The sequence below is a fragment of the Paenibacillus sp. 79R4 genome (assembly GCF_013393165.1).
In the GTDB taxonomy this organism is placed as follows: Bacteria; Bacillota; Bacilli; order Paenibacillales; family Paenibacillaceae; genus Fontibacillus.
In genome coordinates this window covers 288,358-346,028 of the sequence record NZ_QJOT01000005.1, presented here as the reverse complement: position 1 = coordinate 346,028, position 57,671 = coordinate 288,358, and the positions used below count along the sequence as shown (strand labels likewise).

The window sequence follows — 57,671 nt, the reverse complement described above, 5'->3', positions numbered from 1 at the left end:
TGGTGACCGGATCAACGGTTTGATCAGTGAGCGTGGAGACAACGATGGAAAGAGAAGTCGGGCCGCAACCGGCAACACCGATCGTATCGGTAGGGCCATAAGGCTTGTCTGCCCATCGAGCATCCATTTGGTTGAAGTACACGACTTCACGGCCAGCATCTTGAAATACGACACCCTCGTATTGCTGGCCGTTACTTTCCAAGTAACCGTCATCTTCTTTCTGTAACAACTGTGTGTATCCGTAATCAGAACGCAATTCCTCAACAATCGGCGTTTCATTGGGAGTGAGCAATATCTTGAGGGATTCGATTGGTGAAGTTAGCAGTTGCAAAATCATAGCAATCAAAAGTAATAGCGCGGCGACAGGAATTGCGATGAGAAGGAGGAGACGTTTACGTGCTTCTTCATCGGCTGCCACTTTCACGGCAAGTTGTGCCAACAGCTTGGCAGTAGCTGGGTCCATGTGTTATCCCTCCCTGTAAAATAAAAATGGTATTGCTTCCTCTGGGTCAGCTTGGTCCAGATGACTGTATGCTGGGGTGTTTACCAGATTGCATAGGCGAACAATCTCCTGTTGCTTGAGGAGTTGAGCCTGAACTCCAGCATCCTCAAAATGCTGGACAAGTCGCTTTGCCTTGTCTAGTAGTTCGCGTTCGCCGCCTTGCCCTTGCCGCTGCCAGAGCGACAAATAAAATTGTCGCTCGACCACTTCACCGGATAGCGCTAATGAGTTCATCTCCATCAATTCTTGACGCAGCAGTTCCTTTTGGGCTGAATCTGCAGAGGGGAGAAGAGAGGAAAGATCTGTGATTAAGGGCGAAATATCGACGGGTCGGCTTACAGCCAGAAATTTAAAGGGAAACCGAATGGAAGAAAGCTCAGCGGTTAACTTTCGGATGAGCATCCGTTTCTCTGATAGACTTAACAGGTCAAGGCTGATCGGAAAGATGCGAAGATAAGATAGTACCCATCCGTCCAATGTATACAGGAAATGTCCTTGAATATCTTGAACGTTGACGAATTGTTGCGCTGTTTGCCTAGCTGCGTCACTCGTCGCTTGCGATCGTCGCTTGCTGGTTCGGAGGAAAAATAGAACAGCTCCTCCGCCTATGAGGCAGAGGAGCAGGATGAGGATCGGCAGCAGCATGGAAGCAGCACCATCCTTTCGTTATTTTAGTGGTGCGATATGCCAATCGGAAAACAAATTATCGGATATGGTGATGGAGCTTTGAAGTTGCAGGGTGAGCATCCCGTCTGGGGTCCAGGCATCCAATACATGCGTAATCGGGGTATAGGAACCGTCCGGATACCAGATTGGCGTGAAGTGCACCCGACTTTGATAAGTGGAGAAGTCATTCGTTTTTAGCCAAAAGTCGGCGTTTAATCCACTCGTTTTCAGATCATGCAATCGCCAATATGTTCGATAGTTAAACTCAGGGAAATAGGAAACGGCATTTTGCGCACCGGTTAAGTGGCTGCTGGGCGCATTTGAAGACACGTCAGCCGATACGTCCATTTCAATTCCGTATCCGGATTTGATACGGTCGGAAACTGTAGTGGGAGACTTGGCATCAGGGGAAATGGATTGTGTGGCCGAAAGCGAGGCACGATAACCTGTCCAAGTATATTCCCACCAGCCCTGATCTACCCAATGTCCGTTATCTACCCAATAACCGGAATCGGGTCCCGTGCTGATCCATCGCCACTTGGGAATCCAAACCCAATATTCATGCCAGTGTGCAGACCATATGCCCCATGAAGCGGACGTTTTATCTGCATAGCTAGGGATGGACGGTTGCCGAAAACTGTCATTTCGATCTGTGGCCTTCGGATCAGGGGGAGTATTCTGATTTAAATCAACAATGGAGGCGGTGATAGAAGATGCACTTAATGAACCCTTGGAGGAATTTACCTGAATGGAGAGTGTCTGAGGCTGGCTTGGCGTGCGCCATTTCACCCAAACCAGTTGACTGTCCCCCTCTGGAATGACAATATTGCTAACCGTATAACGACTACCCAAAATATGAAACGATACGCTGGCTGGGGATTCGGGAGTAATCGCGGTGGAAGTGGAGAGCCGTACGGAGGTGATGACATCGGTATTGGTACGATACTGTACGCTTGTCTGGACCGGTGGTGGAGGTGTAGTTGGCGCACCGTTAAAACGGACAATACCAAGTCCTAAGGATGAGATAATCTGGTCGTTGCTCACTCTGCCTCTGCGTGAGCCGCTCCATGCGGGAAAATCAAGGTCAGGCGTTTCAAGAAACATGGACAAAGGCAGATTTTGATGCGTGAGGCTCACCATTTTGGAACGTAGACCGCCACTAAGGACTTGATCGTACAAAGCCGCTTCATGAGCAGTCATCGACATGAATACGCCTTGAAAGGTTAGATACGCAATGGGCTCCAGCAACAGCTTATAGTTTCCGTTAGTTAACGAATCGAAGTCGATGCCAGTATCGTTGGCTACCATTTTTACTGCGCCTTCAGAAGTGAAATATTTTTTGATGACCTCGATGTCGGTAACGGTGCCGCTAGAGCTGATTATACGTGGCATTGGCGATGCAGGGATCTTATATCGGTAGATATCGGTAGAGGGCTTCAACGGGCTGTGATTTAGATATTGAATCTTGCTAATCTTCCCAAAGTGAATGATATCTCTAGGTAATGTCTTGTTGGTATAGTCAATAGGGGTGGAAACCACTGCTTTGTCACTAGAGCGGATTATGGTAATCCGTACTCCGTCATAACCGGGTGTCCATTTATTTTGAGATGTTCCTGATCCCATGTCCCCTCCGCCATTGTCAATATTCCCGTCGCCGTTTGCATAAATAGGGGAACAGAGGGAAGAAACCATGACCAATAAAGTTAAAACCGATATGAGGATACGTTTCAATCTAATCTCCTCCCAAAGCAAAGAGGTACAGGTGATTACCTGTACCTCTGCTTCATTAATAGATTAATCCATTGTACCTATTTGTTTATTCCAATCTCCATCTGATTCACTTTTGCTACCTTGACTAGGGCCTCCTTGCTCAACCCAACCGAACCCTGGCACGAGGACTTTTCCATTTTCGTTTTTGTTACCAGCTTTCGGCTCATCCTGCGGCTTATTGGGCTGAGTTTCCTTCTCCTCATAAGTAGGCGGAGTGTCAGGAGACTGTGGTTTATCTGTTTCTTTGGGCTTAGGCTTTGGCGGCTCTGTCGGTTTTGGCGTTGGTGTCGGATCAGTAAGGGGGACTTCTACTTCTGTAACTTCTTTCTCCGGTTGCAGGACAGGTGGTTCTGAAATACTTAGTTCTGTATTTTGCGAAGCTTCGGGAATTGGACTTGAAGCAGAACCGTCTTTTTCGGGGCTCTGCCCAGGTAATTCCGAGTTTGTGTCGCTCTCAGTAGATGGTTCGGGATCAATATCGGGTATCGTCACAAGAGCAGGATCGGGAGAGGGAGGCATGATCGTTTCAACCTCGGAAAACTGGCCTCCATCGTTGCTGAACGCCCACAAACCAATGGCACCTAAAAGAATAATGCAACTCGTCCATACCCATATTTTACGTTTCACGACGAATCAACTCCTTTTCAGTGAACGAATCGAAAAAGGAAAGGTTATCCTCATTATACTGTATAAATCTGTAAATTCCAACTTGAACAGCGATCTTGTTGATTGCAGTAGAATCTTGCACTTTCAAAATCGTGGTCGATACACAGCCTGAACCTTCAAACTCGCTTTCATGGGAGGCAGATGGCCCCAGCCGAAAGATAGCGGCACGGCAAGCTGTAGCTGTGCCTCGGCGGTAAATTGTTGAATGGAATCGGGTGACGCAGGAGCGAACGGCGTATTTATGATATCGACTTCAAGTCCAGAGATGCTGTACTCGGTGTAGTCAGAGGATTTCCGCACATATCTGCTCCCTTCTTGAACCAGTCCTAAATCCCGGCTAATGCGGTTGTAAATGTCACCTGTTGTCCAAGATTCTTGCCATTGATTGTCGGCTCGAGTATAACCGCCTGAATAACTTTGTCGCAAGCCGTTGTAGACCAGGCTGTAATTTTCTGTTGCCACGGATATAATGGCACTTTGTGTGGCGTTCCTTACCTCTGCTGCGATGATGGACAGCCGGAAATATTCAAATATGCAGCAAGATAGCAGCAGAATTGCCAGCACAATTGTAATCGCAAGCGGATACCCGCTGCCGGAACAATTTTTCCAGAATCGCATCATTTCCAGTACACCTCGGACTTTCCTTTCGCAGTAGCTGAAAGCTCGATGGGAAATGATCCAAAGCTTCCAAAACCGATATCTGCTGTCGTGCGCAGTGTGACTGTTACCTCTTGGTTGATTTGAATTGGGCCGGTTTTGCTCCATGCGATGGTGGGCGACAGCCCGGTTTGCAGTTGCAACTCATTGGCTCGCTGTGTGGTTTCAGGGCCGACTCTGCCAGAAATCTCTGCTTCCCGGGCCAATTCACTCGCGAACGTATCCAGCTTTTGCTGGGCCATAAATACCGGAAAAACTTGAATAGCAAGTCCGATGCAAAGCATGGCTGCGAGCACAATGACGGTAACATCGATATACCCTTCGCCGCGGCGGGAGCGGAGCGCTCGATACAGCATAGAAAGCCTCCTTTCATAAGCAGATTAAAACAACTCACCGATAGCCTTCATAATCTCCATGCCGATAATGACCATGTAAGTAAGCATAAAGCAGGCTAACATTAGGAAGGAATATTTGCGAATTTTGCCGGGGCGCTTCATCGCGATCCGTTTGAGTCGTTGGATCTCGGCCAGCTTGAAATCATGCGCTAGCATTTCAAAATAGACCACACCCTGATCACCGCGCAATACGGCCAACAAGCCACGTACCATATCAGACAGCATCGTGCTGCCGATCCGGGTTTCCAGTCGGAGTAGCGCGGTTTCCAGACTACCGCTTTTCATATCAGCGATCGTCATTTGCAGTTCGTGCTGCAAACTCTCTCTGGCATGGCTCGCATACGTCTCGAGTATCCGCATGACATCGCGTGAGGCCTTCAATTCTTGCGATACGGTTGCGACGAATCGGGGAAGTTCGGATTCGATTTGCTCACGCTTTTTTCGTACCGCTTCATCGGCGGAGCGGTAGTCTTTAAAAAAGAAGGCGATAGCCAGAAAGATCAAGAGCGGGGATAGCAGCGGCAGAAAGGGAAGAAGGGCCATACCGGCACCAAAGATTAGACTTGCTTTCACAATCGCTTGCGTCAGAAACACTTCGGGCGTGAGGGAGATGCCGGCTGAACGAAGCGTAGCCGCTGTTTTTCGTTTGTAGTAGTCACTGAGCTTCAAGTGTTCGGCTAGCCAAGCGGAGAGGTGAAAGAGCAGGACATGCAGGGAGGATGGTTTTCCTTTTCCAATTTTGGCGACCTGCAGAATCGCTTTTGTACTGGCACGGGTGGAGACTTGCAATAGATCGGCTAATAAAAAATAGGCTCCGGCTGCAAAAAACAGACTGAAGCCCACAAGAAGTTCTGTCATGAATCAAATGACACCTCCTTTACCGTTCCCATTCATCTTCAATTTCATCTGGCGAATGCAATGTTTCGTATGGAAAGCCGATTTGTTCCATCACCGGAAGGGAGATGGAATCGTAGTTGGCGGCCCTTTCTGCAACGCTCGGCAGTTTGCCCATTTCAGCCATGGACAGGTAGCCGTTGCCCGCGATGATGATATGATCGAGTACTTGGATGTTTAAGGGCTCGAAAATATCGACCATCCGTCGCGTTAACTGTACGTCTTCGGGAGAAGGGGAGAGGGTGCCGCCCGGATGATTATGCGCAAAGATCACAGCAGAGCAGTCGCAATTCAAGGCAGCTTTTAGGACATCACGGGGGTAGACAGGCGCTTGGTCGATGCCGCCTTCCGAAATCGTTCGGGTCTCGATGATACGATTGCTGTTGTTCAAGAAGGCAACCATAAACCGTTCCCGGTCCCGAACGCCATCGAGAAGCGTGGAAAAATAGTCGCCGGCATGTTGTGGTGAGCGAATACACTGTTTGGCGTTTTCCTCCTCCCACTTGACCACGCGGTAGGCCCGAAGGAACGCATTGAGTTGCTCAATTTTTTGAAATTGTGCAGTGGTCGGCTCCAATACGCGAGGATGTTCCAGTACGTTGATGAGGTTGTTTACCTTGCCGTATTCCTCCAGCTTGTGCAATGGAATGCGGGTTAATTTGTGAATAGAATGGACAAAGTCAGCCACATACTTCTCATTGGTGTGGAGCTGGCTCATATCCGTTTCCCTCCCCAAGTTCCACATACCTTTGTGACAGGATGTCCATCAATGATTGAAGCGCTTGAAGTTTTTCCAAGCTTTCCGTTGACAAGGGCATTCTCTCATCTAACTTTTGGAAAAAGCCGACCACGCCGTACCGATCAAGCAGCTTTTCCAAACTGACACATTCATCCTTATCCGCCTCTATCAACTCTCCCAGCAAGGAAGCGACGTCTTTGTTGTTCATAAAGGGTCCTCCTATCTTCGATAATCAAGCGGCCGCGTCAGCCGAATGACGGCAGCCAAAGATACCAAGATTGCTAGCGCGCACAATGCCAACACAATATGCCCTGGCGTCGTTTGCGTCAGAGCGCGATACCAATCCCGATTTAAGAAATAGAGCAGCGGAATGTTGCCGATCAGCAGCAGAGCCATCGTAATAAACTCTTTAAGTGGTTCATAGAGGGCTGCGTCCAGTTCAGCCGAAACGACGCGCATGTCGGATAGCTTGGCGACAATCGGCATGAGTGTCGTTTTCAGCGCGCGATCCTCCTGACAGGCCATCAATGCGTCGCACCATTCCTGAAAGACACTGTTATGAATGCGACCACGCAGTCTTGTGAGCGCCAGATGAAGATTCGTATGAATCAGTTTGGACTCCGCTAAAAATGCTTGAAACACATCGGATACGGGCGGATTCAGATACGGCAAATTCTCCTCGACCGCCGCTAGAATATTCTCGCTGCGCAGATAAGATGTTGTAATAACGGATAATGCGGTTTCCAATTCGTCATGCAGCCGCTTTTTGTAGAACGTTGCACGAAATAGCACGATCCAAAAAGGCGACATGGCAAACCCGCCTGCAAGGACGGGCAAAAGCCAAATGTTATCCAGCATCAGGGCGAGCAGTGCGCCGCCTATCGCCAGCATCAAGGAAAGGGCGAAAAGGAAACCTGTACGCTGTTCGTGTCCGGTTTGATGTAAGATCGCGGTCGCCTCGACAATGGTGGCGCGCCAGCCTTTCAATTTTTTCGGTCGCTGAACACGAAGAATTTGCTTGGCGATCGGCCGCTTGCGCATCTGCCTCCGTTGCAAGAACTCCGATAAAGCATCCATTAACGAGCGGGGAGTCAGGCTCAGCAATATCAGGCTTCCAGCAGATAAGCCAACAAAGGAAAGCAGGAGCAACACCATCATGTGCTATCGCCCCCTCTTAATTGTTGCAGCATGGATAGCGGCAAGCCATTTTCCAATAGACGTTTCTGCAAACCGGGCGAGATGTCATTTACTTTTTCGTAGTCACCTTCAATACGAATTTGCCCGCAGACTTCCCGTGTAGAGTGGACGGCGAATCGGTATAAAGGAACCACCTCACGCGTTCCGTCAGACTGAATGCGGCATTCGGTGATTTCCATGATGCGACGGACATTATCCTCCAGTTTTTTGACAAACAGAACAATCGGAAATGCTTCAGTAACCAGATTGTACAGTGTTTTATCATTCATTTCGTATTTTTGTGTGCAAAGCGTCACCATTCGGTAATAGGTGGCGAGACAGGAATTGGCGTGGGTTGTAGTAATGACCGTATGTCCGGTACGGGCTGCTTCCTGTGCAGCAAATGCTTCGGCAGATTTCATCTCACCTACACAAATGACATCGGGGTTGGCAGTCAAAGCATACTCTAACAATTTTTCTTGGTCAATGTTTTGACGAGGGTCTTCACTGGATCGTGTCACTGTATGCACCACGTTGTTCAGGACGTGCCCTTCCCCGTCCGTCATCACTAGGTCAAACTCGCGAGTGCCGTTTTCAATCGTAAAGATTCGCTTGTCATAAGGAATCGTTGACAATAGCCAGCTCATAAGGGTCGTCTTGCCGCTGCCGGTCGCACCAGTCACGCAGAGAGAAATACCGTATCGCAGGCATAGGCTGAGAAAGTCCAGCATTTCACCGGTGGCTGTACCGCTGTGGATAAAATCTTCCCGCGCCAGTTTTTGTGGGTTGACGATTCGAATGGAAGCGGCGATGCCCTTGTCCTTATCCGTGATCGGCATGCCGAAAACGGTAATGCGAATATTGTTGGCCAAGTGTCCGCGAACGATGGGCTGCGAGTAGTCGAGAATCATACCGGATTGGTGCAGCAAACGCCTAATGACATTGATCGCGTGTTCAGGGGAAGCAAATTGTTCATCAGCAGGCAGGATAGCGCCATTCGTGTAACTGATTTTCACGTCGTTATAGCCGTTAATGTTGATCTCTTCCACATCACTCGCGAATAAATAGCGTGTCAAAAACGAATACTCGACCATTTCCGAATACAAACGGTCGATTAGCTCATCAAAAGCTAGGCCAGGCACGTGCAGCCGGTGATCGGTCAAGTATTGACTGATATAGGCGATAATCTGCTGTTTCTGTTCTACCTGATGACTACTGAGCAAAGTCGCGTATTTGCTGGAGAGGTAAGCTTGCACCTCTATCAACACTTCACTAAAAGGCTTGGACTGGCTAGAGAAATAGAGTGCGGATTGATTCATTTTCGATCACCTCGCCAATGTTCAAGCTGCTTTCTGAACCATTGAGCGACAGATACTCTGCTCGTAGCTGCCGCGGGACTCTTATGTGACTTCTGTACGTCCTCGGGGATGATCAACCTCATCATGTGGGAGATGCCTTCCTGATAAAGAGTCGCGTCCTTGCCGGGCGGAAGCGGGTCCATGAGTCGTGCTTCGAGGGATTGTTGTTCCAGCGCTGCGACGTGCGGCAGAAGGAATTGGATTCCCCCGACAACTTGGCTATATGCCCGGTTATCTTGTCCCGGCTTGACATTGGACAAAATCGGAATCGTCTCCGCATGCTGAAATCGGGCATCGGACAATAACGGCAAATAGGAGGCGTAAAACATCAGGCTTTTGAGATCGCAGTTGTGAAATCGGAATATTACTTCGGCTAACTCCAGCGCCACGGTCGAAAGCAAATAAGAAGACACATAACTGGCGCAGTCTACCAGCACAACATCGGCAGTATGTCTGGCCAGAGTCAGCAAGTCGACGGCTCGCTCGCGGCTATAGTCAGCATAAGAAAAGACATGATCGCCTTTTTTATAACCGAGAAAGGCGAGATGGGGCGAGCCTTTTAACGTGAGCGAATAGTGGAGAAGGTTTTCCTGGGCAAGCGAAGGCAGGCTGAGCAGCTCACCAAGCGATTTCTGCTCGTTAGCTTGACCAGGTACGATAGCAGCAACGGAAGGGCAGAGGGCGTCGCTGAAAATGACGAGTACATTTTTATGGTGAGCGGCCAGAGCTTGCGCCAATTTGACGGTAGTGATGGTTTTGCCACTGCTCGGACTGCCCCATAGGACGATGAGCGGCTTATTACTCATGAGCAACATCCTCCGGTTGTGATTTGGACGAGAAATACGCTTCTTGTTTATCAAGGAATAACTGTGTTGTTGCCGCATCTCCCCGGTAAACCAATGCCGCATGTAGTTTTCCTTTGCTTTCGATGTCGGTCAGCAATACGGCTTGCTCAGGCCGGACGAGCAAGGTAAGTGTGGAAGGCAGTTCTCTTTCGTTTTGATCGTTTACTGTGGTTTGGGCATCCAGACCACTGCTGGTCGTAACCGACAGCACTTCTACGTATTGCAGTTCCGGGGGCAACGTGGTTGTGCGAAGGTCGCTGTAGTCGGCGGCGAATAAGCTGACAATATCACCAGGTTGAAGCTTGCCGGAAAGGCCCGCTGCGAGGCTTTTGATTGTAACCGACAAGGCTTGTTTCTGTCCGTCCAGACGGGTTAAATAAGCATCAAGGGGAGAGGCTGACAATTTGGAAGGGAGCAGATAATCCCCAGCTTTCAGATCCACCGCGGCATACTGTCCGATCACTTGGTCTTCGGATTTTAGCACGTCAGTGGGCAGATTGTAGGCTCCTACATACACGGTCTCTACATGAGCGGCAGTGATGGCCTCGCCCTTGGCTACCTCTTGAACGATGCGGGCAATCGCGACTTTTTCACTGGCGCTTCGATTCAACAGCGGTGCAATGCCGAGACAAAGGATAAGGGATAAGATTATGCAGCTTACCCCCAAAACGGTACGGTTTTTTAGCCAATTCATGAATTGGAATATCCTCCTTCGTCAATCACAAATAAAGTAATGTAAATGTGAGCAAACCGCCTGCCGTAAGAAAAGGAACGAGCGGGAAGGCGGTTTGCTTGGTTTTTTTAAGCCCATGAGGATAAACGATTCCTATCGCGAAGAGCAAAACGAATGTTAACCCGATAATGCTATGCAGAAGGCCGCCGACTGGGCCCAAAACAAAACCACAGGCTGCCATCAGCTTAATATCGCCGCCGCCGATTTTTCCGTTTGTGGTAACAGCGGCAAGCAGATAAGGCAAGCTGGTAGATACGAGGCCGATAAGAGCCGGAACAAGCTGGAACTGGAGCAAGCCTGAGCCGATTAAGGCGATCGGCACCCAATTGGGGACCTCGCGTGTGCGAATGTCGTGAAAACTAGCAATAAGAAGAAGCGTAGAAAATAACATCCCCTGTATCAGTAAGGCGGTTTCTGCGTGCATCATAGCTTGTATTCCGTCGTAGTCCAAGTGTTTAAACTGCGATAAGGGTAGAACTTCTGAGACTTGGCATAACGAATCATAAACATGATCTGATCCAGTACAGACAAATTATGACGGTCCTTGGTTGTCATCATCACAGAGGCGGACACGCCGATCAGGAAAGTAACCACTGCGAGCGGAACACTGCCGCCCATCAGCCAAAGACATAGGGTGACTACAACAGCAGCAAGTGAGCCAATAGCTGATTGACCAAGCTGACGTTGACCGAAGCCGGGAAACCACTCGGCTTCCGGCTTGACGCCTAAGGGAATGTATAGAGATTGATTTTGATCCATGGTAAAGTAGGAACCTCCTTTTTCTGATTGAAAAGAATTAAGAACAAGGGATAGAGGGTAAGGAAAGGGGAAGGTACAGGCCTTTGCTTCGATATACATTTGTGGTATATTGAAGAGCTCAGCATTTTCATATCAAATATGAAAGAAAGCGGGTGGAGTAATTGACATCGTATCATGATCATTCAAATATGGCATCCACCAGTGAGGAAAGGCTTCAGAAAGCAACGGTTGGTGAATTGAAGCCCCACAACACAACCATTACTCTCCAGGATTATGATCCGCAATGGCCTAAACTTTTCGAGCAAGAGGCCGAACGAATTTGTTCAATACTTGGAAACAAGGTTCTGCAATTGGAGCATGTTGGATCTACTTCGGTGCCAGGATTATGTGCCAAGCCAATCATCGATATGCTGCTGGTAGTAGAGAATTCTGCTGACGAAACGGCCTACGTTCCTGACTTGGAGGAAGAGGGGTACACGCTACACATACGGGAACCCGATTGGTTTGAACACCGTCTATTCCAAGGTCCCGATACAGCAATTAATCTTCACGTATTTAGCCAGGGGGCGTCCGAAATCGACCGAATGTTGCTTTTCCGCAATTGGCTCAAAGCGAACGACTCCGACCGGGACGTGTATGCACAAGTGAAGCGTAGCTTGGCACGACATCAATGGCGTCACGTGCAAGATTATGCAGATGCAAAAGATTCAATTGTAAAGGAAATTATGGAGAGAGCGAATGCGGTTAAGTGAAACGATTAAGATTTGCAGGGGCTCATAGATGCAGGTTCCGCTTTCCCCTGTGATAGGGAGGGAAACCTCTGTTACTGGTAGTAATACTGAATAATGTCTTTCACTTGCCAGATGCTTTCTGCGAGCACATAAAACAATACGACATTGCGCGTGCGCTTTTTGTATTTGGTTGCTTCATCGTCGGCTCCTGAAAGGCGCACCATGCAATAGATGAAACGGAAAACGCAGCCCAAGCGAATGAGTACGATAATCGCCTGGGCCAGTTCCTCTAGCGTAATCATTTCTTCACCCGGCCTTTATGAGCTTTCGGGCCATGCCGACTAGCCTTACGCTCTGGTAGACGTTGTTCACGACACCGCCGCCCCCACCGGTTGTAATCAGGAAGTCAGACAGGAATCGAGGCGTCCGAATCGCTACCACCATGCAAGCCATACCCCAAAAAATATGGTCTTGCAACATCAGGCCAACGCCCAATTTGGCTAGTGCGATTTGAATGACGACGGCCAGCATCGATTGCATGAATTTCTGCGCATAGGCGCGAAAGATGCCTCGATCATTATCCAGCAGCCCTGCGCAAGCAAGTGGAATACCGACCCGCAAAATAAACATCTCCAGCCCGCGCATCAGAAATTGGAAATAAAGAATGAAGAAGCAGACAACAAAGATTAGACCGAAAATGGCCGTCACGAGTCCCAGTGAACTGATGCTGTCCACCCAATACTGCCAGTTATAATCGGTGGATTGGCCAATGACGACCAGCAGCCGGTCGGTTAATTCCTCTACGATCTGACCGAGCCACGTGTAGATGGTGGGAAAGCAGATGGCGACGGCCATGGCCCGGAAAAAGTTGGTGAGCAAAAACAGCGGTTCCTCATCCGGATCGCCGTCCGTCCAAAGGACATAAATTTCAAATCCTTTTTTCAAAAACTTCAAGATCATAAGCGCGACGCCAAAGCTGAATAGGATATCATACAAACTCTCAGCAAGATCCACACCGGTGGAAAGCGTCATGTAACGCTCTGCATAAAGAGAGATGGGGATGATGTCTTTCAACAACGTATCCATGTAGATGAGCGCGCCATTTAGAATGGCGACAATGAGTAACAATAGAATTTTATCCACCGATTCCTCCTTTCCGGGAAAGCGGCGGTAACGCCGCTTCCGCTCCAGGCAGGGCTTATCCCCTGTAATTGAACATTTCCTGAATTCGTTGTTTCAGCGTCGGTAAAATGGTATCACCAAAGAGCATATACAGACCGGCCAAGACGAGCGCCCCAATGACAACAGCCATAAGAATCTTGACCGCCGTATCCACGAAACCTTCTCCGCGGCGGTTACTTACCGCTTTCTTTGCTTTGATTACCGGACGAATGAATTTCTTTTGCAGCCATTGTTTCATAAAAAGTAGCCTCCTAAATGGATATTGGAAATGAAATAGCCTGCCGATATCAGCAGGCTGGTCTTACTTGTAATAACCGATAATGACGTTGAGCAAGGCTGAACCAAGCACTGCGCCGATACAAGACACAACCGCGACGATAATACGGTTGTTCCACTTTTTGGTGTCCATTTCGTCAGCAGCCGATCGGCGAATAAAGAAATAAATAATGAGCAGTCCGGTTACAACGGGAGCCAGTATCATCAGCCATGTGGTGGCGTCTCCGATCAGTTTCTCCGTCCCTTTGGCTAATTTACTATCCTGAATGCTGTTTGCAGAAACGGAAGACGTTAAGCAAAGGAAACCAAAGAGGGCGCCCGCTGCCACTGAAGAAAAGCGGATCAAAACTTCTACTCTTCGGAAGAAAAAGGCGGAAATCCGTTTTGCGCGGCTGCCGCGCGTTGCTGTTCGGCTAATTGCCTTGCGATGTCCTTCTGGTAATACACCCATATGTTCCACAGTTTCACCTCCTTTCGGGTGTCAGTTCGGATGGGCCTTCGCTTTTCCCGTTCTTCTCGTACTCGGCGATTATGCTCCTTGTCGCCAAGTCCCATCATGCGATTGAACGCCCAAGCACTTAAATCGGGAGCGAACATCATCGCCGGATGACTGCGGGAGAGGACGAGTTGATAAGGACGGGAGATGCGGCGCACTTCATCTATGGTTAGCAACTTGCGCTCCAACAGATTGAGACTATGGGATGTGCTTGGCGTCGTATACTTTCCGTGGGAGGCGGACAACTGATAGCTGGAGGTGGTGTAGGTTCCGAGTTTCTCGCTGACTTCACGTAGCGTTTCCAAGTCGTCTGCCTGCAAATAAATCCACGTTTGGCAGTTCGATTTGATCGTACTCGCCACATGATCGTCGTATTTTTCCTTTAGCTGTTCGAAACTCTGCACAAACAGATTGAAGCGCATCCCGCGTCCGCCGCCGACCGTCAATTTGTTCGTAAAATCGGCAATCGGCGTAAAGTTTCCAAACTCGTCGAGCAGAAAGTTGACACGCCGCTTGAGCCGTCCGCCGCGTTTGTCGGCCTCAGCTGTCAATAGCTCGTATAGCTGAGAAATCATCAGGGAGGCAACCGGATAGAAGGTCGTCTTTTCGTCCGGCAAAATAATAAAAAGCGCCTGTTTCTTCTCGCCAAGGTCGGCCAAAGAAAAGTCGCTTTTATGGGTAATCGCATAGATAGACTTAGACGTAAACAATCGCAGTGTCGTGAGCGCCGAGGTAAAGAAGCTGCCTTTAGTACGCGATGGGGCAATGTCGGAAATGCTGAGCAGTGCACGGGCCGGATGCTGCTGTGGCAACCGCTTGATGTACTCCTGCATCGGTGTTTTGTTGCCCGTAGGCTTGTTCATTTCGGCGAGGAACCAGTATACGTTCGTCATATTCTGATATTCCGGCCGCTTGATATTGTCCCAAATGACGCTCAGGATGGAGGCAGCGATAACGGACATTTCGCCGTTCGTCCAAATTTTTTCGCCCTGCGCTTTGCCGACCAGCACATTCGTCATGTCCCAGGCTAACATTTCGGCTTGTTCCTGATCTCCTCTCAGGGTGGCATCAATAACCGGTTGGAGCAGATTATAATGGTGGCTTTTTTCCGGGTGACGAAAATCCAGCGTGAGTACCTCATAACCGAGCTTTTCCAGGAAGGGAGCGCTGTAGTGGAATAACTCTGCTTTTGGATCGGAGATGACCAGCGATTCACCCGCAAGCGCCAATAGGCCAATGGATTGCAGGACGACCGAGCGGGATTTACCGCTGCGTGTAGCGCCGATACAAAGCGTATGGACATCATCGCCTATATAATAGAGCCGTTCCTTTCCACGTTGCTGATTCAGCCCCAGCACAATGCCGCCCGTTATTAGAGGTAACGATGAATTAAGTTTCGGAATAGTTTTCGGATGAAACAGCTTCATCTTCCGTGACCTCCTGTTTAGACGAGTGCAAAAATTGCAGATCGTCATAGCCCGAATGAATCAGATGCCGGATAAGCGGATGGCGAAGATCAAGTGTGTAATGATCAAAAGCGTGGGACCATTCTTCTTCTCCCAACCAGCGGGCCGATCCGTGCTGATGCTGTCCAGTAGGAACCGGCGTCTCAATACCGGGAGCGACCTGCCGTAATTTGCTTTGATAAGGCTGACTGTTCATGAAAAAGAACAGCACGGCAAGCACCAGGACAATGCTTTGCAGGCATACGAATAGGAGAAGATGCCCGCGATGGATAAGCAGACTGCCGAGACAGGAGGCAAGGGAAGGAAGGGCAAGCCGGGAAGTTTCTCCAGACAGCAGGGAATGAAAGGCGGTGCTGATAAAGAGATTGCATACGCCTCCCAGCACGGCGATGAGGCCAGAAAGCCAGGCTTTTTGTTTCGTCTTCAAAGTTCGAGTTCTCCTGTAGGTTCAAAAAAATCGTCCGGCTCCCTGGCCTGAAGCGGCGCGGCTATTTTGTCCGTCTCGTAGGTAACCTGTATATGCCGATGGCTCGGTTCTTCTTCGGCGGCAGCGGCCTCATCCAGTTGGATTTGCAGAAAGAGTGATTTGGGTGCAGCGCAATCATGGATGTGGCTCCATTCATCCGTATGCAGGTTGTGCATCGCCACGTAAGCCGGATAGTCTTCACATAACGTATGCGACAAACTGTCGTCACTGATAATTTGTTCGGCAATAGCGGGGTGTGATGCGGATAATTCGTAGATCGGGATCGCGCAGGCATCCAGCGGGTAGTAGAGGTAATCGCCATATCCAGGGGCTAACTGTTGAGCAGACTCAGACAAACAATGTTCGGCAATCGTTTGATGCACAGCTAATTGCCATTCCCCGCGACTTTCCAGCATATATAGCCCGTTATGAAGGAAGCGATTACCAGTGATCTCGCCCCAAGGCGTTGCACTCGGTGCAGAAAACTCTCCAAAGTATTCTGGTGCGAAAAACTTACCTTCTTCGGCAAGTTGCTCGGGGCTGCCGCAGTGTTCCTTAAATTCAGGGTCGGTTATGGCATCCTGTTGCAGCAATTCGTAAGCGGGAATGACGCTCTTCACATCGTCAAAATAGATGTGATCGCCATGAACTTCTCCGGCTTGCAACGCTTGTTCACTAAGCGCCTCTTTGGCGTAATCGGCATCTAGTACCACACCGCTGTTTTTCTCAGCGATAATGCCGTAGATGTGCAAGCCGATTTCGATGCAGGTTAAAATGTTGCCCCATATGGAGCTTTCCGGCTTGGACATGTGAGCGACCTCCTTTATCGTTCGTCGGCGACCTCCAGTGCTTCCGGATTGCCGTCGTAATCATGGGCAAATTCTTGCTCGTAATCGAGGTGGATTTCCCGATCTTTTAGCGCGGGCAACAGGTCTTCCAGCTTATCAATCAGGATCTGTACCTGCTCAAACTGCACGACTGTTTTGTCATTCGGCGTGATGAGGAATTTGACCATTTCATCGTGAATAAGCAGTAATTCAGCTTCATTGAACAATTTTCGTTCATCGACTAACCCGCTGCGGCACGCAAAGTTCTCCAACGCTTCTTCTTTGTTGTAGAAGTATTGGCGCTGTACAGGGGTCCCGTTGTCCGGGGACAGTCGATAAGTGGAAAAGACGTATTCGAACAGCGGATGATGCTTACACGCCAGCACGACATCGCCGTACTCGCACAACTTATAGACACCGTTGGCAATTTTGGCATCTTTGTCTGTGTACGGTTTTTCGGTGCAGATGCCAAGCTGCAACGCCGTTTTGCGGGCCAAGTCTTGAATCCCGCTCATTAGTCGGTCAGGAACCGTGACAAAGGGATTTTTTTCGAGGCTGTCCATACGAGTGAAAAAGGCAATGAGCTGGTCTTTCCAATAAAAATCAGCCAAATAGTCGGTGGAGGTAGAGCGGTGAACTTCGATTCCCTGCTCGACAAGCGCAGCAAAAAAGGCTTTGTAAAATTCGCTTTTGCTTTTCAAGGGATTCCCCACCTTTCAGATGGTCGGTAAAGTAATCATTAGCTTTCTTGATCTGCTTCCGCATCAGGTTCCAACAGCCGATCAGTGATTCTATCTGTTTGCTCCTTGCTGGGCATCTTTGGACGTGATTTCGAGAGAGGTTGAGAGTGTTCTTTTTGCTTTTTGTTTGAGGGCGGCCGGCGTGGGGACTGGCGCATTAGTTGTTCATAGGGGCGAAGTTTTCCATCTGTAAAGAACATCGAATAGCTCCTTTCGATTTGAATCATCCACAGTTTATACACATGTTGTACACAGGTTTTCCACAAAAAAGAGTGGCAGAATCATCTTTCCATGCCGCGGTCTTTGTGCCGTAGCAACCATTCTTTTTTGGCTTGCTTGGACAGTTCACCACCCATTACGTTAAGTTTGTCATCGACATCCAATCGGATACGCATCGCAAGATTCTCCATCATGTTCAGCAGTTCCAACAGTAGCTGCTCAGCGAGTGCATGTTGCCGATCTGCTTGCCGTATGGCAGTTGCCGACTCCATCTCCATTTTGATCATGGTACGTAGTGTGGAAAGGATGCGGTTTGCAATCCGCTTTTCTGCCTCCGCTTGATAGTTGCCGCGCTGTTTCTCCAAACGATCCGGATCGGACGTATAGAGACGGGCAAGCTCCAGCTTGGCCTGTACATAATCCTCGACCAATTGCGCCAGATAGCGATTGTCATTGAGTAGTTCTTGCACCAGCTCGTCGAGATGTATTTTGGTTTCCTGTGGCAGTAGTTGATAGGCGAGCCTGCCGGTGGGAGGGAGAAAGCGACGGAGTTCAAACAATCGATTTGCCAAATGCTTGGTGGAAGACGATTCGATGAGATGATGTTTGGGGAATCGAATCAAGAAGTCTTCGTCTTCATGTTCGAAGCGATGCTGGAAAGTGCGGAATGCTTTTGGATTCAATCGTTTCAGGTAATCCTCAAATTCATCAACAAGGCGGTCCGTTAGTTCCGTGATACCGGATTTCGCCTCGTCGCGTAGCGCACAAAATTGCTTGATTTTATATGCAAAAGTGTCTTTGATGAGCTGCTTGCGAATGCGATTAGGGATTTCAGGATGGGTGAAGTTTTTGGTGATCGTTTGCGATTTGTCCCAAAATACAATGTGGAGATGTGGATGATCGTGCTCATTATGAAAGGCGGCGGCCCAGCATAGGTTTTCAATCTTGATTTGGTTTTGGGCAGCCAAGGTGGCGATATGTTGTTCGACATACTGCTGCCAATCGTTGAAATCCGTTAAACCAAGTTCAAGCGCGGTCGCGGTCTGAAAGGAAATGACACTGCGGTACATATTTTTGCCTTCTCGGGAGATTTGTCGGGCAATCCGGGCGACTTCCTGCCAGGAATCAAAGGCTTGTAGTGTACCAGGCTTCAACTTTCCAAACAACCCATGATTCTTGTTCGGATGCCTGACTGCACCGGGACGAGTAGCGATATACCCGATGTGCACATAGTTGCTAACGGCCGTGTTAGGATGATTGGGATGAAAGAAGCGCTGCTTATAAATCAGTGCCGACATCGGATTGTCCTCGACGCAAGCGCTCCAAGTTTTGCTCAAAAGCATCGCCAGAGAGGAACAGCTTTTCTGCATCGGTCAGCTTCATTTTGGTATACTCGACCGCCAGTTGTCGTGCTTTCCGTTCGATTTCCCGAAAGGTCGTGTAACGGTGGGTATCAATGAGGTCGGCAATGATGGCAATCGTGGAATAATACGCCGCGGCGGACATGATCAAGTCTTTGCTGGCAAGCCCGGCCAGACGATTGCTGAGGCCGTTAATCGCAATGCCAATCTCTTGACGAATGATGGCGGTAATGAAGTCGATCTCCTGGGTGTAGGCTTCGATGGACATTCCTTTCTGAATGAATGCTCGCACCACATCCGCCATACTTAGATGTTTAGAGGCAGCGTATTTCTTGAGCGAGTCAACCTGTGATTTGGGCAACTTGACGGTAATTTGCTGAGTGGATTCTTTTCGAGCCAATGGCATCTCCTTCCTTGCGAGGATTTGAACGTGACATTCGATTGTCGGGGGAAACCCCTGAAAAATGTCGGTGAAAGCTCTGCTTTCACGCGGTTTTCCGGCAAAATGACATTTTGCTATTCCTGCCTTTACACCTTCCCCCAAGAGGCGGGCCTCTTGGGGGAAGGGACGGCAGTTCTTTGATCCAGTGAGAAAAAAAGAAAGGGGACATTTTTTATCATTCCTTTCGAACAGTGGAGCTAACAAACCAGCCACATCCCTGAATGAGGAATGCAGCTGGTTTTGCGGTTAGTGATGTTGTTACTATTTAGAAGGATAAAATTGCTTACATCACGAATAGTGTAAAGTATCGTAAATTGATAAAGGATATATCCGAGTCGCCGTATAATCCCGAAAGGAGGAAACCATTTGGTACCCGACTTGAATGATGCTAAAGTACAAAGACTACTGAAAAAAATCAATTCAAAATACGAACCAATTTATATTCCCGTGGTGGCGGAGTCATATGCACTGCCTAATGAATGCTATCCTAACGTTGAGAAGAAAGTCGAGTTAGATGGAGGTAGCAGGATATTTGGTTGGCAAATATGGAGAACTACCCTTATTTGTGAGGCGGAATTTCATGCAGTTTGGAAATCGCATGATGGAAAGTTGCTGGATATAACCCCGAAGAGCCCGCCTGTCGAATCAATTTTGTTTATTCAAGACGATAGCGTTACATACAATGGAGCACAAATAGACAATATTCGAATCAACAATACCAATAATCCTTTAGTCAATGATTTAATTGATATTCACAAAGCATTATTCCGAATCAGAAATAAGGGTCATAGAGCGTTTATCTATAAAGGAACATTAAATGGAGAAGAAGCAAAAGTCTATCGAAATCTAGAATCTATCGGTTCGATATTACAAAGCTATATTTATCAAGGGGGACAAATAGATTCTTTTTGTTTTTGTGGAAGTGGGTTTCGGTATGCAGAATGTCATAGAAGAGAATTGGATTCTTTAATACTGCGTTCAAAATCGGTTTAATTTCAAGGTTCCGTTCGCTAGTCTTTCAGATGTTGGATGAATGCAGAAATTGTAAACGGAAAAATCAGTTAGTGAGAATATAAAAAATTGGGTGGACATATGCGTTTGATTGAAATATCCGATCGCCACATAAAAGATGTAACAATGTTTCTCATTCAAAACAAGCTAATTTTTCATCCTAAGATTTCACCAGAAGGAACACCTGACTTTACAAATTATTATGGCAGGGACTATATATTAATTTTGGATAGAAACATCCTTACCAAGCTTATAGAGTTGTGTATTCAAGGTACTCTTAACGATAATTATCTACTCAAAGTAGTTGGGAGTATTATGTTTTGGGCCGAATTTAATGGAGTAAGAATTACCGCAGGAATTGCACTTAATGAGTATGCCTACAATTTGAAAGATAATTTAAAGGCCAGCAAAGAAAATAATATTTTTCTTGAAATATTTGATTTCTATTCACCACTCCAATGGTTAGACCTTGCCTTAGGAGTTAAAAATACTATACCACCAATTACACTTTCTAAAGATTTGAATTCTTATACGTTTAACGTTGAGAACGATCATTATAAAATGCATTATGCAGAAATGTTGCACATAACATTACTTTTGGCAGATCAACAATTGAATAATACTGAAAAAATGATTGAGTTTATTAAGTGGAACAATGATAATCTTTTATTTTGCCAATATACCTTAATCTATGCGTGCCTATTGTTTTCACGGAAGATTAAACAAATTAATATTAAGCAAACTGATGAGATATTTAAGAAGTGTAGAAATCAGGCGTGGGATCTAACTTATTTGTCTTTTTGGAGTACGCTATATTGGGAAGATAGTGAATCTAACGAAGTGTTTTTATTTGGTACAATGGATAAGGATTTGAAGAGAATTTTTATAACCACACACGAAGTAAATAAGAACCCATTTGTTGAGTGTTTTGGAGAGGATAAAGGGATAAAGATCCATAAAGAGTTTCAGAAGATTATTTCAAATCGTGTGAAGCCACACATCTCAGAGGACTATTTAAATCGATTAATAGAAATTGAAGAAAAGAATTTAATAAAAGTCATTGTATAATGCAGTTTTTTAGAAAAGTGTAGGAAACAAAATTACTTTTCGAGATTTAGATAAAATAATCCCGTTCAAAAGAACGGGATTATTTTATCTATGATCTTTGTATTGGGCGATCAGGTAGAGCTTCGTACAATTTCGTATATGTCAATCCAGCTTCCTCTAGCAGTTTGTTTAATGTTGCAGAATAAGTAGCGTTATCACTTTTGCTATAAGCGTCAAACAGTAAAGTGGATATTCGATGTGCTAACGCAGAAATCTCTTGAGGAGTCCATATGTGCATCTGTTGTCCAGGACTGGCAGTTGGATGTGCAGGAATAATTGGTCCTACAATCAATAATTTATAATGACGACTTGATTCAGGAAATTCTTCTTTATACCATTCACTATGATTTAAGGCTTGACCAACATCTCTTTTCGAATAGAATGATGTATCTTTTTTCTCCTCTTTACTTTCAATTAAAATATCCACTTCTGGTGAGGTCCAAAATATATCAGGACCGCGGCCACCTGTTTCTGAGTCTGGCCTATTGGAGGCAAATCCTAAGTATTTGCCTAACCAGGACAAGGCTTCTTCGTACTGATTTGTTGTACTTTTTTCACTGAAAAGAGGGGATAGCCGATCTTGCATCTCACTAAATGATCCATAATTGAAATCCCCTCGCTCGCTAAGGACACTAGCTATTCTTTCACCCTGAGAATCTCCAAAAATTACAGGAGGAGCATAGGTGGTTACAGAATCTGGATTAATTTTCCCGAGTACTCTAAAAGCACTTGAAGCCCTATTAAAGTATCTTTCAGCGGCTGGCGTATTACCACCTAAAAGATGGACATAACCTAACCAATGTGCGTGCCAGGAGGCAAGAGCTTTGTCTTGGTTAAAAAGTGTATCCAAATGTTCTTCAAGTGCGCGCGCTGCTTGTGGATACTCGCGATCCCATAGATGTTCTAAGAACTTTCGTTCTACAAAAGCAACTTTAATACTATAGTCTTGTTCGTCAGTTGTATTTGTTTCAAATGGTTTTTCATTCACCACAGAATGAGGCTGTATTCTCGCTGTGTGGACTGATGTCCATCCAAGGTCTCTTGGTACAGCTACAACTGACATTATCAATTTATTTAAATCTTGAATATTAGAGATGCTTTTGGTTAGTTGTTCTCCCAGTTCTAATTGAGCACGGGTATACGCTGGGATTACTTTTCGATTACTCCCCCTAGTGATCCAATCTCCAATATCATCCCCCAGTAAAAAGACAACGCCATAATCATCATTGCCTCTTGAGATCCTACCCATAGCCTGAATTAAACGTGAAGCTACAGTTCCTTGAAGAAATTTGTTTTCCCCTAAATTATTCCACAAGAATTTCTCCATGCTTCCTGTTCCTGATGGCAATCCATCAACAACAAGGAAACGACATGTATCTCCGGGGAAATCCATGCCTTCAAAACGAGCAGGGGCAACCAAAATTCCATTTTGTGCTTTTTTGAACTCTTCTACTTTAAGTGTAAAATCGTCCGATGAAAAGGTCATTTCATGCTCACGCCAGCGCTTAGCTCTAGGTTCGCTTTTTGGAATTACAAGGATTTTTTGGTACTGTGATAACCAGACAATATAATCAAACATAGCTGACTTAAGAGCAGGATTAACATAAGGGGTAACGATAAGGCGTTCAGACTCCCCAGCGCTTGTCTTAGGCTCAATATATGCATCAGGCAAGAAGCCAAAAGTACGAACAAACTCTGGTTTATCCTGTACAGTTGCAGATAAAAAAACTTTAGTAACAGATGGCGACATGAAGGGCAAATTATTGATTGGTGGCAGGAACGGTGAAATTTCAATGCTATCAGAACTAAGGAATGCAACACAAAGATCTAAATTGTTTCGCAGATGTTCCCAGGCAAACATTGAAACTTTCTTTGTTGTAACACCTTCATTTGTAAGAGATTCAATTATACGATTTACAGCTTGTTTCCAGACAAAAAGTGGAATGAACAGTATACTTGGATCATCCTTGAAAGTGACGACTTGATCGAATTCAGGTCCACGGTGAATGGACTCAAAGTACTGTCGTACTTGAGCAACTAATGTAGAGTAAGTTACAGGAAATTCAGATTCAGGAATATGAAGAGTAAAGTTTTCTCTTATAATATGAGATGCAACATGGGAATCATCAAAAATTATGCCCTCGATGTCTCTGAGAAATCTTGTATTTTTCCCATTGAATAGTGTTTGATAGTTAGTTAAACATTGAATTTCTCCAGTATTAAATTCAAGCTCATTAATCATATTTCTGTTATAGTATGTAGCTACTGAAAGTCCTAATCTTTCTGCAGCTTGGGCTGTTTGAACAATAAGTTGATTAGAGCCACACAAGTAAAAAACTCTATCTAAAGAACGATTAGTTATCGCCTGACCTTCCAATAGTCCAATAACTGTTTTGCCACCACCAGTATTTAGTATAACGGCGACATGTTTTTTGCCCTGCTCTAATATGTGGTGTAATTCATCGAGCGCAAGATACTGTCCCCGCCATAAATCGTTAACTTTACCTTTAGGCAAATTGTCGTATATTTTTATGGGATGTGTTTCTCTTGGACCGGTTTGTTTATTGAAAAATTGACTAAAATCAAATGACATTTTCCCACCTCGTTGAATTTAAGTATTTACTTTACTTAATCCATGCGATTCATGCGATCTAAGAGGCTAGGATTAGTTTCTTACTCACCAGGCCATTCGCATAAACCATATGATTATTTAATCCCCAAGTGCAGTAAGATTGGTTAGTTTGATCTACTGAATTGCTCTTTAAGAACCTTGTATAAAACAAATCCTTATTATTTATGGTAGCATCAAACATACGTCTTCTCAACCAGATATTTCATTTAATATGTGATTTTCGGAGTATAACATCGAGCAAGATCAAGAGTGGAATTACAAAAGGAAACAGTTACTCATTCTGCTCAATAACCTACTATAGAGTGGGCTCCAATTTTATGGAGTCCTACAGAAAGCAATTGTCAGGCGGCGCTTGCAAGAGAACCGAACTAGAATATTTAAAATCACACGAGAATAGTGATAAAAGTGAAGCTAATTCCATTTTAATTAATCGAATTGATATAGTGTCTCTGTTTCACCCGAGAAAGCAATTCTTACCTCTCAAGAATGTCTTCTGTCTCAAATCCCTGTTTTCGTTCTCTTTCTATTATATACCTAAGGGCACGTAATTCCTGATTTACATCCTTGCTTTTAGGGGGGGCCACAGAAGTTATATAGCCAAGCTTGGTATATTTATTGGCAAATTTAAAGGCAGCTTCTTGCCCCCAATTGGGAGCCGGACTGCCGTCACGAAAGGTGGCGTTAGCATCGTTGTCCAAACAAAAAATGATCTCCGTGATGTCGTGATGTCCCAAGAAGCGTTCTAGGGCCAGATCAGATAAACAACCAAGCGAAATACGATGGTCCTCTTTCCAGTCCCGCCCGTCCAATTTCGATAATGTGGCATGACTCATCGCGTCGATCGGGCTTTCACAAACATAGACCTTTCGGCTGGTTCCGTAAATATGGAAAGGATAGCTCTTATCCGAATAAGGTAGGTCTTGTTTGAAAGGTCGCTCCGGCCAGGTGCCGCGCAGGGAACAGTATTTGGCCGATCTCTCCTGATCGTAACCGACAAAGACGCAATTTCCGGTCTTATCCTGCTGGTACAGCTTCTTTTCGTGCATCAAGCGGTAGATGATTTCCGGTTCAATGCCCCGGACATGGATCAGGTACCAGGCAACACGTTTATAGTTGGGTGCTTTATCCGGGAGCTGCAACTTTCCGGAATGTTTCGGAAGGGAGCGAGCAGATTGATGTTGAGGTACGTCAGTCCCTAACAAGTATGCAACAGCCTCTTTAAAGTCCATTCGCATAAATTGCATCACAAAGTCGATGGGACCGCCGCTGGTGTCTGTTGAGAAGTGATGGAATTTGTTACTATCCCGGAAAAAGTAAAGACCGCCACTTTGCTTCGCATGAAGCGCACGGCGGCCGCCATTTTCGAGGATATAGCCATGAAGTTTGGCAAATTCGATTAAGTTAATACTGTTGGCTTGCTGGATTTGTTCTTTTCTAAACGGAAAACTTGTACCCATAACGTCACTTCCAATAATATTTAATAAACTTATACGAGTTCCTAAGAAACTGCTGTCATTTTTTCGGTAATCTTGAAAGGGATTTAAGGCTTATTGTCGAATTACACTCTTTAACTAAGGTGCTGCTAGCTCGGGTTCAGTTAAAAAGTAGTAGTACATAAGTCACTAAATAAGGGGATGATCAGGCGTGCATATATCTAATTTGAGTATTACAGGATATAAGAACTCCAAGGATAAATCCACAATAAAACTTCATAAAGGGCTCAATGTATTGGTTGGGGAGAATGGCTCAGGAAAAACTACAATTATAAATGCATTAAGGCTTATCTTACGTGAAAACGAGTTTTCATATATGAATATAAATGAAGATGATTTTTATGTTTCATTAGACAAGAGGTACTCAGCTCCTAATATTAAAATTGATCTTACATTTGAAGCGCTTAGTCCAGATGAGCAAGTTACATTTCTTTCATGGTGCGATGCAGATTTTAATGCTCAGTTACACTTAGAGGTTAGCTCGAATCCTAACAGAAAAGGTTACTATAAAAAAGAAATCTGGGGTGGTGCTTCAAAATCGAGCATATTTGAAGAAGAGACATTCGAATGTATAGATTGCATCTACCTTCCACCTCTTCGGGATGCAGAGGAAAAGCTTGTTAATGGGAAGAGATCGAGGTTGGCACAATTATTAAAAAAACAGTATGGAGACAAAAAAGATGAACTTGTACAGAATGTAAAAAGGTTTAACGAGCAAATAACAAGTAACGCTGATAAAAAATACAATGAAATTGAAACTGCAAAGCAAAATATCAACGATAAGCTAGAGGAAACATTAGGTCAACGTCTTGGGCAGAGCATAAACCTGCAATTTGCTGAAACGACTTTCAATAAAATTGTTGAAAGTATAAAAATGGTCTTCTTCCCTGGTCTGAAGGAGAGCGATCCTGATAAATTCAGGGACATCGCTACTAATAGTCTGGGGTACAATAATTTGTTATACATAGCCACTGTTTTTGCAGAGCTTGAATTGCTAAAAGATAATAATATGATGACAGTTCTATTAATAGAGGAACCGGAAGCTCATTTACATCCCCAGCTTCAAGTTAAATTTATCAAATATCTAGAAGAGATAAGTCGCACCCTTGAAAATATACAAGTTGTTATTACTACACATTCACCGGTGCTTGCTTCTTCTATAAAAATTGATAACTTAATTCATATTGCTCAAAAGAGTGACGCAATTTTTGCGACTGTTCTAAAAGATATTGATTTAGATGAAAGTAGCAAGAATTATATCAATCGATGGTTAGATGTGACAAAATCCACTTTGTTGTTTTCAAAAGGTATTATCCTTGTTGAGGGGATCAGCGAGGCGATGCTTATTCCTGCTTTCGCCAAGATCGTCTTGGCGCAACATAATAAAAAAGCTCTAGCTGCCTCTAAAGAATTGTTGCCTAATTCTTTAGAAGAGGCTGGCGTATCTACAATTAACATCAACGGCATAAATTTTAAACATTTTATGAAATTGTTTGCAGATTGTGATGGTTCCTCTGGTGAAATACATTTACCCATTTATTGTTCCGGAATTACGGATAATGACCCACCCAAGCTCAAAGAACTTGTCTATGATGAGAACGGGAAAGTAAAAAAAGATAGAAATAATGAGCCTATAACCAGACTTGTGGATACCTTTCCTCTACCGAGTGAACAACCAGCAGGAGCAAATAGCGCACTTCAACTAATTGATGATATTAATACGAGTAACTGGGGGCGGTTATATCGTTCTCCTTTAAAAACATTTGAATATGATTTGGCAATAGAAGGAAACACGAGTCAAATGGCTAAAGTTATTCATGATCTTTGGCCTACAGAGGGAAGAGTTAAAGAGCGTTGCAACACAATTTACTCTAGCAATAATGAGTATTCTGAAATTCAATTATTAAAAGAAGATGCGGAATATATTTTTAAACATATTGATGCTGATGAGGTTGGTAAAGGGACTTATGCACAAGAACTTACGGATTATTTGGAATTACAAATTAGCAAACACATGGACAGCATTGATGAAAAAAGGTCGAATCTAATAGAAGTTTACACTAATATTAGCGATTTAATGAACATTCCTGATTACATTAAAAGAGCCATACTTTGGGCATGCGGGGGCATAGAAATAGATGAATAGCAAAGAGATGGAGCAAGAAATTATAAGCACTCTGAGTAAAAATAAACATGCAAATAACTCATATATTTCTTTGATTCAAACTAAAGTAAAAGAAAAAACGGAACAACAGTTAAAATATGTTCTTTCTTCTATCACTGAAAATATATACTTAGAAGCTTGTGCAGGAAGTGGGAAAACCGAAGTAGTCGGAATGAAAACTGCATATGAAATTAGTAAGTGGAGTTCCAAGAATAAGGGACTTGCTGTACTCACTTTTACTAACGAGGCTACGGATACTATTAAAGAACGAGTAGAGAATTTTTCTGGTTTAACCTCATTATATCCTCACTATATCGGAACTTTATCGGGATTTTTTCATGGATTTATTGCGCAAAGCTTTGGTTACAAATATTTCAAACATAAAAATAGGGATGGTGATACTTCGTACAGATTAATAGATAAAAATTTGGATATTTTCAATAATCACTGGTTAAAAAAATATGAACTCCCATACACAGACATTAATTCATTAAGGCAATACTCTTATGCTAACCAGCTTTATTATGATTATCATATTAATGATCTGATAATCTATCATTCTGAAAACCACAAGATTTCATTAAAAGAATATTATGATTCTGCAGAAGTTCAAAAATTCATTCAAAATTATCGGGAGAAGAGCGGTAATAGTCATTCATTAGGTTTCGACTATATAAGAAATGAAATAAAAAAAGTTAAAAGAAACTTTTTGGATGATGGGTTTGCTAACTTTGAAGACATAAATAATATAGCATATATAGTCTTAAAGAAAAATCCCAATATTGCTTTACTATTAGCATTACGATTCCCTGTCATTCTCATAGACGAATGTCAGGATTTATCCTGGATTGAAATTAATATCCTTAATCAATTAAAGCTAATGGTGCTACTCTCCATTTCATTGGAGATCTTAATCAGTCCATTTATGAATTTAAAAATGCAAATCCTGAAATAACGAAAGAATATTTATCTAATTTCCAGAAGTATTACTTAACAGATAACTTTAGAAGCTGTCATTCCATAGTAAAGACATCTAATCAATTATTAGGTATCACATTACCTATTCGTGGACGAGCTGCTGATAAGTTAGGTGATAGAAGTGTTTGCTATTTGGAATATAGCGATCTATCCTCAATTGGTCAGCAATATTTAAATTTTCTTGAAGAAATTAATATACCTTTCGATAGATCGGCCATTTTAGTAAGGCAACAATCATTGAAACGAGATCTAGAAATAAATTCCCAAGAAAGTAAACATCCAATATTAGATGCTTTACAACTTTGGAATAACAATACACCCAAGTCACGATTGTTAGCATTGGAACTTGCAAGTAAACACTTGCAAAAGTGGTTTGGGGGTGCCAGAACTAAAAAAAACTATCATTGTCCTAGTTCAATTGTTTCTGTTTACAGGTGGAGAATTTTTATAAAGGATTTTTTGGAAGGCTGCTCCGTAATAGACGATCTCGTGAAACTCGAAAATGTTAAGTATACTACTTGGTATAAAAATTTTAACAAACACTTTTTGAATATATTGCATGATGCGTATCAATCTTTAAAAGATTTTGATAGCGAAGAGAGAGATTTTAACAACTTAGCTAAATTAACTGCCCCCCGTGGCACGGCTAATAGTGAGATTGTTACTTTTAATACAGTAGATAATTTGAACCTGTTATCAGTAAACACTATCCATTCAGTTAAAGGCAAGGATTTTGATAGTGTGATGGTGGTTTCGACTCGTATTAATAAAGGTAGTGGGCACTGGAAGCAGTGGATTGAAAAAGAACTCGAATCGGGAAGAATAGGTTATGTTGCGAGTACAAGAGCAAAGTATTCATTGGTATGGGCTGTTCCAACCTTAAAGAGTGCAGAACGAGCTATACTTGAGTCATATGGGTTCAAGAAAATAGAACCTTCTTAAGTCGATTTCACAATTCACAAAAAGCAATTTCACACAAACTAAATCGTGATTATTAATGAAAATTATTCGTATATAGACTGATTTTTAACTCAGTTTAGCTCAGATCTATATTATAGTTCGAGTTTTTCCTGTGAAAAAATAATTGTGAAATCGACTTTTCTTATTAAGATATAGTGCGTTGTATTTATTATTTAAAAGTAGGAGAGCAAATGAAAAAAAATATCCAATATGACAAATACAATTACTTCTGTTACATAGGAGTCTTTCAAGATAAGGATTATGAACCAGTATCATTAATTCTTGATACACAAACCGTCATAATGCTGGAAAGATTTTATTATAGACCTCACAAATTAGAAAGTAAGGTCAACGCTGCAATTACTCATTTCTTGGTGGAAACTGTTAATAAGGATAGAGTACCAGGGTTTGCTATGCAGGAGGCTTGTTGGGATAGGGCTTTAGGCACTCTAAATCTTCCGCAGTTCAAAAGGTTAGAATTGGCAATAAACAACATCAATTCATGGGATAGAGAAAAAATCGTCAAGCACAGTCAATCTAATGGCATCCCATATAACGACTTTGTAATGCGAGAGAAGGTAACATTTACAGAAACAATAATTCCTCATTTAGAGTCGAATCCTCTCTTACTCGGTAGTTACGCAATCATTCTAACAATTCATTTGTTGAACTACAGAAAGAGTAAGGTTGATAAATTCAAATTATTCAGAGAGTTTGTAGACTTTATGAATAATAAAGTCAGTATCTTTCATGCAGTAGAATTTTCACTAGCTGTAGATTATTTCTTAGGAAATTCCAAAAAGAGTGATAATGTTCAGAGCTTGTTAAAGTTTGGTTCTAAAGATCCACTTGGAGCAATTTTAACTTCCTGTTGGGATTTGTTTTTCTTAAGGTTTTTGCAATTAAGTTATATGCAGAATGATGGGGGGATATTGAGGCCTAAACTAATAAGTAGGGATGATGCGCTCATTAATCTAGCTAAGTATTCATCTATTCATGGCCTAATTGAGATTAATCAAACACCTATGCCCGTTGTGTCATATGATCATGAAGATTTAGACGAAGATACACAAGATTTTTTGGATGAGATTCGTACTGAAATAAGAAATACGATGCATATAAGAAGTCAGTCCTTTTTAGGAGATATAGAAAAACATATTGCGCGAATTACAGCAATAACCCGAGAATTAGAAGAAGAAATAATCGGATTGATTAGACAAAAGTGAGGGAAAAACGTGGAGAGGGGTCTGAATCCTCAGTTTCCCTCTCCCAGTTCACAGCACACTTCTCCCTCCTGTTCGGGTAGCTCTACTAAATTTTCAATAATCATCTCCTGTCCTTGCAGTTCCTCAAACTCCAGAGCCGAATTGATTTCGGACTGCCGCGCAACCATTTGTTGTAATGCCTCATCGAATTCAAATGGCTTATCCACTTCGTTTTGGGCTGCAATGAGCTGCTCATTCATTCTTTTTTCCTTTTGAACCGCTTCCTCCAATAAAGCAGGGATTTTCTCAATCGCATTTTCAATACGAGAAATATTGCCCAACTCCGATTCACCTAAATCGATGGCGTAGCTTTTCGCACCTTTGATTTCCAGATGCACGTTGTACATGGATTGACGAGCAAGGACTAGATCAAAACCGCGATAAGAACCAATTCGCATTGATTCATCAGCCTGTATTTCCGTCAGGTTGAACAGCAGAAGGAGCATCTCACCAGCCTTTGGACGCTCCGTAAATGTGGTTCTATCTAACTCCATAGCAAATGGGTGATTGCTAAACTTGCTGGATAATTGTATGTCGGTTTGTAAGTCCTGTATCTCTTGCTGCACGTTTTCAATCCGTTGTGGATACTGTTTGATGCGACTTTCCAATATCATGTGTTCGTTTTGCCAATTGGCCTTCAGCAGCTTCAAGCGGGTCACTTCGTTGTCCACATGCATCTTTTCAGCGAGCATCGGATTACCGGTAGCCACTGCTTTTACTTCCGCCGCGGACAATACCGTTTCATCTGCGTCTTCACAGGAACGGGAAATGCTTTTTCCGGTCATTACTTGCGAAATGTAGCGGAGTTTTTGCTCTTGAATTTGCCACAGATAAGCGTCGAAGGTGCCTTTCGTGACATACCGAAAAATTTGCACGACTTCGTTTCGATTGCCTTGACGCAAAATACGTCCGTCACGTTGTGTAATGTCGGCGGGACGCCAAGGACAGTCCAAATGGTGGGCGGCAACAAGCCGATCCTGCACATTGGTGCCAGTTCCCATTTTTTGCGTCGATCCAAGCAAGATGCGAACTTCGCCGCGGCGCACTTCTTCAAACAAAGCTTCTCGCTGGACATCCGTTTTGGCGTCATGGATAAAAGCAATTTCTTGTTCTGGCATACCGCGAAGCGTCAATTGAGTCTTTATTTCGTCATAGACATTAAACTGTCCAGGCTTTGGCGTACCACTGTCACAAAAGATCACTTGCGTAAGTCGATCTGTTTGCGTTTGCTGCCAGATGTCAAAAGCCTGTGCGATACAGCGATTCAATTTGGAGTCGGGATCGGAGGGAGCCTCTTCATCTATCAGTCGGGGGTCGATCGACATTAGTTTCGCTTCGTGCGTCAATTTCAGCATATTGTCCTCAGTCGCATCCACCTCGTTGTTCCGTATTTTCTCTGCTCGTTCTACAAACTCGTTCATCATTATTTTCTGATAAGGCGTACACTCACTCACGACGATGGTCGCTTGGTCTCCTTCCAACCGAGGGGTAGGGAGATTCAGCATGTCAGCAGTCTGAATGTCTGCGACGAGGCGAAACAAACTCATTAATTCTGGTAAGTTATGAAACTTGGCGAAGCGGGACTTCATCCGGTAGCCGCTGCCTTCCGGTGTAATTTCCAGGGAGGTGACGACTTCTCCAAAGGTTGCAGCCCAGTTATCGAAGAAGTCCAGCCCAAGCTTTTTTAGAAGATGAGGTTGAAGGTAGCGCTGCATCACGTACATTTCAGACATGCTGTTGCTGATCGGCGTACCGGTGGCAAAGACAACACCACGGCCGCTATTCATTTCCTGTAAGTATTGACACTTGAGCATCATATCGGTAGCCCGCTGGCTGCTTGATTTACCGATTCCGGCCACATTCCGCATTTTTGTATACGTGAAGCAGTTTTTATAGGCATGGGCCTCATCGACAAACAACATGTCGACGCCAAGCTGCTCAAAGGTGAGCAGGTCATCTTTCTTTTGCTCATTTGCCAATCGCTCCAGCCGGGATTTCAGATTTTTCTCAAAGACGACCATTTGCTTAATGCTCCAGTCATCTCCCTTTTCCTTTTTCATCTGGTCAATCATGCGGGCGACACTCCGAATCTCGCCCTCCAGCAACCGCTCTTGCCGTTTGCGGGAGATGGGGATTTTCTCGAATTGGCTGTGACCGATAATAATGGCGTCATAATTACCCATGGCGATTCGGGACACAAAACGCTGACGGTTGGCCAGTGCAAAATCCTTTTTCGTGGTGACTAGAATATTAGCTGCAGGGAAGAAACGCAGAAATTCGTTGGCCCATTGCTCTGTGAGGTGGTTGGGAACGCAATACATCGGTTTTTGAACCACGCCTAAGCGCTTCAAGGTCATGCCGGCGGCAATCATGGCCGCCGTTTTTCCGGCTCCAACTTCATGCGCCATCAATGCGGTGCCGGAATAGAGAATGCGGGCCGCTACATCCTTTTGATGTTTGCGCAGTTCCATTTCCTCGCTCATCCCGGGAAATATCAGGTGGTCGCCGTTATAGTGACGGGGGCGAATCGTGTTAAACTTGTCGTTGTAAATGGCCAGCAGTGTGTCGGCGCGTTCTTTGTCTCGAAATAGCCAAGAAGCGAACGCTTCACGCATTTGTTGCTGCTTGGCTCGAGCGATCATTGTTTCCTTTGCATTGACTACATACTTGACCTGTTCGTTGCCGTTTGCATCCAAATAGGTAACGGGGTCACGAACAGTAACGCTTTGCAGATTCAGGCTGTTTTCATAAATTTCATATGCGTTAGCGCGGTTTGTCCCGTATGTCTGATGCACTTTGATGGAGTCCCGTTCTAGTGATTTGCCTGATACTCGCCAAGTATTGGTGTATTCCAGATAATCCACATCCACGGTTTGACTATCTTGAAACACCTTGGCTGTTACAAACGTTTCATACATAAAATCACGATAATAACGGACAGGAATCCACGGACTGCCGATGCGAAAATCAATGTCGCCGGGCAGTAGAGGGGCGGGCTGAACACGAGTCAAAGCTTCTACATTCCGAGTAAACAGTTCAGGATGTTCCTTCGCTGTCAGCATGGCATAGGCTAACTTGTCTTTTACATGGCCGGACAAATATTCTTCATCGAGTTCCCATCCTTCATCGATGTCTCCGGTATACTTTTGCGGGTTCAAATAGATGCGTTCTCCCAATTCCTCACGAACCTCATCTGTTGTTTGGTTGCACAGATAAGCAATGTAAGGTAAATCAATGCGCAGCCGTTGATTAAGACAAATTTGCATGGCCTCAAGCGCCGATTCGGCATGTTCAGGATGGCGATTCGGCCGGATGGTGGGACGGAAGAAAATGGCCGCTTTTACCCATGTTTTCTCGGGGGTAAAATCTTCAATGGAGCGAAGAAGCGGAAGTTGGTCGTCATCGGCAAAAGCGTTGATATTGGCCCGTTCGTTTATTGGGCCATAAGTGCGAACAAAACGGTCGTAGACGTGGTTAAGCTGATGTTGAGCAGTTGCCAGCTCGGCTTCATTATATCCGTCTTCCTGTGATTGAATGTGAATGACATCGAGCAGAAAGGTTCGGATCTCGCATAAGCCTTTAATTCGCTCCGCTTTTTTGCCTTGGACATCCTGGAGAAGCAGTTCACCGTTCTCGCAGTAGTAAATGCGGTTTTCTTCTATAATATAAGTGAAGTTTTTAGCATCGACTGGCGCTTCGCGGCGCTCCGATTCGACAGTATCCACGTGTTCCGATATTTCGAGAGAGGGGAATGAGGCAGCTGAAGGCGAGATTGTTGCTTGCAAGGAATGAAGTGCCTCCCCCAAGGCAGGGAGAAAATCTCGATCCTCCAGCGGCACACAAGAAGTTGTTTGTTCCGCTCCATACATGCCGCGATCCCATACCATACGACCAAGCACCATTTCAGGATGAGACAAATAATAGCGGTTAATGGGAACATCATCCGTTGTCTTTCCGACTTCCACCCACTCGGGCCATTCTTCATTTGAAAAGCGGACGGGTTCAGCACGTTTCTGCAGAAAGACGATATCCGTCGTTACGGTTGTCCCGGCAAGTGATTGGAAGGCCGTGTTTGGCAGGCGAACTGCGCCGATCCATTCAGCTTGCTGTGCTAATAACTTGCGTACACTGGCATCTTGTTTGTCCAATGTGCCCTTGCTGACGATGAAGGCCAAGATACCGCCGGGTTTTAGCAAGTCCAGTGATTTGATGAAAAAGTAGTCGTGGATGAGATAATTGCTCGTGTATCGCTTGTCAAATACTCGGATATTGTGAAAAGGCACGTTACTGAATATGGCATCGAAGCGAGTATTATTCCAGTTGACCGTTTCGAAGCCTTGCAGACGAATGTTGGCACTCGGATAAAGTTGACGGGCGATTCGTCCGGTTAAAGGATCAAGCTCTACGCCATGCAGATCTGCTTTTTCCCATCCTGGCGGCAAAACGGAAAAGAAATTGCCTGTCCCCAGGGATGGTTCCAGCAGCTTTCGTCCTGTACCATCCGTTAATCCAAACCGTTTCAAGGTGTCGTGGATGGGACGGATGATCGCTTGCTCGGTGTAGAACGAGGTAATGGTTGAACTACGCGCCGCTGCATATTCATCCTCGTTCAATAATTGTTTTAACTCCGCATATTCATGTTCCCAGCCTGCTGCGCTTGGATGGAATGCATTGGCTAGGCCGCCCCAGCCAACATAACCGGCTAGTATGTGTTGCTCTTCCAGTGTGGCTTGGCGCTGCTCCGTCTCCAATTGCTTAAGCAGTCGAATGGCTTCCACGTTGCGCCTGTATTTGCTTTTAGGGCCAGAGACGTAAGGAGAACGAGACGGGTCGAAATGGTAGTTGCTTGCTGTAGAAACGGTTGTAGTCGCGGCGCTAGAAGCTGAGTCGAAGGATGTTGGCAAGGAATGGTTAGAGACAAGTGATGACGCCGGTTCAAGTTGGTCTTGTGGCGCGGCGGAAGGCCAGGTGATTTCGGTTCGTTGCTTCTCTTGTTCGTTTTGAGCGAGTTGTTCGGCATAACTGAATAGTGTCCACTCTGGCTCTGGCGAGGGAAAGGGAGGAAGGTTCTCGCTATACCGTCCTTCCCGAATCAGGGTGAGTAAGGTGGAGGCAACTTTGTTCCAGGTCAGCGTCGTTTCATGTTCGCCGTTTGCATCCGTCCATAATAATTCGATGCCTTTGCTGTTTGTCATGTAGCCTTGAAGACCAAATCCCAAATCACCCCTGGCACCGCCTATGCCGTATGCATTTTTTAGCACAGGAACAAGATCGGCAGGTTTTACCGGATAATGCTCGGTCACAAATTGATAGATACGCGGTTTGAGCGTTTCCTCGCCTTGCTTTCGTTGCAGTAAAACTTCCAACATTTCTTCCGCAGAACGGTTATCATCATCAGGCGAAAAAAAAGAACCGCTCTCCAGCGGCTCCTGGGACGGTTCGGAGGATGTTATCTCGGTTTGAATACGATATCGTTCAAGATCAGTTCTTCTGCGGTCTCTTTGATCTGATTCAAATGACGTGTTCTCTCCAGTATATCGTCGGTCTGTGGCAATGGACGGAGCCGGAGAAGCTGTTCGGTCAGAGACTCCATCTTGCTCAGGACTTCTTGTTCGACTTCGCCCATTTTCTTCATGAGGTTGCCTTGCATTTGAAGAATCAGAAAGCGTTGCGGGTGATGGTTGCGCAGATAATTCAGCGCCATTCGTCCGTAACGGCCCAGCGGTTTCGTGTCCGCCTCCGGTTCGTTCGAGATCTGCAAATGGGGATAGAGGAGGCCGTCTATATTGTGATATGTCAGGCTCAGATTTTTTCTCTTGTTCATGAGTAGCACTCCTTTCATGTTTCATAATTTTGATGTGTCTGACGATGTCTTGCAATAGACTTCGCGTATGCATATTCACTTGATGTCCTAGCCGCGTGGCAAGTGGTAAGGAGTCAAAATGAATAATGGTGGAGAAGTCCACGTCTTCCGGTTCCGGCAGCTTGCAGCGGCAGTGAACGAGGAAACGAATACTGTCTTGAACCAAGTCCTGCATGTGTTGTTCCAATCCGCGCCAAGGAATGGAACCTAGCCAGTGTTCCTGAATATCCAGTTCAATATCCTGGAACAACTCGTCCATTGATGATAACGTGGCTTCCCTGGATAAGGCGGCAATGGCTTCGTTCAAATGGGGTGTATCATAAGAAGTTAGTCGTCCGGCAAGTTCAACAGGATCAATGGAATCAAGGCTCCAAAGCACGGGAAGTTGTTGGCCTGTCGTTTGCGTTACATCAAATAAATGAACAAGCGAAGGATGGTCTTGTTCGAAATCACAGACAGCGATGCTTTTTGCTCCGAAGTTCACACGGCGACCGATCTTGTTCCAGACAGAGAGAGGAGCCAACATGGTTGCTTCAGGATTTTGGCTATAGATCAGCAGCGTGTTATCAAAAGAGTATTTGTAAATGGAAGAAGCAAAGCGCAAATAGCTTTTCCAGGTTTCCCCACTTTGGGTCAGTTCTGCAATTGCCGATTCGTATAGATTCCGCAATCGTTCGACTCGACGCATGATGGTCCTCCTTTCTATAAAAATTCAGGATCTAACATTTGGTTCTGTTGATGGATTGCAAATGGTTCCTATTAACTAATTTTCTTCTACTTATAGGAGGGGAATTGTGGAAAATGTTGAATAACTATAAATAAGTAGTATTTATGTCGAAAGGTGATCTTATGGAGAGTGTAATTAATGATCTTCTGCCTATCCAAGCACCTAAAAAACCTGAGAGCTACGATGTTCTTTTTGGTGTTCCTATTCCTCCAATTGAAAGATTACGGATCATTTCTGCGGATCAATTTGAAGACATGATTTTGGAATGGGTGGATGGGTATTTAAAAAGTCAATACTCTTTAGTATACCGCTCAGGGGGAGCCGGTGATATGGGAAGAGATATCGTTGCAATTGTAAATTCAGATCCATCAAATTACATATGGGATAACTATCAATGCAAGCATTATGAACACCCTCTACATCCAAGTGATATTTGGTTAGAGTTAGGAAAATTGTGTTACTACACATTTAGTCAGTCTTATACTGTCCCAAGGAAATATTATTTTATATCTTCTCAAGGATTGGGCCCTGCTTTGTCCGGATTACTTGAGGAACCGTCCCGGTTAAAAACTGGGTTAATATCCGTTTGGGATGAGAAGTGTAGAAAGAAGATTACAAGTAGATTCGAAATTGAATTAACGGATGAATTATTGAGTTACATTGAGAATTTTGATTTTTCAATTATTACTCACTGTCCACCACAGAAGTTAATTGAACAATATAGTATCACCCCATTCTATAAGTATAGATTTGGGGGAGGTTTAGTTAAGCCTAGGCCGCAGGCAGAACTTCCACAAGATTCAATACAGCCAGAAGAAGTAAGATATGTGTCACAATTGTATGAAGCGTATTCAGATCATTTGGGCCAACAAATCTCTGATATAGATGAATTAAAAAAGCACTCTAAACTATATGGGCACTTTAATAGACAGCGCGAGGATTACTATAAAGCAGAGTCTCTTAGAAGATTTGCTAGAGACGAACTACCTTATGATGAACCGTTTGAAAAGTTGCAGGATGAAATATATAGAGGGGTAGTTGATACTGCCGAAGATGATCATCCAGATGGTTATGTTTGTGTTAAAGAAACAATAAAAGAAGCAAAAAAGTTACAAATTACAAGCAATATTTTAATTAAATATATTGATGGCAGTGACAGAAGCGGAATTTGTCATCAACTAGCTAACAAAGATATTTTGAATTGGGTGAAAAAATGAAGACTTTAACGATCAGCAGGGAAACTTATTTGTTCAATACGCCATTAGAAATTGGTCTTCGGTGTCTAGTGATATTAACGGGACTAAAAGATAAGGCAATAGACATTCAAAGATTAATTTATTTGGATTATCTGCTAGTCCATTATGGTGATGTTGATTCTGATTTTGAAAGTTTACATCCATCGACTCCATTTAGAACAGGTGAGATCTTAGTAAAGCGAGATCTAGTAAGTCAAGGACTTCATTTAATGATTAGTAAGAAATTAATTACCATTGAATACGGTGCAGATGGAATTCTTTATAAAGCCATGCCTTATTCAGCATCATTTCTACAACATTTTGAGTCTAACTACATGTTGCAGCTATTGAGAATAAATGAAATTTTAACAGAACGGTTTTCTTTGTACTCAGATAAAGAACTAAAAGATTATATTATGAAAAATATTGACCGTTGGGGCGGAGAGTTTACTAAAGAGGCGTTTATAAGAGGTGATGTTTAATGGAGAATTATGGATATTATATTACTGAAATTCGCCTCACGGGAAAAAATAAAGAGGATGCTAAAATTATTTTGAAAAAAGGTCTAAACGTGATCTCGGGTGCTTCCGACACTGGGAAAACGTATATTTTTCAATTAATTAACTATATGTTTGGTAGTGAGGATGAACCAAAAGCAATTGATGAAAGTATAGGATACTCAACAATATACCTTGAAATTAAAGCATATTCGGGAAAAGAGATCACTTTGAAACGTGAAATTGGTGAATCGACGATTCATGCCTATGAGTCTAAAATTGATGAGATACATGTTCTACAAAATTATGAAAAGCTAAAAGCCAAACATGATAAGGACGATAAAGATAACATTTCAAGTTTTCTTCTGTCTTTAACAGGCATTGAAGGTATGCTTCTTAGAAAAAATGCAAGAGGAAACAAGATATCATTTTCATTCAGGCATTTTGCTGGATTAATAATGCTTAATGAAGAAAAAATTATAACTGAAAGAATTCCTATTTTTTCAGGTATCCCTACGAGTAAAACGGCAGAGCAATCGGCATTTAAAACAGTTCTGACAGGTGTTGATGACAGTGAAGGAGTTGAACTGGAAGATCCGAAAATCTATAAAACTCGACTTGAAGGCAAGTTGGAATTTGTAAATGCCTCATTGAAAAAATTAAAAGAAGAAATTAATGATAAAAGAGACCAGGTTAAAGGATATAAAGCTGATGATCTATCCAGTGAAATAGATAAATTAATGAGCGTCCTGTCTGACAATAGTAAAGAAATTAATTTGCGTATGGAGCAAAAGAATCATTTGTGGAATCAGGAACAAGAAATTAAAACAAGGATTTTAATGTTGGAAGAACTGCAGGAGAGATTTAAACTCCTTGAAAAGAGTTATATTTCTGATTTGGATCGACTTCAATTTCTAATTGAAGGAGATCACTTTATTTCACAATTGTATGACTCAAACTGTCCGATTTGTGACAATCCCATTACTTTGGATAAAGTAGAACATGATCACAAGTTTCATTTAGAAAACTTACAAATTGCTTGCAGGGAAGAAAGCCATAAATTAGACGTTCAGTTATCTGATCTTAGAGCAACATTAAATACCTTGCAGATGGAATATAATGAAAAAGATCAAGAAGTCAAAATTATAAAACAACAGATCGGAGATATTGAAACTTTTATAATTGAAGAATTAAAGCCTGTAGCGGTACTCACCAAAGAACATCTTGAAAGACTATTGCACGTGAGACAGATATTTCAAGAAATTGAGCTGAATGAACGACGTATCGCAGATTACCAAGCAAAGCAATTAGAAATCATAAGGGAACTATCTAAGAAAAATCAAAGGGCTAAATTTGTAAACGAAATTACCAAAGAGATATATAACGACTTAGCAGATGAAATTAAAAAGTTACTTAAGGGGTGGAATTATCCCGATTTAACTAGTGTTACATTCGATTACGATGACCAGGAATTAATCGTTTCAGGAAAGATGAGAAAAAATCACGGTAAGGGATATAGAGCAATTTTAAATACAGCATTTCTTATAGCGATTATGAAATATACGAGAAATAATGGTCTGAAGCATCCAGGCATAATCATATTAGACTCACCTCTTACTACCTATAAGGAAAAGACAACTGCAAGCGATTCAATTGACAGTGAAGAAGACATCTCACTGGATATGAAACAAGCCTTCTTTAACAATTTGTCTGACATAAACCAAGCATATCCAGATGTTCAAATTATTATCTTTGAAAACATTGAGCCAATGAGTGAGGTCCAGGGCAAGATGAATTATATTCATTTTACTAAAACTGTTGGTGTAGGAAGATACGGGTTTATTCCAGTAGACTGAAGTCCGGGTTAGAAAATGTCGAATATGATATTGCAATGAGCCTGTGTGTAAGGCTCATTGCATATTTAGATCGATAAACGAGGTCGTATTTTTAGATTCCATTATGAGAACATTGTTACACTTGATGCTGTTGTCAGGATGTATTTTTCATGCCGGGCACCTACCTTTCTAGATGAAAAAAGAACCGCTGGAGGGCGGTTCTGAGTCGAATGAGAATGTTGTTAACGTGGTTTCAGTATAATGTCGTTCAAGAGCAGTTCCTCGGCGGTCGATTTGATCTGATTGAGGTGGCGTGTCCGTTCCAGGATGTCTTCCGTCTTCGGCAGGGGATGGAGTTTCAGAAGTTGCTCGGTCAAAATGTCCATCTTCGTGTGGGCTTCTTGTTCTACTTGATGCATCTCTTCCATCAGATTGCCTTGCATCTTGAGAATCAGGAAGCGATGCGGGTGATGATTACGGATGAAATTCAATGCCATCCGGCCGTACTTGCCCAACGGCTGTTGATAGACTTCTGTCCGATTCGAGATTTGCAGTTCGGGATACAGGAGGCCTTTGATCTCGCGATAATTCAAGTTTGACTTGCTGTTGCTCATTATGAGATTCTCCTTTCATTTGTATAGATTTTTACGTGGCGGGCTCATGAAATATCGCTCCAATCGGGTGGTGAGCAATCAATGCCCAAAGTCGAATTCCTCATGTTTTTCCGCCGCGCTATAGGGAAATTGCATAAAATCGTGAGAATGAATCTTCGCATATTCGGGATAGCGCAATTTGGCAGCTTCAAAGAAGTACGGTAAGAGATGAGTGTCGAATAAAAAGTATGGGCTGTAGTTTCGAGCGGCATCACGATCTTCATCCCCGGAATATCCGTTGTACAGGTTGAACGCCAGACGGGTTAATTTGACGGTGGAACTGGTTTGCCAGCCTTTATTCAAGCCTTCCAGGCAAATGCTGTTTTCATCGAAATCGTACAAATCGCGTACATGGGAACGGGTTTGTTCTGTCAGGCCTAGCAGATAAAACAACGCTTGGCGATACGGGTCTGTATGGCTGTGCGTCATGCGAATCATGCCTTCGTAAAATTGGTGATGCTCAAGGTCTTTAAACTTTGTAATCATGGTCATCCTCCTTCGTTTCTTGATTGGGTTGCTGACGTTGATGAGAGAAGTACATTTCCAGGGCTTTGTCGATAATCTCCTCTACCTCTGATGCCCTAGTATCAGGCGCAAAATATTTGGCATAGACTTTATGCTTGAGCTTAAAGGGAGCAGGGGACTTGCTGCGCGGCTTGCGAGTAGCTTCGCCGGATAAGATTTTTGCCGCTTGTTCGGTAGTGAGCTTACCGGAGTAAGAACGCAACAAATCGGCTTTCTTCATGTCCACCTTATACTCGTTTCGAGTCAGAACTTCTTCAACGAAGCTTTGCTCGGTCTCAGGCAAATACGACAAGCTGACTGCTGGATAAATACCGATTTCCCCATCATCAATACGTCTCTTCAACTCAACTATTAAATGGTCAATTCGCAATAAACGGGCAACCGTATTTTTGGATAATCCATATTCGATGCCTAATTTCTCGTCGCTTCGCAACTTCGCCCCTACTAGGGACGAAGTTTCATTTTCCTTGTCATACTGCGGGTTTTCCAGCTTTTTAAGTTCGTCGATAATGTCGTTGCGCTTCCCTTGCGAAAACATATCGGAGTAACGAAGAGACAGCACCTTGGATTTTTCAGATGGAAGCATTTCACTAAATGAGCGCTGAAGCACGTTCGTCTCCACCACATACATGAGTGCTTCTTCATCTGTGAGATTTTCCTTCACGATGGCGGGCAAATGCTCCAGACCGATAAGCAATGCTGCATTCATCCGGTTATGACCGGCAAGCATCTCGAAGTCGCAGCCGTTCTCATCCGTCTCGATTCTACGAATAATAACAGGTACGAGCACGCCATTACTTTCAATGCTGTTCGCCATATCCGTAAGCCGCTCGCCCTCATATAAGCGAAACGGATGATCTTTGAAAAATCTTATTTTATTGATCGGAATAGATTGAATACCTCCTTTTTGGTCGGAGGTTTCCTGTGGTTGTTCCGATAGAAGCAATAATTCATCTATGCTGGCCAGCTTGGGAACGGGTCGTTTAGTTGCCATTCGCCATCAACTCCTTGGCTAATTCCTGATACGCTGCGGCGACTTTTGATTTTGGATTAAACTCAATAATGCTCTGGCTATAGAAGTTGGCTTCTCCGACCTTGACGGAGTGTGGGATTTGGATATTGAACACCCGCAAGGTTTCCCGGTAGTACACTTTCACTAGACGAAATGCTTCCTTATACAAATTGGTGCGCGTATCGCACATGGTCATTAAGATTCCTTCAATGCTAATGCGCGGATTGATTCGCTTCTTTACCTTCACAATGATCTTGAGCAATTGGGTCAAACCTGTCGCAGACCATAGCTGAGGATTCACTGGAATCAGTACGCTATCGCTGGCCGCTAGTGCATTGATGGTCAGCAAGCCAAGCGAAGGGTTAGTATCGATAATGATGTAGTCATACTTGTGTTTCATTGGTTCCAGTAAGGAAGCCAGTGTTTTTTCGCCGCCCATTTCATCGCGTAGATTAATCTCAGCTACGGACAATTCAATGTTGCTCGGAATCAGGTCGATGTTGCCATGAGAATGAATATATTCTTCAGGCAATGGCAGCGGCTCGTCCGTCATCATGGCGTTCATCACATTGAACATCGAAAACTGAAGTTTGTCAGGCTGTTCAATGCCAAAGCACATAGTCAGATTGCCTTGCGGGTCAAAATCGACCAGCAGCACTTTTTTTCCTTCATTAGATAAGGCGTAAGCCAGATTGTAAGCAGTGGTTGTTTTGCCTGTACCGCCTTTCTGATTGGCAATGGTGATCACCGTTGTTTTGGTCATTTCAAAACCCTCCCTGAAGCAGTGGCTTCATTTTAATTTGTCAATGGTAGGGAGCGGGCTGTTCTGTTATCGTTCTCTCCGAGTTCTTCCCAACGTCCCCAAATGGCTTCATTTTGGGTAGTCGTCGGGAAGCCTCGCGGCGCTTGAATTTAACGAAAAAACCCGCGAAAAACCTTGATTTTACAAGGCTTTTCGCGGGTTTTAGATTCCTCATCTTTGACTTAGTTTCTGCTATCTTCCAAATAGCATGTGCGACTCAAAATCGAGTGGGAAACCGTGGAGGTTCGAGTCCTCTCGCCGGTATAGCTAAAAGAGTTCATTGGAGATACTTTCCAATGGGCTTTTTTTATTTGAGTTTTAGTACTCCACTCATGGCTTGAGCTGAAGATACTTTCGAGTTGTATTTCAAATGTGAATAAATATTTGCCGTTGTTGAGTAGTCGCTATGCCCTAGCCATTCTTGAACTTCTTTCATGCTCACACCGTTGGTTACTAACAAGCTGGGCACAGCTATGACGAAGGTCGTGATACAGGATTCGCTTTAAACCGTGTCTGTTCAACAGGATGGAGAATGCTGAGTAATGTAGTCTGGCTTAATGCGCTGCCCCAATGTATCGACATAAATATACTCCAGGTAGTCTGTGCAGTAAGCATTGCGATAAGATAAGCGATGAGCTTCCTGTTGTTCCTTAATACGGATCAGTAGTTCATAGAACGTTTAAGAGTAGCGGGATTTGCCACAATCAGCTTTGTTTTCATTGCATAAATCAAGGTAACATTAAGATCTGATGATTGCTTCCTGTTATGTAAATGGGGAGGAAGAGAGAATAGGGATGAACAAGGAGGAGAGTGTAAAGGCTCAGCATGAACACAAGCCCATGCATGGTCTGTGGAAAAGAGATTATAGGGTAAGCAAATGCAATTATTAAACTTTTGACGCCAGGTAGCTTGGCTACAAAGCTCAATATTCGCGAGCTATATAAAGATGCTGTAACCTGCTACATTGTCAATTGGATTAAGATTTCGAGAAAAGAGTTCACAATACCATTAAGTATCTACTTTGATTGTTATCGCCATTAATATTTACGTGGAAATATAGCTTTTAAAAATAATAGTGTAGATAGAATAGAATAAGCGGGGACTGTTGTCCCCGCCCCCTATATTGAAAGTAAATTATCCGAGCCAAATCGCTTCGATCCGTTCTAGTACTTACGGTTAAGCTTCGGTACATTTAACGATACCGCATCCTCAATTTGACTAACTTAGCTAGCGCCGATCAATGCTGAGGTCACTCTACTGCCACGAAGCCTCCCGAAGAGGGCCAAATTAGGACATCTTCTGCCCGCGAGACCATGGCGCTGCCGTTTCTCGAATGTATCGATCCTTTCAAAGTTATGCCGCAGACCTAGCGAGATGGCGGCAGAGGCAGAGTGCTGTGGCCAATTTGAAGCACGCTCACTTCATGCACCTTGGAAAAGCCCATCTTTTCAGAAGTTCATACTTTCGTTGGATATAGAGCAATCTTCGTCATGAAGCAGTATGTTTTTCAAGTTAGTTTACGTTTTTATTGTAGGGAAAGGCATCCAAACATATGTCAGCAAGGAGGTAGTTTGTGTGGGCACCCTTTCTCTAGAAGACTTGAACGACTTCATGAATGCCATCCACTTCTTCAAAAATGGCACGTTCAATTCCAGCCTTCAATGTGATCGTTGCGCTGGGACAGCCGTTGCACGCTCCCAAGAATTTTAGCTTAGCCACTCCGTCCTTAACTTGAACTAATTCGGCATCTCCACCATCGCGCTTTAAAAAAGGACGCAATCTTCTCAATACATCATCTACATCTTCGAACAATTCCTGAGAATCTCCCACTTCATAACTCCTTTCATAAAGGTTGCGCTATCTAGCTTCACCGTTCGTATTTTCTTTGTTTCATCAATCATGTCCTGATAAAACTTAACTCTTCACCTGGCGTAACTTTCTAGAAATCGGAAGTACTGGTCTTGCTCCAGCATATGCAGCTTTCCGTACAGTACATAAAAACCCTGCTCTTTTGATGCTTGCAGCTAGGGTGAAGAAGAATGGCAATGATTTACTTGGCGATTTTAGCGAAGTATTCTAATGTTCTAACCAATTGCGCGGTGTAAGACATTTCATTATCGTACCAGGCTACGGTTTTCACCAGTTGCTGGTCGCCAACGGTTAGAACTTTGGTTTGAGTTGCATCAAAAAGAGACCCAAACGTCATTCCTCTAACATCGGAAGATACGATCTCGTCCTCAGTATATCCGTATGTTTCTGGATCTGATGCTTTTCTCATAACGGCATTAACTTCTTCAACCGTAACCTTCGTGTTTAAAACAGCTACGAGTTCCGTTACGGAGCCTGTTGCTACAGGTACACGCTGAGATGCACCATCAAGTTTACCCTTCAATTCAGGAAGAACAAGGCCTATGGCTTTAGCAGCACCGGTGGAGTAAGGAACAATGTTCTCGGCTGCAGCCCGTGCTGCGCGGAAGTTTCCTTTTGAATCTGGCGCATCAAGAGTATTCTGGTTGCCTGTATAGGCGTGAACGGTAGTCATCAACCCAGACTGAATTCCAAATGTATCGTTCAAAGCTTTAGCCATGGGAGCGAGACAGTTCGTTGTGCAAGAGGCACCGGAAATGACGGTTTCCGTTCCGTCCAGTGTTTCATGGTTTACGTTATATACGATGGTCTTCATGTCGCCTGTTGCCGGAGCGGAAATAACGACCTTCTTTGCTCCGCCTTTCAGGTGAAGCTCTGCCTTTTCTTTGGTGGTAAAGAAACCAGTACATTCGAGTACGATAGCTACGCCAAGCTCGCCCCAAGGGATTTCTTCAGGGTTGCGGTTAGCCAGCACTTTAATTTCTTGGCCGTTAACAGTAAGAGCTCCATCATGAACATCAATGTCACCATGGAAAGTGCCTTGTGTAGTATCATATTTGAGCAGATGCGCCAGCATTTTGGCATCAGTCAAATCGTTTATCGCTACAACTTCGATATTTTCCATTTCCTGAATACGACGGAAAGCGAGTCTTCCAATTCGCCCAAAACCATTAATGCCTACTTTTATTCTCATTAAATAGTCCTCCTGTTTCGTTCCAAATTCATTCCACATAAGTTTGTCCAGTAGAACTTAAAGGTAAACAATAGGCCGAAGCCAAACAAGATTGCCTTTGGAATGGGTTTGTTTTATAATAAATGATACCGATCGGTATCATTTATTATATCAGAATTTATAACTTTGGCAAGGTTTCGGCTGTAAATTTGATATAATGTTAGTTTAGAATAAGATCATTTGGAGGAAACTATGAAAAAAGGAGAACGAACAAGAGAGCATATTATTATGAAATCGGCAGCAATCTTTAATCAAAGAGGTTATGCTGGTACATCGTTAAACGATATTATTGCCGACACCGGGATTAAGAAGGGAGGCATCTATCGACATTTTACAAATAAAGATGAGATTGCGCTTGAAGCCTACAATTACGCTGCCAGTATAGTTATCAGCAAATTTGCTGAGGCGGTCGACCGGGAGCAGTCTGCATCAGGGAGATTACTTGCTTTTTTTCGTGTTTATGAAGATGTTGTTGGTAATCCACCATTTGTTGGCGGATGTCCTATGCAGAATACAGCAGTAGAAAGTGACGATACTCATGCGGAGCTTCGAGAACGGGCAAGACAAGGGCTGCATAACCATTTGGATATGATAAAGAGTATAATTCTTAACGGGATAAATAGTGGGGAGTTTAAGGAGGATTTGAATGCGGATGCACTTGCTACATTTGCCTTTTCCTTGCTCGAAGGAGGCATTTTACTCAGCAAGTTAGATGGGGATAATAAGCATATGCAAATGAATACAGCATCCTTTGCGTTCTATTTACAGAATTGTTGTTTGAAAAATAGTTAATCAGTTGTGCTTGGGAGCGTAGAGAGAATAAGATGCTTATATGATCTCTCTCAACATATTGGAGGTATATCGACATAAAAGTATTTGTTGCGACCAGAATGTTACTTCAGGTCGAGCAAATGAGGGTAGCGTTTTAAATCGGGCTTATATCCTGTTGTTTCGGAACATTGTAGAATTCTCCACAGTCGCCAAGAAGTCCGAGATGTAGCTGTCCCCCTGTTTTTTACCCCTTATGGGGAGCCCAAGGCAGGAGGCTGTTTTTTTGATTGTAGAATCTGATCATGAGAGTAAGCAAACGCTTGAATAAATGGTGGAGTGGTCAACCTTGTATACCCGCTACGCGTCATCCGCTGCTCCCCATCCTCGAAATTCCCTTCTACTGCTGGAAGGCAGCTTCCGCCAAAAACAAATGACTTATATACGGTGAATTTCCGCGCAACATCGACGTAGTGCATCTCCTTGGTAGGGAAGGAGGCTTTCTTCCGAAATCAGTATATTGAAGTAGGCTTTTTTATGAGGCCGCCACGTTTCGGGAGATTGCATGGGTACAAATACTTTTCCGAAGGAGGCGGCTTTTTTACTTTCCTGGCTAGCCAACAAGCTTGGCCCAATACAGCCCAGCTTTCCGCGATCCAGACATAGAAGATATCGCTAACCTATTTCTCTTCGGGGTTCTTCGCTTGGAACTCGCTGTTTAACACGTTGTGTTGAACAGGCAGCGTATTATTGGAAGACCATACACTGTGTCGTGGTTAATCTTCAGTTCTCGAGCGACGTCTGTCACCGGTTGGACGCTTCATTAATATGTTGTACTTTCTGACACCTGAAGGCCTCGTCATACATAGGTTTTATCATGGGGTACATTCATCTTCGTGACTTTTGTGCCACGAACCGATGCCACAGCGTATATAACAAGCGCTGTCCAAATGAGTGCAAAACCGACGAGAAGGGTAGACGAAACCGATTCCTCGAACACAAATACGCTCAGTAACAGCATGATTGTCGGCCCGATGTATTGTACGAATCCGAGTGTGGAAAACGCCATGCGGGCGGCTGCTCGTGCAAAGAAGAACAGCGGCAGTGCCGTTACTACGCCCGAAAGGAGTAGCCCGATGAACATAGACGGAGCCAGTGTCCATGTCATCGCCTTGCCCACGGAGGCCAAATAGACCCAGTAGCCGAGCGCAATGGGTAGAACTACAATTGTCTCCGACAACAAGCCCACAGAAGCGTTTAGCGCAATCTTCTTTTTCGCAAGGCCGTATAAGCCAAACGATGCAGCCAGCGAGATTGCGACCCACGGAAATCGCCCATAGTCGATTGCGATGATGAGCACCGCCGCGCCAGCGACGGCAATCGCGAGCCACTGGCCACGATTCGGCTTCTCGTGAAGGAAGACGATCGCTAGTAACACGTTCAGCAGCGGGTTTAAATAATAGCCGAGGCTTGTCTCAACGACATGGTTGTTGTTGACAGCCCAGATGAAGATGAGCCAATTAGCAGCGATCAATAGTCCGCTGGCGGTGAGCGATAGCAGGAGCGAACGGCTAGTCACAATCCGCTTCATATCACCCCAGCGGCGCTGGACGGTGACGAGAATACCCATGAAGACAAACGACCAGACAACCCGATGCGATAAAATTTCGCCTGCGGGCACATCATTAAACAGCTTCCAATAAAGTGGGAGAACTCCCCACATGATATAAGCGATAATAGCGTTGATTAACCCATTATTCATAATCAATTTCCTTCTTCCCGCTCCGACGTCTGAGTGCAATTTGCTCAGTCCCCCGTAGCGCCAATTAATTGTAACTCAATTTGTTTCATCTTATAAAAATAGCCTTTTTGCTTCATCAATTCGGAATACGAACCCGTTTCTACTACCCCTCCTTGCTCCATAACGACGATTCTATCCATTCCTTCCAAACCGTTGAGCCGGTGACAAATTAGCAGAAGCGTATCTGCGGACGCTTGCTCGTATAGGTACGTCAAAACACGTTGCTCTGTCACATAGTCCAGCGAAGACGTCGGCTCATCCAGCAGCCATAGCTTTCCCTTGCGAAGTATGGCCCGCGCCAGGGCCAAACGCTGTTTTTCGCCTTCCGATAAATTTGCTCCCTTTTCGTACACGGGGTCCGTTAACGAGATGGTTGGCAATTGTACTTTAGCGAGAATATTCAAAAGGTCGCCGTCAGAATAATGCTCACCATCCATGAGCAAATTATCCCGGATCGTTCCCCGGAAAAAATGGCTTTGCTGCAGCACGACATTAGCCGTTTTCCAGATGCTCGACTCCTCCAGTTCCTGTACTGATATGCCGCTCAGTCGCAAGTCCCCAGCCGTTGGTGTACGTAGCTTGAGCAACAACTCAATCAACGTGGACTTTCCCGAACCGCTAGGTCCGACAATCGCTGTTTTGGATCCTGGTGGAATTTGCAACGAAACGTTCTTCAATGCTGGCCTCCACTCGTCTTTATATTGAAATAAAACGCTAGATAGTTCAATAGAAACGGCATGGTCGGTATTTAACGTACGACTTGGCTGAACCGGCTGCACTGTAGGAGTCAATACTGCTTCCGTCAGCCGCTTGGCTGCATGTTCGCTATCTTGCTTATAGGCTGGCAAAGTGGCCATAGCCGCTGCTTCTTCAAATACAGTTAATGAGGCCATGACAAGCATAGCCAGATATACGCCAGCTAGCGTTCCATTTGATATCAGATAAGCACCAAGTGCCAACACTCCCCAGGAAATCAGATATGTGATAAAGACATGCATCGATTGTCCACGTAGCAGTTGCCCGGCCGCTTGCTGCTGCTCGGCTGCCAATGCAGCAGAAGCTTGGCGTAGTTGCTGTTCCCGCTGTGCAAGCTGCCCATAAACTTTGAGATCCCGGAAACCATACAATACCTCTGTTAGTTCCGTAGACAGCAAAGCCCGCTGATTGCGAACCTGCCCATTGATTTTCCGGTATCCTAGCAACACGATTCCCGGCACGAACCATACGGTTCCCAGCATACCGAGTAACATCAAGCAGGCCATCCAGAAAGAAAAGGAGGCGGCAGCCAGCATTGTTGTCAAGAACACCATGACAACAATAATCGGCGGATACGCGACACGTAAGAAGTAGTGCTGCAAACTTTCAACATCCCCAACGATTCGCGCAAGCAGATCCCCGCTTCGTTTATTGCTTAAAATGCCCGGCGTTAGAGGAATGAGCTTGGCAAAAAAGGATGTTCGCAATCGGCTAAGCATAGAGAACGTCGCTCTATGCGAATATAAGCGCTCGCCATAACGACTCATCGCTCGAATCAAACCGAGCAGTTTGACCAATGAAGTAAGTACAATCAGAGTATACAGCGGAGGTGCAAACACCGTTTGCGAAATTAGGTATCCGCTCGCAGAAAAGAGGATCACACCAGCAATACCGGCGACAAATCCACCTAAAATGGAAAGAATAATATCTTTGCGTTCCCTAATCATAGCTTGGAACAAAATAGCCAATTCGTTCATCTCGCCCCCCCTTTACGTTGGATATCGACCATCTCTGCGTACGCAGGTAGACATTTCATAAGCGCGTCGTGATGTCCCGAGCCTATTAGGACGCCATGGTCCATAAATAAAATGTTGTCCGCATTTCGAATGGTATACAGTCGGTGAGCAACCGTAATCATCGTCGCTGATTTTGCCAAGGTTGCAATCGAATGTTGCAGGATGCCCTCGGTGTGAAGGTCGAGTCCAACGGTCGGTTCATCGAACAAAATAATGGAAGGTCGCTTCAAAAAAGCCCGCGCTATGGCAAGCCGCTGCTTTTCCCCACCGGATAGTCCTCTACCGCCTTCACCGACGGGGGTATCAATTCCCTGCTCCAGTTGGGATACAACCTGTGAAAGACCCGCGTCCGCAGCCGCTGCCTCAATTTCAGCCCTGGAGACTTTCCGCCCGGCGCCAACTGCGATATTATCAGCGAAGGTACCTGCAAAAATGTAAGGATGCTGTGTAATGTAGCTAATATGTTCGAACCATCTCGTCTCATTCTGTTGAGTAAGCGGGATTCCACTCACCCAAATGGTCCCCGACACCGGTCTTAGTAAACCCGATATAAGATGGAGCAAGGTTGTTTTACCGGATCCGCTATGACCAACAAGGGCAATATGATCCCCTGGTCCAATTGTAATCGAACCTGTATTCAGCTCAAATGAGTCAGGTGCATACTGAAACCGGACATTGTCCAGTTCAATGGTGGGCGGCATTGGAACCAGCTTCTTCGGAAATGGCTGGAGCCCTATCGGCTGATCCTTCAGATTGTTTCCATCGTTCGTGTCCGCGAGCATGGTTTCGACCTTGCGAACCGCTCCCATACTGGTTCGCCCATTGTGAAAGGCTGTTCCTGAACTCTTTAATAAGCTGTAAAATTCGGGCACGAGCAGCAAAACAAAAAAGGCCGTGTGAAAAGACATCGATTTGAAAACAAGGAGCTGAATGGCCAGTTCGAGAGCAACAATCCCGATGCTCAGCATCACAATTGATTCCAGCATAAAGGTATTCGTAAACGCAATCTTCAAAATATCCATTGTGGCATCGCGGTATCTTAAGCTACTACGTTCGATTTCTTGCTGCTGATGGCGGGCTCGTCCGAATATTTTTAACGTAACGAGCCCTTGAAGGGAATCTAGAAATGTACCGGCAAATTCAGCCAACTGCGCATACTTTTCTTCTGATTTATTTTTTGTTTTCAGTCCTATCAAAATCATAAAAATCGGTATAAACGGTGCTGTAACCAGCATGATGATACCTGAATTGGCATGTTGGATAAACGTAACGACTATAATCAGAATGGGGATAATGGCCATTTCCACCATGCGCGGCATGTATTGACTGAAATAACTATCCGCCTCATCCACTGCATCCAGCGCAATGCTGACCTTTCCCCCCGTTTGCTCTTGAAGGGAGGAAGGCATGGAAGCATGCATGAAATTTTCAAGCACGGCTGCTCGCATGTTTGTTTTGGCGGTTGCTGCCATTTGCAAACCAACTGTGGCATTCCCTAATGACAACAGGGTACGTATCGTCATCACGACCAGTAGGATGCCAAGCAGTAGGGCAACTGATGATAAAGATGCTTTCTCTACAAAGATCTGCTGAACGGCTTCAGCCAGCAGTGCAGCCTGACTTACAACCGCGGCGCCTAGTGCGAGCGAGATGAATGACAGGTAAATGAGACGTTTGCGTTGCGCGGTTAACTGTATAGCCATCAAGCTTCTTTTCTCCTTCACCAAACTCAACTCCTTTTATGGTAATAGCCTGCGAGTAATCAGCCTACTTTTTCCCTTTCACGTAATCCGCATCAAATAGAAACAGCTTGAAAACCAAAATAAGAGAAGGAATTAATAGACACATACCCCCGATAAATACGACAACCAGCGCGAAGCCCATTGAGGATGAGGTAACGCTGCTTTGAATCGTAATGTAGGGATCAAGAATATAGGGATACTGCCCAATCCCGTAAGTGAAAAAGGCACAGAGAAATTGCAGCATGATGCAAACAAATGCTACCCCATAGCGGCGGCCGCGGTATAACAGCCACAACGCAATGATGAAAAAGGTAACAGAAAGTGCTAACAGCCACCATAAATCCATCATATTTTGATAGTGCCGCTCATTATGTTGCCCCAAATAGATAAAGGCCGTCAGGGCGATAATAATCGTCGGCGTGCTCCAGAACAACGCATAGGTCCGCATAAGCTTTAAGGCAGCTTTGTCCTCTGCTCGTGAAGCGTAAAACGTTAGAAAACAGGCACTAATAAACAAAACAGACACAATTGCCAATCCAACGATGCTCCACGATAATGGATTGGTTAATAAAGCCCAGTAATCCAGAGAAACCGTCTGACCCTGCTTCAAGATAAAGCTGCCTTCAGACAGGGTTAACGCCACGGACAATGAAGCTGGGATCAGCAAACCCGTTGCACCGTATAAAAACAGATAGACCATATTATTTTTGGACCCATAGTTTTCAAATGCATAGAACGAGCCACGAATAGCAAGCAGCACGATTGCAACACTCCCTGGAACAATAAGCGCCGAGCCATAATAATACGCTGTATCCGGAAAAAATCCGATCATGCCGATGTAGAAAAAGACAAAAAATACATTTGTGATCTCCCATACGGGTGACAAATAACGAGAAATCAGACGATTAATGAGGTGATCTTGCTTGGTCAGGCGGGCATAAAAGGCAAAGAAACCGGCTCCAAAGTCAATGGAGGCTATAATAAGATACCCGTACAAAAACAGCCAAAGTACTGAAATTCCAATCAAATCATAACTCATCAGGCATGCGCATCCTTCCCGGACCTCTTGTTACCCGCATGCTGCGCCCACTTCTCCATCTCAGTTTCTGCCGGATTATTGTGAAACAAGCGCCGAAGAACAAGAACACTAACCACGCCTAATACGATGTAAAGAAGAAGGAAGAGGAAGAAAAGAATTCTCACGCTGGGCGATGTCGTTGCCGCTTCTTCTACACGCATATATCCTCGTAAAATCCAGGGCTGCCGCCCCAACTCGGCGTAAAACCAGCCCAACTCGACTCCCAAAAATGCGAGCGGCGCACCTAGAGCAATAATGCGGAGCAGCCATTTGTTGTGCTCATTGCGTTTTTTCCAGAATGTAAATAGGAAATACAGAACGGATATACCCAATAACGCAAACCCTATGCCAGCCATCAAATCAAAAAAATAATGCACAAGGAGCGAAGGTTGTTCATCTGGAGAAAATTCATTCAGACCTGTTACTTTCGCATTAAAATTTCCAAAAGCCAGGAAGCTGAGAAACTTCGGTAGGTGAATTGCGCCAATCATTTTATGCTCGGCATTAAGCCACCCCAATAGAATCAAATCCGCGCCGCTCCCGGTCTCAAAATGCCATTCCGCAGCAGCCAGCTTTTCCGGTTGATGCTCGGCCAAGAACTTGGCAGATGTATCTCCAGCTACTGTGTTCAGCAGTCCGAATAACATGACAACGGCCATCATAAGCTTTAACGCTTTTTTGTGGTATCCAGTAACCCCTTTTCTAAGTATCGTAAAAGCCGCAATCCCTGCTAGCAGAGCTGCTCCTGTTAAGTAGGCTGAGCTTAATACATGGAACACTTTGGAGAACGTCGCCGTATTCAGCATCGCTTGCACTGGATTAACGGCTGTAAATTGTCCGCCTTGCATTGTGAATCCCCCAGGTTGGTTCATAAAACCATTCACAGTCGTAATAAAAACAGCAGACATGCCTGCCCCTGCGACAATGGGGAGTGTGAGCAGCCAATGAATATAGGGGTTCTTGAACCGATCCCACGTATACAGATAAATGCCTAGGAAGATAGCTTCAAAAAAGAATGCAAATACCTCCATGAATAACGGAAGTGCAATAACGTTCCCCGCCAACTTCATAAAATTCGGCCATACCAATGCCAATTGCAGTGAAATTGCCGTACCTGTTACGACACCAACTGCGACGGATATAACAAATCCCCGCGCCCACCTCTTAGCCATCAGTGTGTAATGAGAATCTTGCTTGCGGATGCCGATGAACTCAGCAATCGCGATCATGAGAGGGATACCGACACCAATCGTCGCGAATATCATATGGAACCCTAGTGTCATTCCTGTCACCAGCCTGCTCCATAGTACCGTATCAATTCCCATTCCTTACGACCTCCCTTCCAAAGTGATTTGTAATTTGAGTTGATTATATCTCTTTCCTTCAGCAATCTAATCGCGGTCCACATCTTCTCCCATATTCGTTCAGGAAGGATCAATTCTCTCTGACAACTTGATGAAACCAATAACGTTTCAGTTCAACTTGTTTGAGATGAAGAAAATTACACGGCACTTTGGCTAGTCGTCTCACGTGCATAAATGTACATAAATTTACCGAAACCGCTGCCATGGCTAGTCCCCAGAATAGTTTTGCAGGGGCTTGGCGGAGGATGCTATTGCACTGGACAAAATAGCAATGCTGAATATGCCGCTGATAAACTGCATCAGTTGAAACAATTCCGTGCTAGAACCAATTGAGAGGAAGGAGTGGGACACGTATTCATTCACTTAACAATTTCGTATGGAGTCGCGACACGTCGACAATCTGAACGTCCGCGACTCTTTTGGCCTCACACGTTCAGTAACTCTGTCAAGCCACCGGGTGTGAGTATATTGCCGACGTAAAACTGGCCGAATTCGCCGAAGCGTGCGCTAGTCTCGTCAAACCGCATCTCATAGACGAGCTTTTTAAACTGCAGCGGATCGTCGGCAAACAGTGTAACACCCCACTCCCAATCGTCGAAGCCGACCGAGCCGGTGATAATCTGCTTGACCTTGCCTGCATAAGTGCGGCCGATCATACCGTGACTGCGCATGAAGTTTTTGCGCTCCTCCAGAGAAAGCATGTACCAGTTATCGTTGAGCATGCGTCGCTTGTTCATAGGGTAAAAGCAGATATGTTTCGCCTTGGGTAAGATTGGCTTAAGGCGAGCCGCTACTTCGGGAACTTGCATCGGATCGGAGCCGGGAGCTGCTAAATAATTGCTCAGCTCGACGACACTGACGTACGAATAAACGGGTTTTACGAATTTGGCGAACCGAGAACGATTAAATGCGTTCTCCACTGAGTTCAACTCCTCGAGTGTCTCGCGTAGGTTTATAAACATAATGTCTGCCTTCTGGCCGACGATGGCGTACATTGCCAAGCTGCCTTCCATTCGGGATTCGACCGCCGACCATTCGTAGATTAGCGTCATCAAATCATGTTTTGCATACTCGCGTTCTTCTGCAGTTGCACTTTCCCAGGCAACCCAGTCAATGGTGCGGAAATCATGCAACGCGTACCAACCCTCTATTGTTTCTGCTGCCTCACTCATCTTACTTCAGCTCCCCTGATTGTTGTGGCTTATCCAATAGCTTTCTTTTTTGAATTTCATTTTCTTGATCTTAGAATAAAGAGTGATCTCATCCTGATAAGGAGTTGTCTGCGACCAATGTAACGGGACTATAGTCGAACTGTCGTGTTTTAAGAAATGATGATTTATCATCATACGCTTGATCGACCATGCAGTCTTTCTTCTCAAGATTTGATTTGAGAAGCATTTGAATGCGCCTATCCCGAGTAACAAATGAGAATTTTAGATCCGTTTTAAACAAATATATAATTACTTCCTTGTCCTGGCGCACACTACCTATTCATTATGTAACAACTCTTTAATTCGGCGGAAAATAAGGCGAGATCAGTCCATTACCTTTAAAATCTACTTTTCAGTCATTCTCAAATCCTCCTATAAGTTTTAGTTATTCCAAAGAGGCGAATACCTCTCATGAAATTAAAATGGCTTGGCGCTATTTCATTCTGGAACAGCTTGTTGTACAATAAAAGATACCGAAAGGTAGCTTTTATTGTATCATGATTCTAGTTAAAGGCAAGACCGGAATCGTATATTCGATTTTCTTGTAACGGGCGCGTAGCGCCATAACCGGATCAAAGGATTGCGTGAGGGCTTGCTCAGGCCGATGGTGGAGGTGGCTGCGGATCTCATGTGGGCATCTGCAAATGCTGCATCTCTACTATACGTCACAGCTCGGCTACGCAAAGCGGTGCCACCCACGTCATCCACTT

General features: G+C 44.5%; 52 protein-coding genes (1 of these 52 running past the window's edge). 11 read left to right on the top strand and 41 right to left on the bottom strand.

What is annotated here, in order from left to right; genetic code table 11:
• From DMN77_RS09440 to DMN77_RS09370, 15 genes are all read right to left on the bottom strand, one after another.
• Positions 1–463: the 5' portion of a C39 family peptidase gene (locus DMN77_RS09440; protein ID WP_179014594.1), read on the bottom strand. The gene continues 362 nt to the left of window position 1, outside the view; the window shows 463 of its 825 coding nt (coding positions 1–463); the start codon lies at positions 461–463; the stop codon falls past the left edge of the window.
• Between the two features lie 3 nt (positions 464–466).
• The gene (locus tag DMN77_RS09435; protein ID WP_179014592.1) at positions 467–1,147 is read right to left on the bottom strand and encodes a hypothetical protein; all 681 of its coding nucleotides are present in this window, start codon (positions 1,145–1,147) and stop codon (positions 467–469) included.
• A 21-nt stretch (positions 1,148–1,168) separates the two neighbouring features.
• The gene (locus DMN77_RS09430; RefSeq protein ID WP_483874233.1) at positions 1,169–2,860 is read right to left on the bottom strand and encodes a DUF8193 domain-containing protein; all 1,692 of its coding nucleotides are present in this window, start codon (positions 2,858–2,860) and stop codon (positions 1,169–1,171) included.
• Between the two features lie 102 nt (positions 2,861–2,962).
• Positions 2,963–3,565, bottom strand: a complete 603-nt coding sequence (locus tag DMN77_RS09425; protein ID WP_179014589.1) for a DUF6550 family protein — start codon at positions 3,563–3,565, stop codon at positions 2,963–2,965.
• A 123-nt stretch (positions 3,566–3,688) separates the two neighbouring features.
• Positions 3,689–4,225 (bottom strand): hypothetical protein, encoded by a 537-nt coding sequence (locus DMN77_RS09420; protein ID WP_179014588.1) that lies wholly within the window; start codon positions 4,223–4,225, stop codon positions 3,689–3,691.
• Positions 4,222–4,617 (bottom strand): DUF4320 family protein, encoded by a 396-nt coding sequence (locus DMN77_RS09415; protein ID WP_256872309.1) that lies wholly within the window; start codon positions 4,615–4,617, stop codon positions 4,222–4,224. The genes DMN77_RS09420 and DMN77_RS09415 overlap by 4 nt, the downstream gene beginning before the upstream one ends.
• A 24-nt stretch (positions 4,618–4,641) precedes the next feature.
• Positions 4,642–5,514, bottom strand: a complete 873-nt coding sequence (locus tag DMN77_RS09410; RefSeq protein WP_179014586.1) for a secretion protein F — start codon at positions 5,512–5,514, stop codon at positions 4,642–4,644.
• Between the two features lie 19 nt (positions 5,515–5,533).
• Positions 5,534–6,268 (bottom strand): JAB domain-containing protein, encoded by a 735-nt coding sequence (locus DMN77_RS09405; RefSeq protein WP_179014584.1) that lies wholly within the window; start codon positions 6,266–6,268, stop codon positions 5,534–5,536.
• Positions 6,246–6,497 carry a hypothetical protein gene (locus DMN77_RS09400; protein WP_179014583.1) on the bottom strand — a complete coding sequence of 84 codons (252 nt, stop codon included), beginning with the start codon at positions 6,495–6,497 and terminating at the stop codon, positions 6,246–6,248. The genes DMN77_RS09405 and DMN77_RS09400 overlap by 23 nt, the downstream gene beginning before the upstream one ends.
• A gap of 11 nt (positions 6,498–6,508) precedes the next feature.
• On the bottom strand, positions 6,509–7,447 hold the full coding sequence (locus tag DMN77_RS09395) for a hypothetical protein (RefSeq protein WP_179014581.1): 939 nt from the start codon (positions 7,445–7,447) through the stop codon (positions 6,509–6,511).
• The gene (locus tag DMN77_RS09390) at positions 7,444–8,784 is read right to left on the bottom strand and encodes a CpaF/VirB11 family protein (RefSeq protein WP_179014580.1); all 1,341 of its coding nucleotides are present in this window, start codon (positions 8,782–8,784) and stop codon (positions 7,444–7,446) included. Before DMN77_RS09390 ends, DMN77_RS09395 begins: the two co-directional genes overlap by 4 nt.
• Positions 8,781–9,629 (bottom strand): ParA family protein, encoded by an 849-nt coding sequence (locus DMN77_RS09385; protein ID WP_179014578.1) that lies wholly within the window; start codon positions 9,627–9,629, stop codon positions 8,781–8,783. Before DMN77_RS09385 ends, DMN77_RS09390 begins: the two co-directional genes overlap by 4 nt.
• A complete protein-coding gene (gene cpaB / locus DMN77_RS09380; RefSeq protein WP_179014576.1) occupies positions 9,622–10,362 on the bottom strand; it encodes a Flp pilus assembly protein CpaB in 741 nt (246 codons plus the stop codon). The genes DMN77_RS09385 and cpaB overlap by 8 nt, the downstream gene beginning before the upstream one ends.
• A gap of 25 nt (positions 10,363–10,387) precedes the next feature.
• Entirely contained in the window at positions 10,388–10,828 is a 441-nt protein-coding gene (locus DMN77_RS09375) for a prepilin peptidase (RefSeq protein WP_218652906.1), read from the bottom strand.
• The gene (locus DMN77_RS09370) at positions 10,825–11,160 is read right to left on the bottom strand and encodes a hypothetical protein (protein WP_179014575.1); all 336 of its coding nucleotides are present in this window, start codon (positions 11,158–11,160) and stop codon (positions 10,825–10,827) included. The genes DMN77_RS09375 and DMN77_RS09370 overlap by 4 nt, the downstream gene beginning before the upstream one ends.
• Positions 11,161–11,348: 188 nt before the next feature.
• Between DMN77_RS09370 and DMN77_RS09365 the strand changes: the two genes are divergently transcribed.
• The gene (locus DMN77_RS09365) at positions 11,349–11,912 is read left to right on the top strand and encodes a GrpB family protein (RefSeq protein ID WP_179014681.1); all 564 of its coding nucleotides are present in this window, start codon (positions 11,349–11,351) and stop codon (positions 11,910–11,912) included.
• Positions 11,913–11,983: 71 nt separating this feature from the next.
• Here DMN77_RS09365 and DMN77_RS09360 read toward each other — a convergent pair whose 3' ends face one another.
• The 11 genes from DMN77_RS09360 to DMN77_RS09310 form a co-directional block, all read right to left on the bottom strand.
• On the bottom strand, positions 11,984–12,193 hold the full coding sequence (locus DMN77_RS09360; protein WP_179014573.1) for a mercury transporter: 210 nt from the start codon (positions 12,191–12,193) through the stop codon (positions 11,984–11,986).
• A gap of 4 nt (positions 12,194–12,197) precedes the next feature.
• A complete protein-coding gene (locus DMN77_RS09355) occupies positions 12,198–13,019 on the bottom strand; it encodes a conjugal transfer protein TrbL family protein (RefSeq protein WP_256872307.1) in 822 nt (273 codons plus the stop codon).
• A 70-nt stretch (positions 13,020–13,089) separates the two neighbouring features.
• Positions 13,090–13,311 carry a DUF6133 family protein gene (locus tag DMN77_RS09350; RefSeq protein WP_179014570.1) on the bottom strand — a complete coding sequence of 74 codons (222 nt, stop codon included), beginning with the start codon at positions 13,309–13,311 and terminating at the stop codon, positions 13,090–13,092.
• 63 nt (positions 13,312–13,374) lie between these two features.
• Entirely contained in the window at positions 13,375–13,695 is a 321-nt protein-coding gene (locus DMN77_RS09345; RefSeq protein ID WP_212978232.1) for an Mbov_0395 family pilin-like conjugal transfer protein, read from the bottom strand.
• Positions 13,696–13,700: 5 nt separating this feature from the next.
• The gene (locus tag DMN77_RS09340) at positions 13,701–15,272 is read right to left on the bottom strand and encodes a VirD4-like conjugal transfer protein, CD1115 family (protein WP_179014569.1); all 1,572 of its coding nucleotides are present in this window, start codon (positions 15,270–15,272) and stop codon (positions 13,701–13,703) included.
• Positions 15,235–15,738, bottom strand: a complete 504-nt coding sequence (locus DMN77_RS09335; protein WP_179014567.1) for a TRAG family protein — start codon at positions 15,736–15,738, stop codon at positions 15,235–15,237. Before DMN77_RS09335 ends, DMN77_RS09340 begins: the two co-directional genes overlap by 38 nt.
• Positions 15,735–16,586 (bottom strand): hypothetical protein, encoded by an 852-nt coding sequence (locus DMN77_RS09330; RefSeq protein WP_179014566.1) that lies wholly within the window; start codon positions 16,584–16,586, stop codon positions 15,735–15,737. The genes DMN77_RS09335 and DMN77_RS09330 overlap by 4 nt, the downstream gene beginning before the upstream one ends.
• Before the next feature lie 14 nt (positions 16,587–16,600).
• On the bottom strand, positions 16,601–17,305 hold the full coding sequence (locus tag DMN77_RS09325) for a hypothetical protein (RefSeq protein WP_179014564.1): 705 nt from the start codon (positions 17,303–17,305) through the stop codon (positions 16,601–16,603).
• A 38-nt stretch (positions 17,306–17,343) separates the two neighbouring features.
• Entirely contained in the window at positions 17,344–17,544 is a 201-nt protein-coding gene (locus DMN77_RS09320) for a hypothetical protein (RefSeq protein ID WP_179014562.1), read from the bottom strand.
• A gap of 81 nt (positions 17,545–17,625) precedes the next feature.
• Positions 17,626–18,861, bottom strand: a complete 1,236-nt coding sequence (mobP3, locus tag DMN77_RS09315; protein WP_179014560.1) for a MobP3 family relaxase — start codon at positions 18,859–18,861, stop codon at positions 17,626–17,628.
• Positions 18,842–19,468: a hypothetical protein gene (locus DMN77_RS09310; protein WP_179014558.1), complete on the bottom strand. Its 627-nt coding sequence runs from the start codon at positions 19,466–19,468 to the stop codon at positions 18,842–18,844. Before DMN77_RS09310 ends, mobP3 begins: the two co-directional genes overlap by 20 nt.
• Positions 19,469–19,732: 264 nt before the next feature.
• Here DMN77_RS09310 and DMN77_RS09305 point away from each other — a divergent pair, with 264 nt between their 5' ends.
• Together DMN77_RS09305 and DMN77_RS09300 are read left to right on the top strand one after the other, a co-directional pair.
• Positions 19,733–20,359 carry a hypothetical protein gene (locus DMN77_RS09305; RefSeq protein ID WP_179014557.1) on the top strand — a complete coding sequence of 209 codons (627 nt, stop codon included), beginning with the start codon at positions 19,733–19,735 and terminating at the stop codon, positions 20,357–20,359.
• 99 nt (positions 20,360–20,458) lie between these two features.
• Positions 20,459–21,445: a hypothetical protein gene (locus tag DMN77_RS09300; RefSeq protein WP_179014555.1), complete on the top strand. Its 987-nt coding sequence runs from the start codon at positions 20,459–20,461 to the stop codon at positions 21,443–21,445.
• Positions 21,446–21,533: 88 nt separating this feature from the next.
• Here the strand turns inward: DMN77_RS09300 and DMN77_RS09295 are convergent, their stop codons facing one another.
• Positions 21,534–24,077 carry a helicase C-terminal domain-containing protein gene (locus DMN77_RS09295; RefSeq protein ID WP_179014554.1) on the bottom strand — a complete coding sequence of 848 codons (2,544 nt, stop codon included), beginning with the start codon at positions 24,075–24,077 and terminating at the stop codon, positions 21,534–21,536.
• Between the two features lie 512 nt (positions 24,078–24,589).
• Positions 24,590–25,573 carry a DUF3991 and TOPRIM domain-containing protein gene (locus tag DMN77_RS09290; protein WP_179014552.1) on the bottom strand — a complete coding sequence of 328 codons (984 nt, stop codon included), beginning with the start codon at positions 25,571–25,573 and terminating at the stop codon, positions 24,590–24,592.
• 187 nt (positions 25,574–25,760) lie between these two features.
• Between DMN77_RS09290 and DMN77_RS09285 the strand changes: the two genes are divergently transcribed.
• The 4 genes from DMN77_RS09285 (at position 25,761) to DMN77_RS09270 (ending at position 30,937) form a co-directional block, all read left to right on the top strand.
• Positions 25,761–27,755 (top strand): ATP-dependent nuclease, encoded by a 1,995-nt coding sequence (locus DMN77_RS09285; protein WP_179014550.1) that lies wholly within the window; start codon positions 25,761–25,763, stop codon positions 27,753–27,755.
• On the top strand, positions 27,748–28,728 hold the full coding sequence (locus tag DMN77_RS09280) for a UvrD-helicase domain-containing protein (protein ID WP_179014549.1): 981 nt from the start codon (positions 27,748–27,750) through the stop codon (positions 28,726–28,728). Before DMN77_RS09285 ends, DMN77_RS09280 begins: the two co-directional genes overlap by 8 nt.
• A gap of 155 nt (positions 28,729–28,883) precedes the next feature.
• On the top strand, positions 28,884–29,693 hold the full coding sequence (locus DMN77_RS09275; protein WP_179014547.1) for a 3'-5' exonuclease: 810 nt from the start codon (positions 28,884–28,886) through the stop codon (positions 29,691–29,693).
• A gap of 209 nt (positions 29,694–29,902) precedes the next feature.
• The gene (locus DMN77_RS09270; protein ID WP_179014545.1) at positions 29,903–30,937 is read left to right on the top strand and encodes a hypothetical protein; all 1,035 of its coding nucleotides are present in this window, start codon (positions 29,903–29,905) and stop codon (positions 30,935–30,937) included.
• A gap of 29 nt (positions 30,938–30,966) precedes the next feature.
• Here the strand turns inward: DMN77_RS09270 and DMN77_RS24220 are convergent, their stop codons facing one another.
• The gene (locus DMN77_RS24220) at positions 30,967–37,527 is read right to left on the bottom strand and encodes a helicase-related protein (RefSeq protein WP_483874232.1); all 6,561 of its coding nucleotides are present in this window, start codon (positions 37,525–37,527) and stop codon (positions 30,967–30,969) included.
• Positions 37,528–37,688: 161 nt separating this feature from the next.
• On the opposite strand from DMN77_RS24220, the gene DMN77_RS09255 reads away from it, so the two are divergent.
• The 3 genes from DMN77_RS09255 to DMN77_RS09245 are packed head-to-tail and all read left to right on the top strand — an operon-like array spanning position 37,689 to position 41,154.
• Positions 37,689–38,783, top strand: a complete 1,095-nt coding sequence (locus tag DMN77_RS09255) for an ABC-three component system protein (protein WP_179014541.1) — start codon at positions 37,689–37,691, stop codon at positions 38,781–38,783.
• Entirely contained in the window at positions 38,780–39,283 is a 504-nt protein-coding gene (locus DMN77_RS09250) for an ABC-three component system middle component 2 (protein ID WP_179014539.1), read from the top strand. Before DMN77_RS09255 ends, DMN77_RS09250 begins: the two co-directional genes overlap by 4 nt.
• A complete protein-coding gene (locus DMN77_RS09245) occupies positions 39,283–41,154 on the top strand; it encodes a coiled-coil domain-containing protein (protein ID WP_179014538.1) in 1,872 nt (623 codons plus the stop codon). The genes DMN77_RS09250 and DMN77_RS09245 overlap by 1 nt, the downstream gene beginning before the upstream one ends.
• A 221-nt stretch (positions 41,155–41,375) precedes the next feature.
• Here the strand turns inward: DMN77_RS09245 and DMN77_RS09240 are convergent, their stop codons facing one another.
• The 6 genes from DMN77_RS09240 to gap form a co-directional block, all read right to left on the bottom strand.
• The gene (locus DMN77_RS09240; protein ID WP_179014536.1) at positions 41,376–41,747 is read right to left on the bottom strand and encodes a TnpV protein; all 372 of its coding nucleotides are present in this window, start codon (positions 41,745–41,747) and stop codon (positions 41,376–41,378) included.
• A gap of 78 nt (positions 41,748–41,825) precedes the next feature.
• A complete protein-coding gene (locus tag DMN77_RS09235; protein ID WP_179014535.1) occupies positions 41,826–42,272 on the bottom strand; it encodes a DUF6075 family protein in 447 nt (148 codons plus the stop codon).
• Positions 42,256–43,305: a ParB N-terminal domain-containing protein gene (locus DMN77_RS09230; RefSeq protein ID WP_179014533.1), complete on the bottom strand. Its 1,050-nt coding sequence runs from the start codon at positions 43,303–43,305 to the stop codon at positions 42,256–42,258. Before DMN77_RS09230 ends, DMN77_RS09235 begins: the two co-directional genes overlap by 17 nt.
• Entirely contained in the window at positions 43,295–44,086 is a 792-nt protein-coding gene (locus DMN77_RS09225; RefSeq protein ID WP_179014532.1) for a ParA family protein, read from the bottom strand. The genes DMN77_RS09230 and DMN77_RS09225 overlap by 11 nt, the downstream gene beginning before the upstream one ends.
• A 1,629-nt stretch (positions 44,087–45,715) precedes the next feature.
• Positions 45,716–45,955 (bottom strand): NifU family protein, encoded by a 240-nt coding sequence (locus DMN77_RS09220; protein ID WP_068779742.1) that lies wholly within the window; start codon positions 45,953–45,955, stop codon positions 45,716–45,718.
• A 220-nt stretch (positions 45,956–46,175) separates the two neighbouring features.
• Positions 46,176–47,186 (bottom strand): type I glyceraldehyde-3-phosphate dehydrogenase, encoded by a 1,011-nt coding sequence (gap, locus tag DMN77_RS09215; RefSeq protein ID WP_179014531.1) that lies wholly within the window; start codon positions 47,184–47,186, stop codon positions 46,176–46,178.
• A gap of 231 nt (positions 47,187–47,417) precedes the next feature.
• On the opposite strand from gap, the gene DMN77_RS09210 reads away from it, so the two are divergent.
• Positions 47,418–48,017 carry a TetR/AcrR family transcriptional regulator gene (locus DMN77_RS09210; protein WP_068779744.1) on the top strand — a complete coding sequence of 200 codons (600 nt, stop codon included), beginning with the start codon at positions 47,418–47,420 and terminating at the stop codon, positions 48,015–48,017.
• Positions 48,018–48,852: 835 nt separating this feature from the next.
• On the opposite strand, the gene rarD is transcribed toward DMN77_RS09210, so the two are convergent.
• From rarD to hemQ, 6 genes are all read right to left on the bottom strand, one after another.
• Entirely contained in the window at positions 48,853–49,755 is a 903-nt protein-coding gene (gene rarD, locus DMN77_RS09205; RefSeq protein ID WP_179014678.1) for an EamA family transporter RarD, read from the bottom strand.
• A gap of 44 nt (positions 49,756–49,799) precedes the next feature.
• Positions 49,800–51,527: a thiol reductant ABC exporter subunit CydC gene (gene cydC / locus DMN77_RS09200; RefSeq protein WP_179014530.1), complete on the bottom strand. Its 1,728-nt coding sequence runs from the start codon at positions 51,525–51,527 to the stop codon at positions 49,800–49,802.
• The gene (gene cydD, locus DMN77_RS09195; RefSeq protein WP_068779746.1) at positions 51,524–53,290 is read right to left on the bottom strand and encodes a thiol reductant ABC exporter subunit CydD; all 1,767 of its coding nucleotides are present in this window, start codon (positions 53,288–53,290) and stop codon (positions 51,524–51,526) included. The genes cydC and cydD overlap by 4 nt, the downstream gene beginning before the upstream one ends.
• 43 nt (positions 53,291–53,333) lie before the next feature.
• Positions 53,334–54,347, bottom strand: a complete 1,014-nt coding sequence (locus tag DMN77_RS09190; RefSeq protein WP_082790008.1) for a cytochrome d ubiquinol oxidase subunit II — start codon at positions 54,345–54,347, stop codon at positions 53,334–53,336.
• Entirely contained in the window at positions 54,347–55,711 is a 1,365-nt protein-coding gene (locus DMN77_RS09185) for a cytochrome ubiquinol oxidase subunit I (protein WP_068779748.1), read from the bottom strand. The genes DMN77_RS09190 and DMN77_RS09185 overlap by 1 nt, the downstream gene beginning before the upstream one ends.
• A 464-nt stretch (positions 55,712–56,175) precedes the next feature.
• A complete protein-coding gene (gene hemQ / locus DMN77_RS09180; protein WP_179014529.1) occupies positions 56,176–56,922 on the bottom strand; it encodes a hydrogen peroxide-dependent heme synthase in 747 nt (248 codons plus the stop codon).
• Between the last annotated feature and the right edge of the window lie 749 nt (positions 56,923–57,671).

Coding starts and splice junctions, on each gene's coding strand:
- DMN77_RS09435 (WP_179014592.1), bottom strand. CDS start 1,147: ATGCTGCTGCCGATCCTCATCCTGCTCCTCTGCCTCATAGGCGGAGGA.
- DMN77_RS09430 (WP_483874233.1), bottom strand. CDS start 2,860: ATGGTTTCTTCCCTCTGTTCCCCTATTTATGCAAACGGCGACGGGAAT.
- DMN77_RS09420 (WP_179014588.1), bottom strand. CDS start 4,225: ATGATGCGATTCTGGAAAAATTGTTCCGGCAGCGGGTATCCGCTTGCG.
- DMN77_RS09415 (WP_256872309.1), bottom strand. CDS start 4,617: ATGCTGTATCGAGCGCTCCGCTCCCGCCGCGGCGAAGGGTATATCGAT.
- DMN77_RS09410 (WP_179014586.1), bottom strand. CDS start 5,514: ATGACAGAACTTCTTGTGGGCTTCAGTCTGTTTTTTGCAGCCGGAGCC.
- DMN77_RS09405 (WP_179014584.1), bottom strand. CDS start 6,268: ATGAGCCAGCTCCACACCAATGAGAAGTATGTGGCTGACTTTGTCCAT.
- DMN77_RS09400 (WP_179014583.1), bottom strand. CDS start 6,497: ATGAACAACAAAGACGTCGCTTCCTTGCTGGGAGAGTTGATAGAGGCG.
- DMN77_RS09395 (WP_179014581.1), bottom strand. CDS start 7,447: ATGATGGTGTTGCTCCTGCTTTCCTTTGTTGGCTTATCTGCTGGAAGC.
- DMN77_RS09390 (WP_179014580.1), bottom strand. CDS start 8,784: ATGAATCAATCCGCACTCTATTTCTCTAGCCAGTCCAAGCCTTTTAGT.
- DMN77_RS09385 (WP_179014578.1), bottom strand. CDS start 9,629: ATGAGTAATAAGCCGCTCATCGTCCTATGGGGCAGTCCGAGCAGTGGC.
- cpaB (WP_179014576.1), bottom strand. CDS start 10,362: ATGAATTGGCTAAAAAACCGTACCGTTTTGGGGGTAAGCTGCATAATC.
- DMN77_RS09375 (WP_218652906.1), bottom strand. CDS start 10,828: ATGATGCACGCAGAAACCGCCTTACTGATACAGGGGATGTTATTTTCT.
- DMN77_RS09370 (WP_179014575.1), bottom strand. CDS start 11,160: ATGGATCAAAATCAATCTCTATACATTCCCTTAGGCGTCAAGCCGGAA.
- DMN77_RS09365 (WP_179014681.1), top strand. CDS start 11,349: ATGGCATCCACCAGTGAGGAAAGGCTTCAGAAAGCAACGGTTGGTGAA.
- DMN77_RS09360 (WP_179014573.1), bottom strand. CDS start 12,193: ATGATTACGCTAGAGGAACTGGCCCAGGCGATTATCGTACTCATTCGC.
- DMN77_RS09350 (WP_179014570.1), bottom strand. CDS start 13,311: ATGAAACAATGGCTGCAAAAGAAATTCATTCGTCCGGTAATCAAAGCA.
- DMN77_RS09340 (WP_179014569.1), bottom strand. CDS start 15,272: ATGAAGCTGTTTCATCCGAAAACTATTCCGAAACTTAATTCATCGTTA.
- DMN77_RS09330 (WP_179014566.1), bottom strand. CDS start 16,586: ATGTCCAAGCCGGAAAGCTCCATATGGGGCAACATTTTAACCTGCATC.
- DMN77_RS09320 (WP_179014562.1), bottom strand. CDS start 17,544: ATGTTCTTTACAGATGGAAAACTTCGCCCCTATGAACAACTAATGCGC.
- mobP3 (WP_179014560.1), bottom strand. CDS start 18,861: ATGTCGGCACTGATTTATAAGCAGCGCTTCTTTCATCCCAATCATCCT.
- DMN77_RS09300 (WP_179014555.1), top strand. CDS start 20,459: ATGCGTTTGATTGAAATATCCGATCGCCACATAAAAGATGTAACAATG.
- DMN77_RS09295 (WP_179014554.1), bottom strand. CDS start 24,077: ATGTCATTTGATTTTAGTCAATTTTTCAATAAACAAACCGGTCCAAGA.
- DMN77_RS09290 (WP_179014552.1), bottom strand. CDS start 25,573: ATGGGTACAAGTTTTCCGTTTAGAAAAGAACAAATCCAGCAAGCCAAC.
- DMN77_RS09280 (WP_179014549.1), top strand. CDS start 27,748: ATGAATAGCAAAGAGATGGAGCAAGAAATTATAAGCACTCTGAGTAAA.
- DMN77_RS09270 (WP_179014545.1), top strand. CDS start 29,903: ATGAAAAAAAATATCCAATATGACAAATACAATTACTTCTGTTACATA.
- DMN77_RS24220 (WP_483874232.1), bottom strand. CDS start 37,527: ATGCGTCGAGTCGAACGATTGCGGAATCTATACGAATCGGCAATTGCA.
- DMN77_RS09255 (WP_179014541.1), top strand. CDS start 37,689: ATGGAGAGTGTAATTAATGATCTTCTGCCTATCCAAGCACCTAAAAAA.
- DMN77_RS09250 (WP_179014539.1), top strand. CDS start 38,780: ATGAAGACTTTAACGATCAGCAGGGAAACTTATTTGTTCAATACGCCA.
- DMN77_RS09245 (WP_179014538.1), top strand. CDS start 39,283: ATGGAGAATTATGGATATTATATTACTGAAATTCGCCTCACGGGAAAA.
- DMN77_RS09240 (WP_179014536.1), bottom strand. CDS start 41,747: ATGAGCAACAGCAAGTCAAACTTGAATTATCGCGAGATCAAAGGCCTC.
- DMN77_RS09235 (WP_179014535.1), bottom strand. CDS start 42,272: ATGATTACAAAGTTTAAAGACCTTGAGCATCACCAATTTTACGAAGGC.
- DMN77_RS09230 (WP_179014533.1), bottom strand. CDS start 43,305: ATGGCAACTAAACGACCCGTTCCCAAGCTGGCCAGCATAGATGAATTA.
- DMN77_RS09225 (WP_179014532.1), bottom strand. CDS start 44,086: ATGACCAAAACAACGGTGATCACCATTGCCAATCAGAAAGGCGGTACA.
- gap (WP_179014531.1), bottom strand. CDS start 47,186: ATGAGAATAAAAGTAGGCATTAATGGTTTTGGGCGAATTGGAAGACTC.
- DMN77_RS09210 (WP_068779744.1), top strand. CDS start 47,418: ATGAAAAAAGGAGAACGAACAAGAGAGCATATTATTATGAAATCGGCA.
- rarD (WP_179014678.1), bottom strand. CDS start 49,755: ATGAATAATGGGTTAATCAACGCTATTATCGCTTATATCATGTGGGGA.
- cydC (WP_179014530.1), bottom strand. CDS start 51,527: ATGAACGAATTGGCTATTTTGTTCCAAGCTATGATTAGGGAACGCAAA.
- DMN77_RS09190 (WP_082790008.1), bottom strand. CDS start 54,347: ATGAGTTATGATTTGATTGGAATTTCAGTACTTTGGCTGTTTTTGTAC.
- DMN77_RS09185 (WP_068779748.1), bottom strand. CDS start 55,711: ATGGGAATTGATACGGTACTATGGAGCAGGCTGGTGACAGGAATGACA.
- hemQ (WP_179014529.1), bottom strand. CDS start 56,922: ATGAGTGAGGCAGCAGAAACAATAGAGGGTTGGTACGCGTTGCATGAT.